General features: G+C 68.9%; 48 protein-coding genes, 1 pseudogene and 1 riboswitch. Of the genes and pseudogenes, 23 read left to right on the top strand and 26 right to left on the bottom strand.

Annotated elements, in window-relative coordinates:
- Nucleotides 1-2 precede the first annotated feature (2 nt).
- The 4 genes from AOZ49_RS22410 to AOZ49_RS22395 all read right to left on the bottom strand — a co-directional run bounded on the left by AOZ49_RS22410 (nucleotide 3) and on the right by AOZ49_RS22395 (nucleotide 2,607).
- Complete coding sequence (locus tag AOZ49_RS22410; RefSeq protein WP_054477839.1) at nucleotides 3-503, bottom strand: response regulator transcription factor; 501 nt, start codon at nucleotides 501-503, stop codon at nucleotides 3-5.
- Nucleotides 504-619: 116 nt separating this feature from the next.
- Nucleotides 620-1,474 carry a pantoate--beta-alanine ligase gene (gene panC, locus AOZ49_RS22405; RefSeq protein WP_054433202.1) on the bottom strand — a complete coding sequence of 285 codons (855 nt, stop codon included), beginning with the start codon at nucleotides 1,472-1,474 and terminating at the stop codon, nucleotides 620-622.
- Nucleotides 1,475-1,511: 37 nt separating this feature from the next.
- Nucleotides 1,512-2,402: a segregation and condensation protein A gene (locus AOZ49_RS22400; RefSeq protein ID WP_054477837.1), complete on the bottom strand. Its 891-nt coding sequence runs from the start codon at nucleotides 2,400-2,402 to the stop codon at nucleotides 1,512-1,514.
- A 16-nt stretch (nucleotides 2,403-2,418) separates the two neighbouring features.
- Complete coding sequence (locus tag AOZ49_RS22395) at nucleotides 2,419-2,607, bottom strand: DUF3460 family protein (RefSeq protein WP_054433199.1); 189 nt, start codon at nucleotides 2,605-2,607, stop codon at nucleotides 2,419-2,421.
- Between the two features lie 98 nt (nucleotides 2,608-2,705).
- On the opposite strand from AOZ49_RS22395, the gene AOZ49_RS22390 reads away from it, so the two are divergent.
- Nucleotides 2,706-4,160: a DHA2 family efflux MFS transporter permease subunit gene (locus AOZ49_RS22390; protein WP_054477835.1), complete on the top strand. Its 1,455-nt coding sequence runs from the start codon at nucleotides 2,706-2,708 to the stop codon at nucleotides 4,158-4,160.
- The gene (glpK, locus tag AOZ49_RS22385) at nucleotides 4,147-5,670 is read left to right on the top strand and encodes a glycerol kinase GlpK (protein ID WP_054433196.1); all 1,524 of its coding nucleotides are present in this window, start codon (nucleotides 4,147-4,149) and stop codon (nucleotides 5,668-5,670) included. The genes AOZ49_RS22390 and glpK overlap by 14 nt, the downstream gene beginning before the upstream one ends.
- A gap of 19 nt (nucleotides 5,671-5,689) precedes the next feature.
- On the opposite strand, the gene AOZ49_RS22380 is transcribed toward glpK, so the two are convergent.
- Nucleotides 5,690-6,247, bottom strand: coding sequence for a hypothetical protein (locus AOZ49_RS22380; RefSeq protein WP_054477833.1), 558 nt, complete (start codon nucleotides 6,245-6,247; stop codon nucleotides 5,690-5,692).
- Nucleotides 6,247-7,182 (bottom strand): LysR family transcriptional regulator, encoded by a 936-nt coding sequence (locus tag AOZ49_RS22375; RefSeq protein ID WP_006386930.1) that lies wholly within the window; start codon nucleotides 7,180-7,182, stop codon nucleotides 6,247-6,249. Before AOZ49_RS22375 ends, AOZ49_RS22380 begins: the two co-directional genes overlap by 1 nt.
- A gap of 237 nt (nucleotides 7,183-7,419) precedes the next feature.
- Between AOZ49_RS22375 and gtdA the strand changes: the two genes are divergently transcribed.
- The 8 genes from gtdA (at nucleotide 7,420) to AOZ49_RS22335 (ending at nucleotide 15,087) form a co-directional block, all read left to right on the top strand.
- The gene (gtdA, locus tag AOZ49_RS22370; protein WP_054477832.1) at nucleotides 7,420-8,406 is read left to right on the top strand and encodes a gentisate 1,2-dioxygenase; all 987 of its coding nucleotides are present in this window, start codon (nucleotides 7,420-7,422) and stop codon (nucleotides 8,404-8,406) included.
- Nucleotides 8,407-8,465: 59 nt separating this feature from the next.
- Entirely contained in the window at nucleotides 8,466-9,164 is a 699-nt protein-coding gene (locus tag AOZ49_RS22365; RefSeq protein WP_054433190.1) for a fumarylacetoacetate hydrolase family protein, read from the top strand.
- Nucleotides 9,165-9,176: 12 nt separating this feature from the next.
- Nucleotides 9,177-9,815: a maleylacetoacetate isomerase gene (gene maiA, locus AOZ49_RS22360; RefSeq protein WP_054433188.1), complete on the top strand. Its 639-nt coding sequence runs from the start codon at nucleotides 9,177-9,179 to the stop codon at nucleotides 9,813-9,815.
- Nucleotides 9,812-10,210: a chorismate mutase gene (locus AOZ49_RS22355; RefSeq protein ID WP_006392672.1), complete on the top strand. Its 399-nt coding sequence runs from the start codon at nucleotides 9,812-9,814 to the stop codon at nucleotides 10,208-10,210. The genes maiA and AOZ49_RS22355 overlap by 4 nt, the downstream gene beginning before the upstream one ends.
- Nucleotides 10,203-11,207: a Bug family tripartite tricarboxylate transporter substrate binding protein gene (locus AOZ49_RS22350; protein ID WP_054477830.1), complete on the top strand. Its 1,005-nt coding sequence runs from the start codon at nucleotides 10,203-10,205 to the stop codon at nucleotides 11,205-11,207. The genes AOZ49_RS22355 and AOZ49_RS22350 overlap by 8 nt, the downstream gene beginning before the upstream one ends.
- A gap of 81 nt (nucleotides 11,208-11,288) precedes the next feature.
- The gene (locus AOZ49_RS22345) at nucleotides 11,289-12,641 is read left to right on the top strand and encodes an FAD-dependent oxidoreductase (RefSeq protein ID WP_054477828.1); all 1,353 of its coding nucleotides are present in this window, start codon (nucleotides 11,289-11,291) and stop codon (nucleotides 12,639-12,641) included.
- A gap of 19 nt (nucleotides 12,642-12,660) precedes the next feature.
- A complete protein-coding gene (locus AOZ49_RS22340) occupies nucleotides 12,661-13,884 on the top strand; it encodes a 3-hydroxybenzoate 6-monooxygenase (protein WP_054433184.1) in 1,224 nt (407 codons plus the stop codon).
- A gap of 27 nt (nucleotides 13,885-13,911) precedes the next feature.
- Nucleotides 13,912-15,087: an ABC transporter substrate-binding protein gene (locus AOZ49_RS22335; protein ID WP_054433183.1), complete on the top strand. Its 1,176-nt coding sequence runs from the start codon at nucleotides 13,912-13,914 to the stop codon at nucleotides 15,085-15,087.
- A gap of 101 nt (nucleotides 15,088-15,188) precedes the next feature.
- Here AOZ49_RS22335 and AOZ49_RS22330 read toward each other — a convergent pair whose 3' ends face one another.
- Entirely contained in the window at nucleotides 15,189-15,551 is a 363-nt protein-coding gene (locus AOZ49_RS22330; protein WP_054433182.1) for a glyoxalase superfamily protein, read from the bottom strand.
- 98 nt (nucleotides 15,552-15,649) lie between these two features.
- Between AOZ49_RS22330 and AOZ49_RS22325 the strand changes: the two genes are divergently transcribed.
- Entirely contained in the window at nucleotides 15,650-16,009 is a 360-nt protein-coding gene (locus AOZ49_RS22325) for a hypothetical protein (RefSeq protein ID WP_054433181.1), read from the top strand.
- Between the two features lie 113 nt (nucleotides 16,010-16,122).
- Here AOZ49_RS22325 and AOZ49_RS22320 read toward each other — a convergent pair whose 3' ends face one another.
- The 5 genes from AOZ49_RS22320 to AOZ49_RS22300 all read right to left on the bottom strand — a co-directional run bounded on the left by AOZ49_RS22320 (nucleotide 16,123) and on the right by AOZ49_RS22300 (nucleotide 21,635).
- Complete coding sequence (locus AOZ49_RS22320) at nucleotides 16,123-17,139, bottom strand: Bug family tripartite tricarboxylate transporter substrate binding protein (protein WP_054477826.1); 1,017 nt, start codon at nucleotides 17,137-17,139, stop codon at nucleotides 16,123-16,125.
- Nucleotides 17,140-17,395: 256 nt separating this feature from the next.
- A complete protein-coding gene (locus AOZ49_RS22315) occupies nucleotides 17,396-18,136 on the bottom strand; it encodes an amino acid ABC transporter ATP-binding protein (protein WP_054433179.1) in 741 nt (246 codons plus the stop codon).
- A gap of 60 nt (nucleotides 18,137-18,196) precedes the next feature.
- The gene (locus AOZ49_RS22310) at nucleotides 18,197-19,300 is read right to left on the bottom strand and encodes an amino acid ABC transporter permease (RefSeq protein WP_054433178.1); all 1,104 of its coding nucleotides are present in this window, start codon (nucleotides 19,298-19,300) and stop codon (nucleotides 18,197-18,199) included.
- A gap of 1 nt (nucleotide 19,301) precedes the next feature.
- A complete protein-coding gene (locus AOZ49_RS22305) occupies nucleotides 19,302-20,492 on the bottom strand; it encodes an amino acid ABC transporter permease (RefSeq protein ID WP_054433177.1) in 1,191 nt (396 codons plus the stop codon).
- Nucleotides 20,493-20,618: 126 nt separating this feature from the next.
- The gene (locus AOZ49_RS22300; protein WP_054433176.1) at nucleotides 20,619-21,635 is read right to left on the bottom strand and encodes an amino acid ABC transporter substrate-binding protein; all 1,017 of its coding nucleotides are present in this window, start codon (nucleotides 21,633-21,635) and stop codon (nucleotides 20,619-20,621) included.
- A gap of 315 nt (nucleotides 21,636-21,950) precedes the next feature.
- On the opposite strand from AOZ49_RS22300, the gene AOZ49_RS22295 reads away from it, so the two are divergent.
- The 3 genes from AOZ49_RS22295 to cheD all read left to right on the top strand — a co-directional run bounded on the left by AOZ49_RS22295 (nucleotide 21,951) and on the right by cheD (nucleotide 24,658).
- A complete protein-coding gene (locus AOZ49_RS22295; protein ID WP_054477824.1) occupies nucleotides 21,951-22,664 on the top strand; it encodes a cell division ATP-binding protein FtsE in 714 nt (237 codons plus the stop codon).
- A complete protein-coding gene (locus tag AOZ49_RS22290) occupies nucleotides 22,661-23,569 on the top strand; it encodes a cell division protein FtsX (RefSeq protein ID WP_054477822.1) in 909 nt (302 codons plus the stop codon). The genes AOZ49_RS22295 and AOZ49_RS22290 overlap by 4 nt, the downstream gene beginning before the upstream one ends.
- A gap of 288 nt (nucleotides 23,570-23,857) precedes the next feature.
- Nucleotides 23,858-24,658 carry a chemoreceptor glutamine deamidase CheD gene (cheD, locus tag AOZ49_RS22285; RefSeq protein ID WP_054433173.1) on the top strand — a complete coding sequence of 267 codons (801 nt, stop codon included), beginning with the start codon at nucleotides 23,858-23,860 and terminating at the stop codon, nucleotides 24,656-24,658.
- Between the two features lie 13 nt (nucleotides 24,659-24,671).
- Here the strand turns inward: cheD and AOZ49_RS22280 are convergent, their stop codons facing one another.
- On the bottom strand, nucleotides 24,672-25,628 hold the full coding sequence (locus AOZ49_RS22280) for a GlxA family transcriptional regulator (protein WP_054433172.1): 957 nt from the start codon (nucleotides 25,626-25,628) through the stop codon (nucleotides 24,672-24,674).
- Between the two features lie 287 nt (nucleotides 25,629-25,915).
- Between AOZ49_RS22280 and AOZ49_RS22275 the strand changes: the two genes are divergently transcribed.
- Entirely contained in the window at nucleotides 25,916-26,605 is a 690-nt protein-coding gene (locus tag AOZ49_RS22275; protein WP_054433171.1) for a M24 family metallopeptidase, read from the top strand.
- A 62-nt stretch (nucleotides 26,606-26,667) separates the two neighbouring features.
- On the opposite strand, the gene AOZ49_RS22270 is transcribed toward AOZ49_RS22275, so the two are convergent.
- Nucleotides 26,668-30,279 carry an indolepyruvate ferredoxin oxidoreductase family protein gene (locus AOZ49_RS22270; RefSeq protein WP_054477820.1) on the bottom strand — a complete coding sequence of 1,204 codons (3,612 nt, stop codon included), beginning with the start codon at nucleotides 30,277-30,279 and terminating at the stop codon, nucleotides 26,668-26,670.
- 170 nt (nucleotides 30,280-30,449) lie between these two features.
- Between AOZ49_RS22270 and mutY the strand changes: the two genes are divergently transcribed.
- Entirely contained in the window at nucleotides 30,450-31,526 is a 1,077-nt protein-coding gene (mutY, locus tag AOZ49_RS22265) for an A/G-specific adenine glycosylase (protein WP_054477818.1), read from the top strand.
- Nucleotides 31,527-31,577: 51 nt separating this feature from the next.
- On the opposite strand, the gene AOZ49_RS22260 is transcribed toward mutY, so the two are convergent.
- The gene (locus tag AOZ49_RS22260; RefSeq protein ID WP_054477815.1) at nucleotides 31,578-32,396 is read right to left on the bottom strand and encodes a helix-turn-helix transcriptional regulator; all 819 of its coding nucleotides are present in this window, start codon (nucleotides 32,394-32,396) and stop codon (nucleotides 31,578-31,580) included.
- 190 nt (nucleotides 32,397-32,586) lie between these two features.
- On the opposite strand from AOZ49_RS22260, the gene iaaH reads away from it, so the two are divergent.
- Nucleotides 32,587-34,032 (top strand): indoleacetamide hydrolase, encoded by a 1,446-nt coding sequence (gene iaaH, locus AOZ49_RS22255; RefSeq protein WP_082380544.1) that lies wholly within the window; start codon nucleotides 32,587-32,589, stop codon nucleotides 34,030-34,032.
- Nucleotides 34,033-34,063: 31 nt separating this feature from the next.
- Here iaaH and AOZ49_RS22250 read toward each other — a convergent pair whose 3' ends face one another.
- The 10 genes from AOZ49_RS22250 to metH form a co-directional block, all read right to left on the bottom strand.
- Nucleotides 34,064-35,626, bottom strand: coding sequence for a mannitol dehydrogenase family protein (locus AOZ49_RS22250; protein ID WP_054477810.1), 1,563 nt, complete (start codon nucleotides 35,624-35,626; stop codon nucleotides 34,064-34,066).
- A complete protein-coding gene (gene manD / locus AOZ49_RS22245; RefSeq protein WP_054477808.1) occupies nucleotides 35,614-36,825 on the bottom strand; it encodes a D-mannonate dehydratase ManD in 1,212 nt (403 codons plus the stop codon). Before manD ends, AOZ49_RS22250 begins: the two co-directional genes overlap by 13 nt.
- Nucleotides 36,826-36,853: 28 nt before the next feature.
- Nucleotides 36,854-37,585, bottom strand: coding sequence for an amino acid ABC transporter ATP-binding protein (locus tag AOZ49_RS22240; RefSeq protein ID WP_054433255.1), 732 nt, complete (start codon nucleotides 37,583-37,585; stop codon nucleotides 36,854-36,856).
- A gap of 122 nt (nucleotides 37,586-37,707) precedes the next feature.
- Entirely contained in the window at nucleotides 37,708-38,367 is a 660-nt protein-coding gene (locus tag AOZ49_RS22235; protein WP_006392648.1) for an amino acid ABC transporter permease, read from the bottom strand.
- A complete protein-coding gene (locus AOZ49_RS22230; protein WP_006392647.1) occupies nucleotides 38,364-39,029 on the bottom strand; it encodes an amino acid ABC transporter permease in 666 nt (221 codons plus the stop codon). The genes AOZ49_RS22235 and AOZ49_RS22230 overlap by 4 nt, the downstream gene beginning before the upstream one ends.
- Before the next feature lie 33 nt (nucleotides 39,030-39,062).
- Nucleotides 39,063-40,100 (bottom strand): L-idonate 5-dehydrogenase, encoded by a 1,038-nt coding sequence (locus AOZ49_RS22225; RefSeq protein WP_054433164.1) that lies wholly within the window; start codon nucleotides 40,098-40,100, stop codon nucleotides 39,063-39,065.
- 12 nt (nucleotides 40,101-40,112) lie between these two features.
- Nucleotides 40,113-40,946 (bottom strand): substrate-binding periplasmic protein, encoded by an 834-nt coding sequence (locus tag AOZ49_RS22220; RefSeq protein ID WP_054433163.1) that lies wholly within the window; start codon nucleotides 40,944-40,946, stop codon nucleotides 40,113-40,115.
- A 132-nt stretch (nucleotides 40,947-41,078) separates the two neighbouring features.
- Nucleotides 41,079-41,945 carry a substrate-binding periplasmic protein gene (locus AOZ49_RS22215; protein ID WP_054477806.1) on the bottom strand — a complete coding sequence of 289 codons (867 nt, stop codon included), beginning with the start codon at nucleotides 41,943-41,945 and terminating at the stop codon, nucleotides 41,079-41,081.
- An 83-nt stretch (nucleotides 41,946-42,028) separates the two neighbouring features.
- Complete coding sequence (locus AOZ49_RS22210) at nucleotides 42,029-42,757, bottom strand: FadR/GntR family transcriptional regulator (protein WP_054433161.1); 729 nt, start codon at nucleotides 42,755-42,757, stop codon at nucleotides 42,029-42,031.
- 179 nt (nucleotides 42,758-42,936) lie between these two features.
- Nucleotides 42,937-46,710 (bottom strand): methionine synthase, encoded by a 3,774-nt coding sequence (metH, locus tag AOZ49_RS22205; RefSeq protein ID WP_054433254.1) that lies wholly within the window; start codon nucleotides 46,708-46,710, stop codon nucleotides 42,937-42,939.
- A gap of 171 nt (nucleotides 46,711-46,881) precedes the next feature.
- A riboswitch (cobalamin riboswitch) is annotated at nucleotides 46,882-47,058 on the top strand.
- A 99-nt stretch (nucleotides 47,059-47,157) separates the two neighbouring features.
- Here metH and AOZ49_RS22200 point away from each other — a divergent pair.
- From AOZ49_RS22200 to AOZ49_RS22175, 6 genes are all read left to right on the top strand, one after another.
- On the top strand, nucleotides 47,158-49,203 hold the full coding sequence (locus tag AOZ49_RS22200) for a TonB-dependent receptor (protein ID WP_054477804.1): 2,046 nt from the start codon (nucleotides 47,158-47,160) through the stop codon (nucleotides 49,201-49,203).
- A gap of 54 nt (nucleotides 49,204-49,257) precedes the next feature.
- Nucleotides 49,258-50,190 (top strand): cobalamin-binding protein, encoded by a 933-nt coding sequence (locus AOZ49_RS22195; protein WP_054477802.1) that lies wholly within the window; start codon nucleotides 49,258-49,260, stop codon nucleotides 50,188-50,190.
- 253 nt (nucleotides 50,191-50,443) lie between these two features.
- A complete protein-coding gene (locus AOZ49_RS22190; RefSeq protein ID WP_006386872.1) occupies nucleotides 50,444-51,253 on the top strand; it encodes a thiazole synthase in 810 nt (269 codons plus the stop codon).
- A complete protein-coding gene (gene thiD, locus AOZ49_RS22185; protein ID WP_054477800.1) occupies nucleotides 51,250-52,092 on the top strand; it encodes a bifunctional hydroxymethylpyrimidine kinase/phosphomethylpyrimidine kinase in 843 nt (280 codons plus the stop codon). The genes AOZ49_RS22190 and thiD overlap by 4 nt, the downstream gene beginning before the upstream one ends.
- A gap of 117 nt (nucleotides 52,093-52,209) precedes the next feature.
- Entirely contained in the window at nucleotides 52,210-52,890 is a 681-nt protein-coding gene (locus AOZ49_RS22180; protein ID WP_006386870.1) for a protein-L-isoaspartate O-methyltransferase family protein, read from the top strand.
- A 110-nt stretch (nucleotides 52,891-53,000) separates the two neighbouring features.
- Nucleotides 53,001-54,332 carry a TolC family outer membrane protein gene (locus AOZ49_RS22175; RefSeq protein WP_054477798.1) on the top strand — a complete coding sequence of 444 codons (1,332 nt, stop codon included), beginning with the start codon at nucleotides 53,001-53,003 and terminating at the stop codon, nucleotides 54,330-54,332.
- Nucleotides 54,333-54,345: 13 nt separating this feature from the next.
- On the opposite strand, the pseudogene AOZ49_RS22170 reads toward AOZ49_RS22175, so the two are convergent.
- Nucleotides 54,346-54,628, bottom strand: a pseudogene (locus AOZ49_RS22170) (D-glycero-beta-D-manno-heptose 1-phosphate adenylyltransferase); the annotation flags it as partial.

Below are 54,628 nucleotides of genomic sequence, written 5' to 3'. Positions count from 1 at the left end.
GCCTACTTACTCCAATACCCTTTATTAATAAGCGCTGCGCAACAATCCGCAAGAATGACGTGGACCGGCTCCGCCCGCGGCGCATAGCGCGTGACTGGCGCGTGACCATCCGGCGCAGGCGGGATCGGTGCGGGCCGGGCCGGATCGAGCGCGGTCGGCTCGAATGGCGTCGGCCCGGGCTGGGCGGGTTCGCGCAGGGGCCATTCACGCAGGGGCTCGGCCGGCCCCGCCGCGCCCCGCCCGCACGGCAGCGGCGCGCCCAGCACCGGCGACACGCCCAGTTGCCCATGGGCGCACAGCCGGCAGGCCAGCTGCATGGCGTTGCGCACGCCCAGCTTGGCGAAGATCCGGGCGCGATGGGCCTCGGCGGTGCGCAGGGAAATGTCCAGGTCGATCGCGATGACCTTGTTGGGACGGCCGGCCGCGACATAGGCGACGATCTGGCGTTCGCGCGGCGTCAGGGTGGACAGGAGGCGATCGAGGTCGGTGCGGGGAACGTGCATGGAACGGCTCTGCAATGAAGACTTGCAGAGAGTCTGCCCCGCCCCCCGGCGGCGGCATAAGCTGGCAATTTTGCCAGGGGTGCGGCCCGGGAGGATCGGGCCGCGGCGCAACCGGCTCAGGCCGTGTAGGACAGTTCCAGGTTGTCGATCAGGCGCGTCGCGCCCAGCTTGGCGGCGGCCAGCACCACCACCGGCTCGCCGGCCTGCAGGTCGGCGGCTTCCGGACGCTTGAGGTCGCGCTGGCGGCGCAGGGCGATGTAGTCGACCTTCCAGCCGCGATCGGTCAGGTGCTGCGCCGCTTCGCGCTCCAGCTTGGCGGCATCGCGCTCGCCGGCCGCCAGGCGCTGGCCGACGTTGTGCAGCGCGGCGTACAGGGCCGGGGCCTCGGCGCGCTCGGCGTCGCTCAGGTAGCGGTTGCGCGAGGACAGCGCCAGGCCGTCATCGGCGCGCACGGTCTCGTGCGCCAGCACTTCCACCGGCAGCTGGAACTGGCGGCACATGTTGCGCACCACCATCAGCTGCTGGTAGTCCTTCTTGCCGAACACCGCCACCTTCGGCTGCACACAGGAGAACAGCTTGAGCACCACGGTGCTGACGCCGGCGAAGAAGCCCGGACGGAACTCGCCTTCGAGGATGTCGCCCAGGTCGTCCGGCGGCTGCACGCGGTAGTTCTGCGGCTCGGGGTACATCTCGCGCTCGTTGGGCGCGAACAGCACGTAGACGTCGCGTTCGCGCTCGAGCTTCTCGATGTCGGCGGCCAGGGTGCGCGGGTATTGGTCGAAGTCCTCGTTCGGCCCGAACTGCAGGCGGTTCACGAAGATGCTGGCGACCACCGGGTCGCCGTGCTGGCGCGCCAGCTTCATCAGCGCCAGGTGGCCTTCGTGCAGGTTGCCCATGGTGGGCACGAACGACACGCGATTCTGGCCGCGCAGGTGATCGCGCAGTTCCTGGATGGTGTGGACGACTTTCAAGGGGAATCTCCGGGATCGGGCGCACAGCCCGGGGGGATCAGGCCGCGACCGCCGCGACGCTGGTATAGGCCAGGCGCACGTAGATGGGCGCGTAAGGCTCGGCCTGCGTGATTTCCAGCAGCGACTCGCGCGCCAGTTCCAGCATGGCGATGAAGTGCACCACCACCACCGCGGCCGGCGCGCCTTCGCGCACCCGTTCCATGAACAGGTCGCCGAACTCGATGAAACGCACGTCGTTCAAGCGCCGCAGGATGTGCGTCATGTGGTCGCGCACCGACAGCTGTTCGCGAGTGATGTGATGGTGCTGGTTGAGCTTGGCCCGCTTCATGATGTCGGCCCACGCGGCGCGCAGGTCATCGACGCTGACCTCGGGCAGCATGCGCTCGACGCTCAGGTCGGCAACGGCGTGGCTGGTGACGAAGTCGCGGCCCAGCTGGGGCAAGGCGTCGAGCTTCTGCGCGGCCAGCTTCATCTGCTCGTACTCGAGCAGGCGGCGCACCAGCTCGGCGCGCGGATCCTCGGGCTCTTCGCCGGTGTCGGTCTTCTTGACCGGCAGCAGCATGCGCGACTTGATCTCGATCAGCATTGCCGCCATCAGCAGATACTCGGCGGCCAGCTCCAGGTTGTGGATGCGGATCTGTTCCACATAGGACAGGTACTGCCGCGTGACATCCGCCATGGGGATGTCCAGCACGTTGAAGTTCTGCTTGCGGATCAGGTAGAGCAGCAGGTCCAGCGGCCCCTCGAAGGCCTCGAGGAAGATCTCGAGCGCGTCCGGCGGAATGTAAAGGTCCGTCGGCATCTGGAACAGCGGCTCGCCGTACAGCCGCGCGAACGCCACGCTGTCGATGGTGTCGGGGGTGCTGTCGACGGACGGTTCCACTAGCGCGGCCAGGGCATCGCCCGGGACGGAGGGGGGGTGGGCCATGGTTGCCGCAACAGTATCAGTCGGCCTGATACACGTACGGCTTTTGCGGCACGCGGGCGGCGCGGAAGCCTTCCAGCAGTTCCGCGTCCTGCGTCTTGTCCCAAAGACGGGCGCGGCCTTCGCGCTGGCGTTCTTCGGTGCCAGGGTGCGACTGCTTGTAGTCTTTCAGGAACTGGGTGATCTCGGATTCGTAGTTGGTCGCCATGGCACCAATTTCAGTGGGTTTCGGATGCCGCCAGTTTACTGCACCCGGGGCCGGAACCCGGCGTTACAATCTTCCGGCTCCCACCGCCCCCCTCCGCCATGTCCGCCGAATCCGCAGCCGCAGCCAATCCCGCTCCTCCTTCAACCCCGGACGCGGTGCGCGCGGCGCGCATGATTCCCTTCATCGTCGGCTGTGCGCTGTTCATGCAGATGCTGGACGCGACCGTGGTGGCGACCGCCCTGCCGGCCATGGCGCGGGCCCTGGGATCGACCCCGGTGCGGCTGAACGTGGCCATCACCTCTTACCTGCTGTCGGTGGCCGTGTTCGTGCCGGTCAGCGGCTGGGCCGCCGACCGCTACGGCGCCCGCCGCGTCTTCATCGCCGCCATCGGCCTGTTCACCCTCAGTTCCGTGGCCTGCGCCCTGTCGCAGGACCTGCCGCAACTGGTCATCTCCCGCATCGTGCAGGGCATGGCCGGGGCCATGATGGTGCCGGTGGGCCGCATCATCCTGCTGCGCACCGTGCCCAAGCAGGACCTGCTCAAAGCCATGTCGTTCCTGTCGATCCCGGCGCTGCTGGGCCCGGTGATCGGGCCGCCGCTGGGCGGCTTCATGGTCACCTACATGTCGTGGCACTGGATCTTCCTGATCAACATTCCCATCGGCGTGCTCGGCATCGCGCTGGTGCTGCGCTACGTGGCCGAGATCAAGGAAGAAACGGCGCCGCGCCTGGACTGGCTGGGCTTTTTGCTCAGCGCCGTGTGCCTGGCCACGCTGGTCAGCGGCTTCGAGGCCATCGGCCGCGACGTCATGCCGCTGCCGCTGCTGCTGGGCCTGATCGCGGTGGGCATCGTCTGCGGCCTGCTCTACGGCTGGCACGCGCGCCGCATCGATTACGCGATCATCGACCTGTCGCTGATGCGCATTCCCACGTTCGCCATCTCGACGCTGGGCGGCAACCTGTGCCGCTTCGCGGTGGGCGCCACGCCCTTCCTGCTGGCCATGCTGCTGCAGGTGGGCTTCGGCCTGTCGCCGTTCTCGGCCGGCCTGATCACCTTCGCCAGCGCGGCCGGCGCGCTGCTGATGAAGTTCGTGGCCACCCCGATCGTCAGGCATTTCGGCTTTCGCCGCGTTCTGACCGTGAACGCGGTGCTGACCGGCGCCTTCATCATGGTCTGCGCCACCTTCACGGCGGCCACGCCGGTCTGGCTGCTGATCGCCATCCTGCTGATCGGCGGCTTCTTCCGCTCGCTGCAGTTCACCGGCGTAAATACGCTAACCTATGCCGACATTCCCCCGGCCAAGATGAGCCGCGCCAGCAGCTTCGCCGCCATGGCGCAGCAGCTCGGCATCAGCCTGGGCGTGGGCGTGGCCGCGGTGACCCTGAACATCAGCATGACCCTGCGCGGGGCCGAAACGCTGGCGGTGGGCGACGTGATCGCCGGCTTCATCGTCATCGGCCTGCTGTGCGCGGCTTCGGTCTTCTCCTTTAGACGCCTCGACCCGCTGGCCGGGGCACACCTGAACGGCGCCAAAAACAGTGACGACGAATGAATTTGTCCTAGCCCTGGACCAGGGCACGACCAGCTCCCGCGCCATCGTGTTCGATCGCGACGGCGTGGTGCGCGGCATCGGCCAGCGCGAATTCCGCCAGCACTACCCGCGGCCGGGCTGGGTCGAACATGATCCCGGCGAGATCTGGCACAGCCAGCTGGACGTGGCGCGCGAGGCCTTGCGCAACGCCGCCGCCAGCGCCGCCGACGTGGCCGCCATCGGCATCACCAACCAGCGCGAAACCACCCTGATCTGGGACCGCGCCAGCGGCCGCCCGCTGGCCCGCGCCATCGTCTGGCAGGACCGCCGCACCGCGCCGATGTGCGACCAGTTGCGCCAGGACGGCCATGCCGACTTCCTGCAATCGCGCACCGGGCTGGTGCTGGACGCCTATTTCTCGGGTACCAAGCTGGCCTGGCTGCTGGATCACGTGCCCGGCGCGCGCCAGAAGGCCGAGCGCGGCGAGCTGGCCTTCGGCACCGTCGACACCTGGCTGATCTGGCAGCTGACCGGCGGCGCGGTGCACAGCACCGACCCCAGCAACGCCTCGCGCACCATGCTGTTCGACCTGCACACGCAGGACTGGAACGACGAGATCCTGGCGCTGCTCAACATTCCGCGCAGCGTGCTGCCGTCAATCGCGCCCAGCAGCGCGGTGGTGGGCGAATCCCTGCCCGAATGGCTGGGTGGCTCGATTCCCATCGCCGGCGTCGCCGGCGACCAGCAGGCCGCGACCTTCGGCCAGGCCTGCTTCAAGCCGGGCATGGCCAAGAACACCTATGGCACCGGCTGCTTCATGCTGATGAACGTGGGCGACAAGCCGGTGCAGTCGCACAACCATCTGCTGTCGACCGTCGGCTGGGGCCTGCCGGTCCAGGGCCAGCCAGGCTGGCGGCCGGCCTACATGCTGGAAGGCGGCGTGTTCGTCGCCGGCGCCGCGGTGCAATGGCTGCGCGACGGCCTGGGCATCATCCAGCGCTCCGAGGAAATCGAATCGCTGGCCGCCAGCGTGGCCGACACCGACGACGTCTTCATGGTGCCGGCCTTCGCCGGCCTGGGCGCGCCGCACTGGGATCCCTATGCCCGCGGCACCCTGGTGGGCCTGACGCGCGGCACCACCCGCGCCCACATCGCCCGCGCCACGCTCGAATCCATCGCGCTGCAGAGCGCCGAACTGCTGACCTGCATGAACGGCGACAGCGGCATCGCGCTGACCGAGCTGCGGGTCGATGGCGGCGCGGCCCGCAACGACCTGCTGATGCAGATGCAGGCCGACCTGCTGGGCGTGCCGGTGGTGCGCCCGCGGGTGCCGGAATCGACCGCGCTGGGCGCGGCGGGCCTGGCGGGCCTGGCGGTCGGCTTCTGGTCGGGCCAGGACGAATTCGCCTCCAAGTGGCAGGCCGAGCGCACCTTCGAGCCGGCCTGGCCGGACTCGGTGCGCGAGGCCCGCATGCGGCGCTGGAGCCAGGCGGTGGAACTGTCCAAGGGCTGGTCCAACACCGCGAAGTGAACGGCCGCGGCCCGGCGGCTTACGGCCGCCGCGCCTGCGCCTGCATCAGCCGCAACGCCACGCGATAGCCGGCGAACACATAGAACGCACTGCTGTTCATCAGCAGCCACGCGCCGGCGCCGCCCAGCAGCGCGACCACCGGGCCGACCGCGCGCATGTCGCCCTGCGACCACGCGATCAGCCCCAACCCGCCCGCGGCGGCCAATGTCAGCGCGGTGCGCTTGAGCAGCACCAGCCCCAGGCTGTAGCCGCCCATGAACGCCACCACGCCGATCGCCAGCGCCAGCGCCGTGACGGCGCAGGCCAGCACCAGCGCGAAGGCCGCCAGCGCCGGGCCGGCCGGGCGCAGCAGCAGGCTCAACAGGCCGATGCCGACGCCGATGCCGCCGACCATCGTCAGCACCGCCAGCGCCAGCGGCGACCACAGCCCCGGCGGCGCGGCGCGCGCATCCATCTCGGCGACGAAGCGGTGCATGGCCGCCGACGCATCCGGCGCGCCCGCCTCGTCGCGCAGCGCCGCCTCCAGCCGGCGGCATTGCGCGATCAGCGCATTCAGCCCGGGGCCGGACGGCGCCATCACAGCCTCGTGACGCCCGGGGCGTGTTCGGCCACCGTGTTGCGCAGCGCGGCCATCGCCTCCTGCACGGCGGTCGGCCGGAAGGCGTCCTCGCGCCAGTACATGGCCACCGAGCCGAAGCCCGACAAGCGCACCGGGATGATGCGCATCGCCTTCATCTGCGTGAAGCGCAGCGCCGCGCGGTGCGAGGCCACGCCGATCATGTCGCTGTTGTTGATCAGGGTGAGGTTGATGGTGACCGAATTGGACTCGACGTGGTCGGCCGGCGGCGCCTGGCCGGCCGCGGCCAGCGCGGCGTCGACCGCGTTGCGGATCGGCGTGCCCTTGGGCCACAGGATCCAGCGGTATGACAGCAGCTCTGGCCAGCCGGGCTGCTCCAGCGCGAACAGCGGATGGCGCGGCCGCGCCACCAGGTGGATCGGCTCCAGGTACAGCGCTTCGAAGCGGATGGCCGGATCATGGTGCTCGGGCGCCGAGCGGCCCACCACGATGTCCAGGTCGCCCTGCGCCAGCTGCGCCAACAGGCGGTCGGTGGTGCCTTCCACCAGTTTCACGCGGGCCTGCGGCATGCGTTCGAGCAGCTTCATCACCGCCAGCGGCACGGTGTCGGAGGCCGAGGCGCCCGAGGCGCCGATCACCACCCGGCCGCCGCCGCCCTCGCGCAGCGCAGCCATGTCGGCGCTGGCGCGGTCCAGCTGCGCCTCGACCCGCTGCGCGTGCGCGATCAGCACGTCGCCGTGCGGCGTCGGCCGCAGGCCGCGCGCATGGCGCTCGAACAGCGGCAGGCCGATGTCGTCTTCCAGATCCTTCAACCATTTCGACAACCCCGGCTGGGTCGTGTTGAGCATGGCGGCCGAGTGGCTGATGTTGCGGGTCTGGGCCAGGCTGAGGAGCATTTTCAGGTTGCGCAGGCGCAACCGGTGAGTCCAGTCCATGGAGTCCCCTTTTGTCTCTTATCCATATAGTTATTGGTATGGATAATAAGATAATTTCATTTCAAAACACATAGCTCGTTACGCATAATCGTCTCCATATCGTGACCCGCCGCGCCCGCCGCGACGGGCCAACAGAAGCCGGCCCCGACGCCGGCCCCCAGGAGACAGACATGCCCGACGGCCACCCCCCCCGGCGCGGACCGCGCCGCCTATTACGCGCGCATCGCCCAGAAGCACATGGCCCCGCTGTGGGAGTCGCTGCACAACCTGGTGCCGCGCCAGCCCGCGCCGCGCTGCGTGCCGGCGATCTGGAAATACGACGACGTGCGCGACGACGTGCTGGCCTCGGGCTCGCTCATCACCGCCGAGGAAGCCGTGCGGCGCGTGCTGATCCTGGAGAACCCGGGCCTGCCCGGCCAGGCCAGCATCACGCAGAGCCTGTACGCCGGCCTGCAGCTGATCCTGCCGGGCGAGATCGCGCCCAGCCACCGCCACACCCAGTCGGCCCTGCGCTTCATCGTCGAGGGCCGCGGCGCCTACACCGCCGTCAACGGCGAACGCACCACCATGCATCCGGGCGACTTCATCATCACGCCGTCCTGGACCTGGCACGACCACGGCAACGCCGAGACCGTCGACGGCGGCGAACCGGTGGTCTGGCTCGACGGCCTGGACATTCCGCTGCTGCGCTTCCTGGACGCCGGCTTCGCCGAAAACTATCCGTCCGCCACCCAGCCCGTCACGCGGCCGGAAGGCGACAGCATGGCGCGCTACGGCCACAACATGGCGCCGGTGCGCCACCGCGCCGCCGGCGGCACCTCGCCGATCTTCAACTACCCCTACGAGCGCAGCCGCGAAGCGCTCGACGCGCTCTACCGCCACGGCGAGCTCGACCCCTGGGACGGCGTCAAGCTGCGCTACCTCAATCCGGCCACGGGCGGCTACCCCATGCCCACCATGGCCACCTTCATGCAGTTGCTGCCGGCCGGCTTCCAGGGCAAGACCTATCGCAGCACCGACTCCACCGTCTACAGCGTGGTGGAAGGCCGCGGCATCGCCCGCATCGGCGACGCCGAATTCCATTTCGGTCCGCGCGACGTGTTCGTGGCGCCGTCGTGGCTGCCGGTGCAGCTGGCGGCGCTGGAAGACGCCACCCTGTTCAGCTATTCCGACCGCCCGGTGCAGGACGCGCTGGGCCTGTGGCGCGAAGAACGCATCGCCTGACGCGGGCGGGCCACCGCGCCCGCCCTCCCCCTTTCCGTTCCGCCTTCAAAGGTTGATTCATGTCTTACGTGTTTGCTCCCGCCGACCCCGTCGCCGTGCCCGTCGCCGGCAGCCCGGACCGTTTTCCCGTGCGCCGCGTCTATTGCGTCGGCCGCAACTACGCCGCCCACGCCCGCGAGATGGGCTTCGATCCCGACCGCGAGCCGCCGTTCTTCTTCTGCAAGCCGGCCGACGCCGTGGTGCCGGTGGCGCGGGACGCCACGCTGACGCTGCCCTATCCGTCCGAGACCGCCAACTTCCACTATGAAATCGAACTGGTCGCGGCCATCGGCAAGGGCGGCGCCAACATCGCGGTCGAATCCGCGTTGGAACACGTGTGGGGCTACGCCGTCGGCCTGGACATGACGCGCCGCGACCTGCAGATGAAGATGCGCGAGGCCGGCCGCCCGTGGGAGCTGGGCAAGGCCTTCGACCAGAGCGCGCCGATCGGCCCGCTGGTGCCCGCCGCGCAGGCCGGCGACATCCACCACGCCGGCATCTGGCTGCAGGTCAACGGCGCCGACAAGCAGCGCAGCGACGTCGGCCAGCTGATCTGGTCGGTGGCCGAGACCATCGCCTACCTGTCGCGCTACTTCCGCCTGGAAGCCGGCGACCTGATCTACACCGGCACGCCCGAAGGCGTGGGCCCCGTGACGCGCGGCGACAAGCTGGTCGGCGGCGTCGACGGCCTGGGCACGCTCAGCGTGCAGATCGCCTGAGGACGCCCGCCCATGCAACTGCACAGCTTCTTCAACAGCTCCACCTCGTACCGCGTGCGCATCGCGCTGGCGCTCAAGGGCCTGCCGTTCGACATCGTGCCGGTGAACCTGCGCAAACAGGAACAGCGCGCCGCCGACTACGTGGCGCAGAATCCGTCGGCCGGCGTGCCGCTGCTGACGGAAGGCGATTTCCAGCTGTCGCAATCGCTCGCCATCATCGACTACCTGGACGCCACGCACCCCGAGCCGCGCCTGATCCCGGCCGCGCCGCGCGAGCGCGCCCGCGTGCTGGAGCTGGCCAACGCCATCGCCTGCGACATCCATCCGGTCAACAACATGCGCATCCTGCGCTACCTGCAGGAAGAGCTGGGCGCCACCGACGCGCAGAAGAACGCCTGGTATCACCACTGGATCCGCGAAGGCCTGACCGCGGTCGAGACCCTGCTGGCGCGTCATGGCCACGGCGCCTATTGCTTCGGCGATGCGCCGACGCTGGCCGACTGCTGCCTGGTGCCGCAGATCGCCAACGCCCAGCGCATGGGCTGCGACCTGTCGGCCTACCCGCGCCTGATCGCCGTCTATGAACACTGCGCCGCGCAGCCCGCGTTCCAGCGGGCCGCGCCTGGCAACCAACCGGACTACATCAAGTGACCACGCAAGCTTCCCCGGGCCAGGAGCCCGACACCCTGGGCGCGCCGCTGCGCGAATACACCGATCCGGCCTACCGCCCGCTGTGCGCCAACCTGGCCGAGGTGCGCGCCAACATCGACCGGCTCGACGACGAGATCGTGCGCCTGATGGCCGAACGCGCCATGTACGTCAAGGACGCCGCGCGCTTCAAGCGCGACGCCTTCCAGGTCAGCGCGCCGGCGCGCCAGGCCGAGGTGTTCGAGAAAGTGCGGCGCCTGGCCGAGCGCCACGACCAGGGCTTCGAGAACCTGGACCAGGTGGTCGATGCCGCCTACCGCGCCATGGTGGCGGCCTTCATCGCCAATGAACAGACCTATTTCAACAACATGAAGATTGCGGGAGACAAGCATGCATAACCCCTCGACCCTGGCGCGGGCGCGCGCTTTCACGGCGCGCGCGCTGGCGCTGGGGCTGATCGCGCTGGCGCCGCTGGGCGCGGCGCAGGCCGCCGACGCCTGGCCGTCGCAGCCGCTCAAGGCGCTGGTGCCGTTCGGTCCGGGCTCCAGCCCCGACCAGGTGGCGCGCATCGTCGGCGAGAAGGCCGGCGCCATCCTCGGCCAGACCGTGGTGGTGGAAAACAAGCCGGGCGCCAGCGGCAACATCGGCACCTTCGCCATCGCCAACGCCAAGCCCGACGGCTACACCTTCGGCGTCTCGATCACCGGCCCGCTGGTGAACAACACGCTGCTGTTCGACAAGCTGCCCTACGCGCCCGCCACCGACCTGGCGCCGCTGACGCTGGCGGTGCACCAGCCCAACGTGCTGGTGGTGCCGGCCAACTCCGGCATCGACAACGTCGGCCAATTGCTGGAAGCGCTCAAGAAGAACCCGGACAAGTACAACTTCCCCTCGCCCGGCGCCGGCACCGTCTCGCACCTGGCGGTGGAGCTGCTGCTGCAGCGGATCGGCGCGCGCGCCACGCACGTGCCGTATCCGTCGTCGCCGGCCGCGCTGACTTCGCTGCTGTCGGGCGACACGCAGTTCGCCGCGCTGCCGCCGATCGCCGTCATGAGCATGGTCAAGGACGGCCGCCTGAAGGCGCTGGCCGTGACCTCGTCCAAGCGCTCCACGCTGCTGCCCGAGATCCCCACGCTGGCCGAAGTCGGCGTGCCCGGCATCGAGGGCTCGGCCTGGATCGGTTTCGTGATTTCGTCCAAGGTGCCCGCCGACATCCAGAAGAAGCTGTCGGACGCGCTGATCCAGGCGATCCGCGACCCCGAGGTGGTCAAGCGCCTGCAGGCGCAGTTCATGGACCCGGTGGGCAGCAGCCCGGCCGAGTTCCGCGCCTACATGGACGATGAGCTCAAGCGCTGGGAGCCCCTCATCACCAAGCTCGGCATCAAGGGCCAGTAACCAGGCCCGTGAACGGGCGGCCTCGCCGCCCGGCATTTCGCAACACCAGACGCAGTCCGCAGGACAAGCAAGGAGACAAGCATGACCCTCACCGAACCCGCCCGCCAGGTCCCGCTCTACGGCGAATACGACGTCGTCGTGCTGGGCGGCGGCCCCGCCGGCATCCTGGCCGCGGCCAGCGCCGCCCGCAACGGCGCCAGCGTGCTGCTGGTGGAACGCTACGGCTTTCTCGGCGGCATGGGCACGGCGGCGGGGGTCTCCAACTTCTGCGGACTGCACGCCAACATCCGCGGCGCCATCCGCCAGGTCGCGCACGGCATGACGGACGAGCTGCTGGACCGCATGCGCGCGCTGGACGGCCTGAACGACCCGCACCTGATCCTGGGCAAGATCCACGCCCAGGCCTACGACATCGCCGCCTTCAAGTGCGCCGCTGACGGCATGGTGCAGGACAGCGGCGCACAGATCCTGTTCCACGCTTTGGCCACCGGCCTGGCGCGCGATGCCGCCGGCAATGTCGACGCGCTGTTCCTGGAGACCAAGTCCGGCCGCTGCGCAGTGCGCGGCAAGGTCTTCATCGACTGCTCCGGCGACGCCGACATCGCGCAATGGGGCGGCCTGCCGTTCGAGAAGGGCGACGCGCACGGCCACATGCTCTACCCCACGCTGATGTTCAAGGTCGGCAACGTCGACGGCGCCCGCGCCCAGGAGGCCTGGAAGACCATTCCGCAGCTGATGGACCAGGCCGCCGCCAGCGGCGAATTCACCTTCCCGCGGCGCGGCGCCATCGTGCGGCCGCAAAAGCATGACTACGAGTGGCGCGTCAACGTGACCCAGCTGGCCAACGCCGACGGCAGCGCGGCCGACGGCACCGACGCCGCCTCGCTCTCGGCCGGCGAGCTGGAAGGCCGCCGCCAGATCACCGAATACCTGAAGTTCCTGCGCGCCAAGGTGCCGGGCTTCGAGCACGCCTACGTGCTCGACATCGCGCCGCAGCTGGGCATCCGCGAAACCCGCCGCATCGTCGGCGAAGCCGTGCTGACCAAGGAAGACGTGCTGGGCTGCGCCGACTTCGAGGACAGCATCGGCGTCAACGGCTGGCCGCTGGAAATGCACACCGCCGGCGACGTGCAGTGGATGTGGCCGCCCATCCCCGAATCGCGCGGCTACAACCAGCTGCCGTTCCGCATGATGGTGCCGCGCCGCGGCCCCGGCGTGGCCGGCAACGTGCTGGTGGCCGGACGCTGCGCCTCGATGACGCACGAGGGCCAGTCGGCCGCCCGCGTCAGCGGCAGCTGCTTCGTCATGGGCGAGGCCGCCGGCACTGCCTCGGCGCTGGCGCTGCGCGCCGGCATCGCGCCGGCCGACCTGCCGGTCGCCACCCTGCAGGCGCAGCTGGAACGGCAAGGCGCCTTCCTCGGCGGCCACGACTGAACACGCAAGGAATCCAGGAATGAACGCAACACCGACAGTACAGGGCGCGCCCCAATCCGTGATCGTGGTGGGCGGCGGCATCGGCGGCCTGGCCGCGGCGCTGGCGCTGACGCGCCAGGGCATCGCCGTGCAGTTGCTGGAACAGGCCGCGCACATCGGCGAGATCGGCGCCGGCATCCAGCTCGGCCCCAACGCCTTCGCCGCGCTCGACGCGCTGGGCGTGGGCGCCACGGCGCGCCAGCGCGCGGTCTTCACCGACCACATCATCATGATGGACGCGGTCGACGCGCGCGAAGTGGTGCGCATCGACACCGGCGACGCTTTCCGCGAGCGCTTCGGCGGCCCCTACGCCGTGATCCACCGCGCCGACATCCACCTGTCCATCCTGGAAGCGGTGCAGCAGAACCCGCTGATCCGCTTTCGCACCTCGACCCAGATCGCCAGCGTCGCGCAGGACGGCAAGCGCGTGGAAGTCACGGATACCGAAGGCAACCGCTACCAGGCCGACGCGGTGGTGGGCGCCGACGGCGTCAAGTCCGTGATCCGCGAGCACCTGATCGGCGATCCGCCGCGCGTGACCGGCCACGTGGTCTACCGCGCCGTGGTCGAGCGCGACAACATGCCCGAGGAACTGCGCATCAACGCGCCGGTGCTGTGGGCCGGCCCGCACTGCCACCTGGTGCACTACCCGTTGCGCGGCGGCCAGCAATACAACCTGGTGGTGACCTTCCACAGCCGCGAGCAGGAACAATGGGGCGTGCGCGAAGGCAGCAAGGAGGAAGTGCTGTCGTACTTCCAGGGCATCCACCCGCGCCCGCACCAGATGCTGGACCGCCCCACTTCGTGGAAGCGCTGGGCCACCGCCGACCGCGAGCCGGTCGAACAGTGGGGCCAGGGCCGCCTCACCATCCTGGGCGACGCCGCCCACCCCATGACCCAGTACATGGCCCAGGGCGCTTGCATGGCGCTCGAAGACGCAGTGACGCTGGGCGAAGCCGTCAAACGCTGCGACCACGACCTGGAAGCCGCTTTCCGCCTGTACGAATCGGTGCGCATCCCGCGCAGCGCGCGCGTGGTCTGGTCGACCCGGGAGATGGGCAGGCTCTATCACGCGCGCGGCGTCGAACGCACCGTGCGCAACATGCTGTGGACCGGCCGCGGCCAGTCCCAGTTCTACGACGCGTTGCAGTGGCTCTACGGCTGGAAGGTGGAGAACTGTCTCGCGGGACCCATCCAGCCATAAAAAAAGCAGGCACAGGAGGAGACAACCATGACGACACGCATCACCCGCGGCGGCGCCGCGCTGCTGCTGGCACTGGCCGCCGGCGGCGTCCAGGCCCAGCAGAAACCCGTGGACATCGGTTTCATCGGCACGCTGTCCACGCCGGCCGGCTACATCGGCGAGGACGAGCGCGATGCTTTCATGCTGGCGGTCAAGGAAGGCGGCGGCAAGCTCGGCGGCGTGCCGGTCAACGTGCGCGTGGAGGACGACGCGCTCAAGCCGGCCAACGCCAAGCAGATCGCCGACAAGATGGTGCAGGGCGGCGTGCGCCTGTTCACCGGCGTGAACTTCTCCAACGTCATGGCGGCCGTCGGGCCGACGGTGCTCAACGCGGGCGGCTTCTACGTCAGCCTGAACGCCGGCCCCTCCAACTACGCCGGCAAGGCCTGCAACCCCAACTACTTCGCCGTCGCCTTCCAGAACGACTCGTACGCCGACACCGCCGGCATCGCCGCCAACGAGCTGGGCGCCAAGCGCGTCGTCGTCATGGCGCCGAACTACCAGGCCGGGCGCGACGCCGTCGCCGGCTTCAAGCGCACCTACAAGGGCGAGATCGCCGAGGAGATCTACACCAAGCTCGAACAGGCCGATTTCTCGGTCGAGCTGGCGCGCATCCGCTCGCTCAACCCGGACGCCATCTTCCAGTTCCATCCGGGCGGCGCCGGCATCAACCTGACCAAGCAGTACGCCAACTCCGGCCTGGCCGACAAGATCAAGATGATCACGCCCATCTACTCGATGGACGAACGCATGCTGGCCGCCACCGGCACCGCCGGCAAGGGCTTCTACCTGAGTTCGCTGTGGAGCGCGGACCTGGACAACGCGCAGAACAAGCACTTCGTCGAAGCCTTCACCAAGACCTACAACCGCGCGCCCACCGCCTATGCGGCGCAGGCCTACGACACCGCCAACCTGATCGCCTCGGGCCTGAAGGCCGTGAACGGCGACATCACCGGCAAGGCCGACGCGTTCCGCGACGCGCTGCGCCGCGCCGACTTCCCCAGCGTGCGCGGCAAGTTCAAGTTCGGTCCCAACCAGCATCCGGTGCAGGACTGGTATCTGCTGCACATCGAGGCCGGCGCGGACGGCAAGCTGGTCTACAAGAACCTCAAGGTCATCGCCCGCGACCACACCGATGTGCACGCGGCCGACTGCAAGATGTAGCCGCCGAGGACCTGACGCCGCGGATCCGCCAGGAACGCTGGAGCGGGCGCGGCGCTACCTGGGCATGTGAGCCGCGCGCCCGGGTAGCGCGGCTCGCGGACTCAGTCCTGCGATTCGCAGAACGTCAGGCGATTGCCGAACGGGTCGGTCACCCGCAGCAGCCGGCCCCAGGGCGCGTCCTCGACGCCCGGCCGCGCGTAGCCGTATTGCTTGCCGATCAGCTCGGCCTGGTAATCGTCAACGCCGGTGGTGCGCACGAAGATGGCCGCGCCCGGCGTGGCATCGCCATAGTGCTCGCTCAGGTGCAGCACCAGCTCGCCGCGATGCACCTGCGCGTACAGCGGCAGGCCCGGTTCGAAGCGATGTTCCCAGTCCCACTCGAAACCGAGGAAATCCAGGTAGAACTCGCGCGCCTTGTCGACCGAAAAGATGCGCAGGATGGGAATGGCGGGGGACAAATGCATGATCAGGCCTTAGTATGCGAGGGGTCGCGCGCGCCCATGAAAACGACGCGCCGCTCACACGCCACGCGCACCAGCCAGCATAGACCAAAAAAGTTGCCATGCCCGACGCTCACGCCGCATCCTGGAAACACCTGCCCGCGCCGAAGAAGCGCGCCAAGCTGCCGTTCGACGCCGTCTATACGGCCGAGCAATACGCGCGGTTGCGCCAGGGGCGCATCCCCGCGGAGATGGAAGACAAGTGGTTCATCTATCTGGATGACGGCGTGCTGCGCTTTCATCGCAGCTGGACCGGCATCTGGATCTACGCGCTGCGGCTGGACGCGATGGACGGCCAATGGCGCGCGCATGACGCCTGGGTCAACCGCGAGGCCGACCAGTACGGCTGCACCGACCTGGAAACCGACCGCAAGCTGCTGGCGCGGCTGGTGGACGGCCTGCTGGCCGCCCCGCGCGGATAACCGCAAGACAGGAACAAAGCGCGAGGGCCGCGATCGCGGCCCCCGGCGGATGCCTCACCCGCTCGCGGCGGGCGTCATGCGGACGGGCGCGTTCCAGGCGGAACGCGCCAACCTCAGTTCAGGCTGGCGCCGGAGATCTTGACGATCTCCTGGTACTTGGCCTTTTCGTTCTTGACGAATTCGGCGAAGGCTTCGGGCGTCATCGGCCCCACTTCCGAACCCATCAGCAGCGAGCGCTGCTTCACGTCGGGCAGTTCCATCGCGTCGGCAAAGGCCTTGTGCAGCTTGGCCACCACCGGGGCGGGCGTGCCGCCCGTGGCGAACACGCCGAACCAGGTGCCCAGGTCAAAGCCCTTGATGCCGGACTCTTCCACGGTGGGCACATTGGCCAGCAGCGACGAGCGCTTGGCCGTGGTCACGGCCAGCGCCTTGACCTTGCCGTCCTTGATCAGCGGGGCGGACGCCGCCAGGTTGTCGAGCATGAAGTCCGACTGGCCCGACAGCAGCGCCAGCTGCGCCGGCGCCGCGCCCTGGTAAGGAATGTGCTCGACGTTGATGCCGGCGCGCGCCTTGAGCAGTTCGCCGGACAGATGGCCGGCGCTACCGTTGCCGCCCGAACCGTAGTTCAGCTTGCCCGGGTTCTTCTTGGCGTAGTCGATCAGGTCGGCCAGCGTCTCGATCTTGTTCTTGGCGGCGAACTCGACGTTCATGACCAGCACGTTCGGCACCGACGTCACGATGGTGATCGGCGCAAAGTCCTTCACCGGGTCATACGGCAGGTTGGCGAACAGCCAGGGGTTGATGGCGTGGGTGGCCACGGCGCCCATCACCAGCGTGTAGCCGTCGGCCGGGGCCTTGGCCACCAGGTCGGCGCCGATGTTGCCGCCGGCGCCCGAGCGGTTTTCCACGATCACGGGCTGGCCGAGCGAGCCGCGCACCTTTTCGGCCAGCATGCGGGCCATGGTGTCCAGCGGCCCGCCAGGCGGGTAAGGCACCACGAAGCGCAGCGGCTTGGTGGGGAAATCGGTAGCCTGGGCCAGCGCGGGCGCGCCGAAGGCCAGCGTGGCGGCCAGCGCCGCGGCGCCGCCCAGCAAGGCGCGGCGCAGGGCGCTGCGGGGGGTCGGTTTCATCTCGTTTGCTCCTCTCATTGCATCGATGGCGGTCGGTAGCATACCGCAGTGGCATGAACACCGTAACAAAGGGATACCGGGAAAAGCGGGTGCTTTTCCCGCGCCAGCCGTCGTCCCCGGGGGACCGGCGCGGCGGACGAGCCCCTTCCGCGCGCCTCGGGCATCCGGGCAGCCGCCGGGGTTCAAAAAGAAAAACCGCCTTCCAGGGAGGGCGGTTTTCCGGGTCTGGTCGCGGCGGGCCAGGGCCCGCCCGGCCTCAATGCAGGATCTGGCTCAGGAACAGCTTGGTGCGCTCGTTCTGCGGGTGGTCGAAGAACTCGTCCGGGCTGTTCTGCTCGATGATCTCGCCGCGGTCCATGAAGATGACGCGGTTGGCGACCTTGCGCGCAAAGCCCATTTCGTGGGTCACGCACAGCATCGTCATGCCGCTTTCCTGGGCCAGGCTGACCATCACGTCCAGCACTTCCTTGACCATTTCCGGGTCCAGCGCCGAGGTCGGCTCATCGAACAGCATGATCTTGGGGCTCATGCATAGCGAACGGGCGATGGCCACGCGCTGCTGCTGGCCGCCCGAGAGCTGGCCGGGGAATTTCTTGGCCTGGTCCGGGATGCGCACGCGCTCCAGGTACTTCATGGCCGTGGCCTCGGCTTCGGCGCGCGGTTTTTTCAGCACCCACATCGGGCCCAGCGTCAGGTTCTCCAGCACCGTCAGGTGCGGGAACAGGTTGAAGTGCTGGAACACCATGCCGACGTCCTTGCGGATGGTCTCGATGTGCTTGAGGTCGTTGGTGAGCTCCGTGCCGTCCACGATGATGTGGCCTTTCTGGTGCTCTTCGAGCCGGTTGATGCAGCGGATCATGGTGGACTTGCCCGAGCCGGACGGCCCGCACACCACGATGCGCTCACCCGGCGCCACGTCCAGGTTGATGTTGCGCAGCACGTGGAACTGGCCGTACCACTTGTTCACGTCCTGCAGTCGAATGATGGCATCAGACATGCCTGTACTCCCGTAAATATCGCGTTGCGGGCCCGCCCGGGGCGGACCCGCGGCAAGGTTCTATCGTGCGTGACCGGTGGCCAGGCGTTTTTCCAGCGCCTGGCTGTATTTGGACATGGAGAAGCAGAAGACGAAGTAGATCAGCGAGATGAACAGATACGCCTCCACCCCGAATCCGCGCCATGCCGCGTCGGACAGGGCCGCCTTGGCCGCCAGCGTCAGGTCGAAGATGCCGATGATCACCACCAGCGACGTGTCCTTGAACAGCGCGATGAAGATGCTGACCAGCGGCGGGATCACGATCTTGAGCGCCTGCGGCAGGATGATCTTGCGCATCTGCTGCCAGTAGTTCAGGCCGAGCGAATCGGCGCCCTCGTACTGGCCCTTGGGGATCGCCTGCAGGCCGCCGCGCACCGTTTCGGCGATGTACGCGGCCGCGAACATGATGATCGCGATCTGCGCGCGCAGCAGCTTGTCGATGGAGAAGCCCTCCGGCAGGAACAGCGGCAACATCACCGACGACATGAACAGCAGGCTGATCAGCGGCACGCCGCGGATCAGCTCGATGTACACGACGCACAGCGCCTTGATGGCCGGCATCTTCGAGCGCCGGCCCAGGGCCAGCAGCACGCCGATCGGGAAGGCGAAGGCGATGCCGAACGTCGACAGGATCAGCGTCAGCGGCAGGCCGCCCCAGCGCGCGTTCTCGACGTAGGTCAGGCCCAGCACGCCGCCCCACATCAGGATCGCCACGGCGGTCAGGCCGACGGTCCAGATGATGGCGAGCTTCCAGTTCCAGAAACGGCGGATGCCGCTGCACACGATCACCGCGACCAGGATGATGGTCGCGATCAGCGGCCGCCATTGCTCGTCGAACGGATAGGTGCCGAACAGGATCAGCCGGTGCTTCTCGATGATGAAGGCCCAGCAGGCCCCGCCCACCGAGGCGCGGCATTCCTGCGCGTTGGCGGCGGTGTAGTTAGCCTTGATGAAGGCCCATTCGACCAGCGCCGGCACCGACATCAACAGGAACCACGCCACCAGCACCGTGATCAGGATGTTCAGCGGCGAGGAGAACAGGCGCGAGCGCAGCCACGCCCACGCGCCGACATGGGTCTTGGGCGGCGGCAGCCCTTCGCTGGGGGTATGCGTAGTGCTGCTCATATCAACGCTCCACCAGCGCAATGCGCTTGTTGTACCAGTTCATGAAAATCGAGATCGACAGGCTGACCGTGAGGTACGCGCCCATGATGATGAGAATGCCCTCGATGGCCTGCCCGGTCTGGTTCAGCGTGGTGTTGACCACCGACACGATGTCCGGATAGCCGATGGCCACGGCCAGCGAGCTGTTCTTGGTGAGGTTGAGGAACTGGCTGGTCATCGGCGGGATGATCACGCGCAGCGCCTGCGGCAGCACCACCAGGCGCAGCACCTGCTTGCGGCGCAGGCCCAGGGCCCCGGCCGCTTCCCATTGGCCATTGTTGACCGCCTGGATGCCCGAGCGCACCACTTCGGCGATGAAGGCCGACGTGTAGATCACCAGGCCCGCCAGCAGCGCGGCGAACTCCGGCGACAGCGTCAGGCCACCGCTGAAGTTGAAGCCCTTCAGTTCCGGCATGTCCAGCGTCAGCGAGGCGCCGCTGACCAGCCAGCCGATCACCGGCAGGCCGATCAACAGGCCGATGGCCGCGCGGCCCAGCGGGAACACCTGGCCGGTGGCTTCCTGGCGCTTCTTGCCCCAGTGGCCCAGGAACAGGATGGCGACGATGGCCAGGCCAAGGCCGGCCAGCATCCAGTCGAGCGAGTTGCCCTCCAGCGCCGGCACCTTGAGGCCGCGGTTGGAGATGAACACGCCCGGCAGCGGGTTGTGCGCCTGGCGCGGACCCGGCATGTTCTCGGTGATGAGCGCATACCAGAAGAACAGCTGCAGCAGCAGCGGCACGTTGCGCATCACTTCGACGTAGATCGACGTGATCTTGGCGACGAGCCAGTTCTTGGACAGCCGGCCCACGCCGATCAGCGTGCCGAGGATGGTCGCCAGCACGATGCCGAGCACGGCCACGCGCAGCGTGTTGAGCAGGCCCACCCAGATGGCGCGGCCATAGGTGTCGGCGGGGGTATAGGCGATGGGCGTTTCGCCGATGGCGAAGCCGGCCTCGCGTTGAAGGAAACCGAAGCCCGTGGCGATGTTGCGCACGGACAGGTTGTGAAGCGTGTTTGAAACCAGGAACCACACCGCCGTGGCAACGGCGGCCAGTGCTATCACTTGATAGACCACGGCGCGCACGCCGGGATCGTTCCAGTTCAGACGCCGGGGGGGTGCCGAAATCGGGGCGTTTTTATTGGGAGTCGTCATGAATGAATCTACAGAAGTCGGACACCGGGCGGCTGGGCCCGAAAGACCGCGCCGCCCACTCCTGCCGCCCGCTCGAAGGCGGGCTAGGCATGGCGCCGCGAGGGCGCCATGCCGGGCAGCCGTGTGTTAGCGCACCGGCCAGCCGTACATCAAGCCACCTTGCTTATAGCTGGCGTTCAGGCCGCGGTCCAGCTTCATCGCGCTGCTCTTGCCGAGCGTGGCTTCGAAGCTCTCGCCGTAGTTGCCGATCTGCTTGATGATGTTGTAGGCCCACTTGTCGTCCACGCCCAGGTTCTTGCCCATGCCCGGGGTCACGCCCAGGATACGCTGGATGTTGGGGTTGGTGCTCTTGGTCATTTCATCGACGTTGGCCTTGGTGATGCCGTATTCCTCGGCTTCCAGCATCGCGTTCAGCGACCAGCGGACCACGTTGAACCATTGCTCGTCGCCCTGGCGCACCATGGGGCCCAGCGGCTCCTTGGAGAAGTCTTCCGGCAGGATGATGTACTTGTCCGGATTCTCCAGCGTGGTGCGGGTCGAGGCCAGCTGCGACTTGTCGGTCGTGAAGGCATCGCAACGGCCGGCCGAGAAGGCGCGGATGATTTCGTCGTACTTGTCGATCACGACCGGCTTGAATTCGATCTTCTGGCCACGGAACCAGTCGGCCAGGTTCAGCTCGGTGGTGGTGCCGGGCTGCACGCAGATGGTGGCGCCGTTCAGTTCCTTGGCGCTCTTGACGTTCAGGTCCTTGGAGACCATGACGCCCTGGCTGTCGTAGTAGTTCACGCCCACGCCGATCAGGCCCAGCGTGGTGTCGCGGGTCAGCGTGACGGTGGTGTTGCGGGTCAGCACGTCCACTTCGCCCGATTGCAGGGCGGTGAAACGCTGCTGCGTGTTCAGCGGCGTGACCTTGATCTTGGTGGCGTCGCCGAACATGGTGGCGGCGACGGCGCGGCACAGGTCCACGTCCAGGCCCTTGTATTCACCCTTGCTGTCCGCGATCGAGAAGCCCGGGATGCCGGTCGACACGCCGCATTGGACAAACCCTTTCTTCTTGACGTTATCGAAGGTCGCACCCGCATTGGCAGCCGCGGACGCAGCGAACAGGGCGGTGCCAATGGCAGCGAGTTTCAGTACTTTCATCGTGATCTCCGTAGGGGTGTAGCGAAGCCGAACGCAAGGCCGGGTTGGGCTTTACGCATGGGGCGGATGGTAGCGTCCACAAAGCGGCCTCCGCATCCGGGAATTCCCTTGAAATATAGGGACACTGGATGAAATCAAACGGGGTTTTGCGATAAAAACGGGGACACATTTTCGTTCGAAAAAACGTGTCCAACCGGTCACTTTTGCGTGGGGCCGGCGGTCACATCAGGACACTTTTTCCCGCGCGCCCCTCTCGCGGTTTTAGGCCAGCTTACTGTCCCCGAGTTAATATTGCGGCTTCATCCGACAGCCGCCATGATCGAATTCCAGCACGTATTCAAATCGTATGGCCGCGGCCGCAATATCCTGGCCGACATCAACTTCCGCGTGAGCGCGGGAGAGTTCGTTTTCGTGTCGGGGCCATCCGGCGCCGGCAAGTCGACCCTGCTCAAGCTGATCGGGGGGCTCGAGCCCGCCAGCCGCGGCTCGATCCAGGTCAACGGCCAGCGGCTCGACAAGCTGCCGGCCCGCGCCCGGCCCTACCTGCGCCGCGCCGTCGGCGTGATCCTGCAGGACACGCACCTGCTGTTCGATCGCAGCGCGTTTGAAAACGCGATGCTGCCGCTGGCGGTCACCGGCCACCCCGGCGATTCGGCCGCCGCCCGCGCCCGCGCCGCGCTGGACAAGGTCGGCCTGTCGGGCAAGGAAGATCTCAACCCCATCGAGTTGTCGGGCGGCGAGCAGCAGCGCCTGGCGATCGCGCGCGCCATCGTCAACCGGCCCGCCATCCTGATCGCCGACGAACCCACCGCCAACCTCGACCACGACAACGCGCAGCGCATCATGAATGTGTTCCGCGACTTCAACCGCGTCGGCGTCACCACGCTGATCGCCTCGCACGACCAGGAACTCATGGCGCGCTACGCCACCCGCACCCTGCGCATCGACCCCGGCAAGTTCGCCGACTCGCACGGTCCCGCCACGCCCTCGGCCGACGCCGGCCACGGCAGCGCCGGAGAACCGGCATGAACGCCTGGCTGCGGCAGCATCGCTATGCGCTCATGGTCACCCTGCGCCGGCTGGTCAAGCAGCCGTTCTCCTCGCTCGCCAACCTGCTGGTGATGGCGCTGGCGCTGGCCCTGCCGCTGCTGGGCAGCGCCATCCTGGTGTCGGTGCAGCCGGTGGCGCGGCAGATGTCCGTCACCCCCGAGGTCACCGTCTTCCTGCGGGTCGACGCCCCCGCCGGCGCCGCCGCCGACATCGCCAGGCGCATCCAGGGCGAGTACGCCAACGACGTGCGCGCGGTGCGCGTGGTCGGCCGCGACGACGCCCTGGCCGACCTGCGCGCCAACCCCGCCTGGCAGCAGGCGCTGGCCGTGCTGCCCGGCAACCCCCTGCCCGACGCGGTGGTGGTGACCCTGGCCGAGGGCGAAGACCTGGCCGGCCGCGCCGACAAGCTGGCGCAGGCCTGGAAACAATGGAACCAGGTGGACCTGGTGCAACTGGACAGCGCCTGGGTGCAGCGGCTGGAGGCCATCCTGCGCTTTGCCCGCATCGGCCTGGGCTTCCTGGCCGCCTGCGTGGCGGTGGTGGTGCTGGCCACGGTCTTCAACACCGTGCGCATGCAGGCCCTGTCGCAGCGCGAGGAAATCGCGGTGGCGCGCCTGGTGGGCGCCACCGAATCGTTCGTACGGCGGCCGTTCCTGTACCTGGGCGCGCTGTCCGGCGCCCTGGCCTCGCTGCTGGCCATCGGCGTGGCGGCGGTGGCGCTGTCGCCGCTGAACAACGCCCTGCTCGGCCTGGCCCACAGCTACGGGGCGGAATTCGCCCTACATTTGCCCGGCGCCCCCGTGCTGCTGACGGCCATCGTGGCCTCGGCCGCCCTGGGCGCGCTGTCGGCCCGCTGGTCCGTGACCCGCAGCACGCGCTTCTAAACCCGCGTATAGCCCCCCTTCTTCCCCGTGATCCGGGGAACGGCCCCGCCCGACCCTGGTTAGGATGGAAACACCGTCCCGCCATGGGTCGCGCGCGCCCTCGCTATCGGGGAAACGGCCATATGTATCAGGGACATAACAAAGTTGCGGTTACACAGGTTTTCCCCCTATTACGGGCCAGATGTGCAAGAATAAAGCGACATCTTTCCTCATATTTTGAAACGTTTACTGTCCTACCGAGCGCTGCCTTCGTGTCCCAATCGTTGTTCTTGCCCTTGATTCCGTTCCATGGTCGCCCGTCTTGAAGCCCGTGCGACGCGCCATTATTTCGATAGCGCGTTCCAGTCTCAGGCGGTGAAGGTACTCCCCAACGAGTACTACGTCACCGACGAAGACATCATGATCTCGACCGTGCTCGGGTCGTGCGTGGCTGCCTGCATCCACGATCCCGTCAACGGCGTGGGCGGCATGAATCACTTCATGCTGCCCGAGGGCGACATGCAGTCGCCCGCCTCGGCCACCATGCGCTATGGCGCCTTCGCCATGGAAGTCCTGATCAACGAGCTGCTCAAGGCCGGCGCGTCGCGCGAGCGCCTCGAGGCCAAGGTGTTCGGCGGCGGCGCGGTGCTCTCCGCCATGCAGCAGATGAACATCGGCGAGCGCAACGGCCAGTTCGTGCTCAACTACCTGCGCACGGAAGGCATTCCGGTCAAGGCGCAGGACCTGGGCGACGTGCACGCGCGCCGCATCAACTACTTCCCGCGCGATGGCCGCGTGATGGTCCGCAAGATGGCGCCGCACCACCAGCGCGCCGAAGAGATCATCGCCAAGCGCGAACAGGCCGCCGCCGAAAGCGTGCAGGCCAAGACCCACAGCCCGCCGCGTGTCGAACGCTTCGCGCGGCCCGGCGTGGAACGCTTTGACCGCCCCGCCGCCCGCCCCGGGGTGGAACGTTTTGATCGCCCCGGCGTCGAGCGTTTCGACCGGCCGGGGGTCGAGCGCTTCGACCGTCCCGCCACGCGTCCCGGCGTGGAACGCTTCGACACCGGCGTCACCCGCCGCCGCAAGCCGGAAACCGCCGGCGGCTGAGTCCGCCGCCGCGTCAGCAGCCGAAACTGGCGCGGTACTGGCTGGGCGACACGCCCAGCCGCCGCTGGAACACCTCGCGCAGGTGCCGCGCATCGCGAAAGCCGCAATCAAACGCCACGGTCTTGAGCGGCGCCGACGCGCGCTCCAGCCGCGCGCGGGCCGCGTCCACCCGCGCGCTCTCGACGAAATCCGCCGGCGTGACGCCGGCATCCCGCAGGAACACCCGCGAGAAATTGCGGCGGCTCATGTTGGCCACCGCCGCCAGCGCGTCCACGCCCAGGTCGTCGGCCAGGTGCCCCAGCACGTACTGCTGCACCTGCGCCACCGCCGAGGTCTCCTCGACGAAGGGCGTCAGGAACGGGCTGAACTGCGACTGCCCGCCGGCGCGCTGCATGAACACCACCAGCCGCTTGGCCACGTTCAGCGCCACCTCCGGCCCGTGGTCCTGCGCCACCAGGTACAGGGCCAGGTCGATGCCGGCCGTCACCCCCGCCGACGTGTGCAAGCGGCCATCCTGCGCGTACAGGCGGTCGGTCTCGACCCGCAGGTCCGGATAGCGCGCCGCCAGCGCCGGCGCATCGTTCCAGTGGGTGGTGACCATGGCGCCCGCGGGCAGGCCGGCGCGCGCCAGCAGGAAGACGCCGTTGCAGATCGACCCATAGCGCTCGGCCCGCGCGCAGGCCGCGCGCAGCCAGGCCAGCGCCTCGTCCGATTCCCGCGCCGCCGGCAGGCCCGGGCCGCCGGCGGCCAGCAGCAGGTCGGGCGCGTCCGCGACGTCGGCGTAATGGCGCTGCGGCGTCAGCAGCATGCCGTTGGAACAGGGCACCGCGCCGCGCGTCAGGCCGATCAGCTCCATCCGGTACTGCCGGGCCGGCAGCAGGAAGCGGTTGGCCTCGGCGAACACGTCCAGCGGTCCGCTGACGTCCAGCGACTGCACGCCGGGAAAGACGAGGATGGCGACGGATTTCATGGGATCGGGAAGGCGAAAGGGGGAACGCCGCGCGGTACGCCACGGACAACGCGGCAACGGCGCCGCGACACGCTACCTTAGCCCAAGCCCTTGGGCGCGCGGCCCGCCGCCGCCGGGCCTGGCCGTAAACCGTGCCATGGCGGCCGCCATCCGCCGCCGCCCCGGGCCCTGGCCGCCGGACGCGCCATCCTGGCCGCAATCCGCCCCACGCGGCGCTGGTCCGCCACGGCGCGCGCGCCGACACTGCCTGCATCGCCCTCCGGGCTCGCCACGCAAGGAAACGCATCATGCAAACACCCTCCTCCGACCCCAGCGAACGCGTCGGTCCCGCCTTCTCCGTGGACGGCATGCTGCTGGCCCGCAACAAGACGCGCCAGGCCATCGAGGACATCGCCGCCCGCATCCGCCCCGGCATGATCGAGGAAGACGCCGTCGCCCTGGCCAAGCAGACGTTGATCGACGCCGGCCTGGCGCTCAGCTGGCACCCCACCCGCGTGCGCTTCGGCGCCAACACCATGAAGGCGATGCGCCAGGCGTCCACGCCCGGCGTGGCGCTGGGCGAACACGACATCTTCTTTCTCGATATCGCGCCGCGGCTGGACGCCTGGGAAGGCGACGGCGGCAAGAGCTACGTGGTGGGCGACGACGCCGGGCAGGCGCGCTGCGCGCGCGACGCCGAGGCGCTGTTCCATGATGTGCGCGGCGTCTGGCTGCGCGAGCGGTTGAGCGGGCAGGCGCTGTACGCCTACGCCGACCGCCAGGCGCGCGCCATGGGCTGGGAACTGAATTTCGACCTGCCCGGCCACCGCGTGTCCGACTTCCCGCACGCGGCGATCCACACCGGCTCGCTGGCCGACCTGGCGATCAGCCCCTCGGAGATGCGCTGGATCCTGGAGATCCACCTGCGCGACCCGCAGGGCCGCTACGGCGCGTTCTTCGAGGACATGCTGCTGGACGACGCGCACTATCCGGCCTAGCCGCACGCGCCGCCGCCCTCCCGGCGGTGCCGGCCAGGAACAGCCTGGCCAGGCGTCGCCCTTCACGCCGCCCGCGCGCCCCCGATCGACACCACGTTGGCGGTGAAGTCCTTGAGCAGGGCCTCGCGCCGCGCGGCGGCCTTTTCCATGGCCGCCTCCTTCACGTGGCCGTAGCCGCGGATCTCCTCCGGCACGCTGGCCAGCGCCACCGCGCGGTCGAGGTTGCCGCGGTTGAGCTTGGACAGGATCGCCGTCAGCGTCTCGCGGTATTCACGCGCCAGCTCGCGCTCGGCGCGACGCTCGCGGGTATAGCCGAACGGGTCGAAGCGCGTGCCGCGAAGGCGCTTCATGCGCGCCAGCAGGCGGAACACCCGCAACATGCCCGGGCCATAGGCCTTCTTGACCAGATGGCCGTCAGGGCCGCGGCGCGCGAACAGCGGCGGGGCCAGGTGGAAGCGCAGCTTCCAGTCGCCCTCGAACTGCTCGCCGATGCGCTTGAGGAACGCGCCATCGGTGTACAGCCGCGCCACTTCGTATTCGTCCTTGTAGGCCAGCAGCTTGAAGTAGTAGCGCGCCACCGCCAGCGCCAGGCGCTGGGTACCGGTGGCCTCGTGCTCGGCATGCGCCACCTTGTCCACCAGCTCGGCGTACTGCTGCGCATAAGCGGCGTCCTGGTACTGCGTCAGGAACGCGCGGCGCGTTTCGACCAGGCGCTCCAGCTCGCCGGCCGGCTTCTTCAGTTCCACCACCGGGCTGGCCGCGCGCGGACGGCGGATCTCGATGATGCCGTCCGGATGCGCCGGCGCGCCGCCGTTGGCCAGCAGGCGCGTGACGCCGGCCAGATCGTGGGCCGCGCGGCGGCCCCAGGCGAAGGCGGCCAGGTTGTTGGGCACCTGCTGGCCGTTCAGCTCGATGGCGCGCAGCAAGGACTCGCGCGACAGCGGCAGCCAGCCCTTCTGGTAGGCGTAGCCCATCATCAGCGGGTTGGAGTAGATGGCGTCGCCCAGCAGGCCCACGGCCAGCGCCGACGCGTCCACCGTGTGCAGGTTGTCCTTGCCGCAGGCGGCCTGCAGGTCCGCCGTCAGGTTGGCGCCCGGCAGCGTCCAGTCGGGATTGGTCACGAACGCCGCGGTGGGCGCGGTGTCGCTGTTGAGCAGCGCGCGCGAGCGGCCCGGGCGCAGCCGCGCCATGGCATCGGCGCTGGTCGCCACCACCAGGTCGCCGGCCAGCATCAGGTCGGCCTCACCCATCGCCACGCGCGTATTCATCAAATGGTCCGGCGTCTGCGCCAGCACCACGTGCGAATACACCGCGCCGCCCTTCTGCGCCAGGCCGGCCATGTCCAGCACCGAACAGCCCTTGCCTTCCAGGTGCGCGGCCATGCCCAGCAGCTGGCCGATGGTGACCACGCCGGTGCCGCCGACGCCGGCGATGAACACGCCATAGGCTTGCGCCAGGCCCGGAAATGCCGGTTGCGGCACCTCGTCGTCGACCGCGCCTTCCGGCGCCAGCGCGCGCGGCTTGCGCAGCTTGCCGCCTTCCACCGTGACGAAGCTGGGGCAGAAGCCCTTCAGACAGGAGAAGTCTTTGTTGCAGCTGGACTGGTTGATGGCGCGCTTGCGGCCGAACTCGGTCTCCAGCGGCTCCACCGACAGGCAGTGCGATTTCTGCGAACAGTCGCCACAGCCTTCGCACACGCGCTCGTTGATGACCACGCGCCGCGCCGGATCGGGATAGGCGCCGCGTTTGCGGCGGCGGCGCTTCTCGGTGGCACAGGTCTGGTCATAGATCAGCACCGACACGCCGGGGTGTTCGCGCAATTCGCGCATCACCGCGTCCAGCTCGTCGCGGTGTTTCACCGGCACGCCCGGCGCCATGCCGGCCATGCCCTGGTACTTTTCCGGCTCGTCGGTCACCACCACGATCTTGTCGATGCCCTCGGCCGCCACCTGGCGGCTGATCATCGGCACGCTGATGGGGCCATCCACCGGCTGCCCGCCGGTCATGGCCACCGCGTCGTTGAACAGGATCTTGTAGGTGATCGGCGCCTTGGCCGCCACCGCCGCGCGGATCGCCAGCAGGCCCGAATGGAAGTAGGTGCCGTCGCCGAGGTTGGCGAACACGTGCTTCTCTTCGGTGAACGGCGCCTGCCCCAGCCACGGCACGCCCTCGCCGCCCATCTGCGTGTAGACCTGGGTATTGCGGCCCATCCAGGTCACCATGTAGTGGCAGCCGATGCCGGCCATGCCGCGCGAGCCGTCCGGCACCCGCGTCGAGGTATTGTGCGGACAGCCCGAACAGAACCACGGCTTGCGGTCCTCCACCACGCGCGGCCGCGCCAGCGCCTGTTCGCGGCCGGCAATGAAGGCCAGCCGCGCCTCGATGCCGGCGCGCACGTCGGCCGGCAGCTCGAAGCGCAGCAGGCGCGCGGCGATGGCCTTGGCCACCATCGCCGGCGAAAACTCGTAGTGCGCCGGCAGCAGCCAGTTGCCCTGCGGCACCGACCACTCGCCGCCGTCCTTGTCGTCGAACTTGCCGACCACGCGCGGGATCTTCTTGCCGCTGCCGATCCAGCTGAACAGTTCTTCCTTCAACTGGTATTCCAGCACCTGGCGCTTTTCCTCGACCACCAGGATCTCGTCCAGGCCGTCGGCGAATTGCGCCATGCCGGTGGATTCCAGCGGCCACACCATGCCGACCTTGAACAGCCGCAGGCCGATGCGCTGGCACACCGCCTCGCTCAGCCCCAGGTCCGACAGCGCCTGGCGCGTGTCCAGGTAGGCCTTGCCCGAGGTCATGATGCCGAAGCGCGCATCGCGCGCCGGCACCTGCCACAGCTCGCGGTTCAGATTGTTCGCGCGGGCGTAGGCCAGCGCCGCGTACAGCTTGTAGTCCAGTAGCCGCGCTTCCTGCTGCAGGGGCGTGTCCGGGATGCGGATGTTCAGGCCGTCCGGCGGCAGCTGGAAATCCCCGGGCAGCACGATCCGCACGCGGTACGGATCCACGTCCACCGAGGCCGACACCTCGACGATGTCGGTAATGCATTTCATGCCGACCCAGACCCCGGCGTAGCGGCTCATGGCCCAGCCGTGCAGGCCATAGTCCAGCACCTCCTGCACGCTCGACGGGAACAGCGCCGGGATCATGCAGGCCTTGAGGATGTGATCGCTCTGGTGCGGCAGCGTCGACGACTTGGCCGGGTGATCGTCGCCGGCCACCACCAGCACGCCGCCGTGCGGCGAGGTGCCGGCGGCGTTGGCGTGCTTGAACACGTCGCCGCAGCGGTCCACGCCCGGCCCCTTGCCGTACCACATGCCGAACACGCCGTCGTATTTGGCGCCCGGAAACAGGTTGACCTGCTGCGTGCCCCACACCGCAGTGGCTGCCAGGTCCTCGTTGATGCCCGGCTGGAACTCGACGTGGTGCGCCTTCAGGTACTTGGCCGCCTTCCACATGTTCTGGTCGACCCCGCCCAGCGGCGAGCCCCGGTAGCCCGACACGAACCCGGCCGTGTTCAGTCCCGCGCGCAGGTCGCGCAGCCGCTGCATCATCGGCAGGCGCACCAGGGCGTGGATGCCGCTCATCCAGGCGCGGCCACTTTCGAGGGTGTATTTGTCGTCCAGCTGGACGGATTCGAGCGCCGCGCGCAGCGCGGGCGTGAGGGGGGCATTCATGTCTACTCCGAGGGTCGTGGAACGCCCGCGGCAGCCAACGCACCACGCCCTCTTGAAGCGCATGCGGGCAAGCGGCGGGAGGTGAATTCCGGGCGCTCGATGCGCCTCTGTCCTACGGTTGTAACCGCTCGCCCCACCCCCGGCAATAGGGCGATGCGATAATTGCGGGCATGGACTTCGCCCCTCGCATCGTCGCCTGGCAACGCCAGCACGGCCGCCACGATCTCCCCTGGCAAAACACCCGGGATCCCTACCGCATCTGGCTCTCGGAGATCATGCTGCAGCAGACGCAGGTGACCACCGTGATCCCCTACTACGAACGCTTCCTGCAGCGCTTCCCCGACGTCGCCGCGCTGGCCGCCGCCGCCCAGGAAGACGTGATGCCCTACTGGGCCGGCCTGGGCTACTACGCCCGCGCCCGCAACCTGCACCGCTGCGCCCAGGAAATCGCGCGCGACTGGAACGGCCGCTTCCCGCCCACCGCCGAAGCCATCGCCACCCTGCCCGGCATCGGCCGCTCGACCGCCGCCGCCATCGCCGCCTTCGCCTACGGCGAGCGCTCGCCCATTCTCGACGGCAACGTCAAGCGCGTCTTCACCCGCCAATTCGGCATCGCCGGCGACCCCGCCAAGCGCGAGATCGAACAACGCCTGTGGGCCCTGGCCGACGCCAACGTCGACGCCGCCCCCGGCCTGGACATGGCCGCCTACACCCAGGGCCTGATGGACCTGGGCGCCACCCTCTGCACGCGCGGCAAGCCGGCCTGTGAGCGCTGCCCGGTCGCCGATACCTGTGTCGCCAAGCGCGACGGCCGCCAGGCTGAGCTGCCCACGCCCAAGGCGCGCAAGGCGATTCCGGAACGCGAGACCGCCATGCTGGTGCTGCAGCACCAGGGCGCCTTCCTGCTGCAGCAGCGCCCCGAACCCGGTATCTGGGGCGGCCTCTGGAGCCTGCCCGAATTCGACGCCGCCGGCGACCCCCTGGCCGCCTCCCGCGCCCTAGGCCTGGACCCCGAACAGCGCTTCGAACTCGCCGCCTTCGCCCACACCTTCACCCACTACCGCCTGCACATCCGCCCCTGGTACGTGCCCGTGCGCAGCGCCTCGCTACGCCAGCCCACGCAACCCGAGCGCTGGATCACCCAGGCCGAGCTCCCCGACACCGCCCTGCCCGCCCCCGTCAAGAAACTCCTGCTGGGCCTGATCGAAGCCGGCCTCCCCGGCGACCTGCTGGTCAACAGCAAGTAGCGCGCCCCATCCCCCGCCTGCCCCGTCACTCGCGCCTCAAGAACCCACCCGTCACTCCTCCCCCAGCAACATCACCAGCTTCAGATCCAAATGCGTCGCCAGGCGAAAGGTGATCTGCTGATAGGCCAACGTGCCACGGCGCGGGTGCTGGAACTCGCGCAAACCGCCTTCGCGCTCCACCACCGCGTGCCGCGTCCACCAATGGGCGAATACGGCGCTCTGCCGGTTCAGGGCGTCGATCAGCGCCAGCACCGCCGGCTCATCCAGATGCGCCCCCGCATCCGCCCGGAACTCGGCCACCACGCGCCGCGCCCGCTGCTCCCAGTCCACCACCAGCTCGCGCGCCGCCGGATCCAGGAAGATGTAGCGCAGCAGGTTGGGCTCCGGATCCCGGGCCGGCCAGTCGTCGAACAGTTCCCGCAGCGGCTCATTACAGGCCAGCACGTTCCAGGCCCGGTCCAGCACGTAGGCCGGCGCGGTGATCGCATCCACGCACTCACGCAACGACCCCGGCGCCCCCATCGCATCGTCGCGCGCATGCTGCGGGTCGGCGCAATCGGCCAGGTCGAACAGATAGGCCCGCTCGGCCCGCGCCAGCTGCAGCACCCCCGCGATGCGCGACCACACCGACGGCGACACCGACACCTCGCGCCCCTGCTCGATCCAGGTGTACCAGGTGACGCTGATGCCGCACAGCTGCGCCACCTCTTCGCGCCGCAGCCCCGGCGTGCGGCGCCGCATGCCTTCGGGCAGGCCGGCCATCTGCGGGGTGATGCGCGAGCGGGCGCTGCGCACGAACTCGCCCAGCGCCTGGCGGCGCAGGCGGGAGCCTTCGTGACCGGCGGCGCCGGCCTGGGGGGAAGTGTTCATACCAGGATAAGCGGGGGACTTGTACGTGTATAAGTGCCGTCTATGTTAGCGCCTGCGGCGGCGCCGCGGGACGGCTCCAGCCACGGGCCGGAGCGCCCGCTCGACGCGCCGTGCTCGACAGCGCCACGGTCGAACAGGTATAGATCGGGATTGAACCGACAAAATGGCAGCCACAAGGAGACAACACGCCATGCCCACCCCCCGGACGCCCCCGACCTGCCCGACCGTGACCGAAGCCGCGGCGCTGTTTCGCGAGGGCCGCGTCACCAGTGAAGCCCTGACCCGCAGCTGCCTGGACCGCATCGCGTCCCGCCAGGACCTCAACGCCTTCATCACCGTCGACGCCGACGGCGCGCTGGCCCAGGCGCGGGCCGCCGATGCCGCGCGCGCCGCGGGCCGCGCCGCCCGGCCGCTGGAGGGCGTGCCCGTGGCCATCAAGGACAACATCCACGTCGCGGGACTGCCCAACACCGCCGGCACCCCCGCCCTGCGCCACTTCCGTCCGGCCGAGGACGCGCCTGTGGTGCGGCGGCTGCGCGAGGCCGGCGCCGTCATCGTCGGCAAGACGCACATGCATGAACTGGCGTTCGGCGTGTCCGGCTTCAACACCGCCTATCCCGGCCCGCGCGGCGCGGGCACCCGCAACGCCTATGACCCCGAGCGCATCGCCGGCGGCTCGTCCTCGGGCAGCGGCGCCGCCGTGGGCGCGCGGCTGGTGCCGGCCGCGCTCGGCACCGACACGGGCGCCTCGGTGCGGCTGCCGGCCGCGCTCAACGGCGCCGTCGGTTTCCGGCCATCGGTGGGGCGTTATGACGGCGCCGCCATCACGCCGATTTCGCATACCCGCGACACCCCCGGCCCCATCGCCAACGAAATGGCCGACATCGCCCTGCTGGACGCCGTGCTGAGCGGCGACGCCGCGCCGCTGCCGGCGCTGAAGGCCGCCGACCTGCGGCTGGGCCTGCCCGCCTATTTCTGGCAGGACCTGGACCCGCGGGTCGAGGCCGTGACGCAGGCCGCGCTGGCGCGCCTGCGCGCGGCCGGCGTGACCCTGGTCCCGCTCGACATGCCCGGCCTGGAAGCCAGCAACGCCGCCACCAGCATGCCGCTCTGCCTGTACGAGCAGAAGCCCGACCTGACCGATTACCTGCAACGCCATGCGGTCGGGGTGAGCTTCGAGGGCGTCGTCGCGCAGATCTCCAGCCCCGACGTCAAGGCCATCTTCGACAACCTGATCGTGCCGGGCGTGCTGCCCACGCCATCGGGCGAGGTGTTGCCGCTGCGGCCTCTGTACGACAGCGCCATCGCGGTGCATCGCGACGCGCTCATCGACGTCTACCGCCGCGCGTTCGAGCAGCACGCGCTGCACGGCCTGCTGTTTCCCACGGTGCCGGTGCCGCCGCCGCTGGCCGCGCCGGAAGCCAGCAGCCTGGAAACGTTCCAGCGGCTGGCGCGCAACGTCGATCCGGGCAGCAATGCCGGGCTGCCCGGCCTGAGCCTGCCGGCCGGCCTGTCGGCGGACGGGCTGCCGATCGGACTGGAAGTGGATGGGCTGCCCGGCGCGGATCGCCAGATCCTCGCGGTCGGCATGGCGCTCGAACCGCTGCTGGGCCGGCTGGCGCCGCCGCAAGCATGATGCGCCTGCCCGCCCAGGCGGCGGCTGCGCCTCAGGCGGGGTCCGCGCGCATGGCGGCCAGGGTCGCGTCCAGCGCGCCGGCCACGCCCAGCGTGCGCAGCGATTGCGCCGCCTGCGCCACCTCGCGCACGAAGCGCGCGTCGCCGCCCAGGTCGCCGAACACGGCGGCCAGGGCCGTCATCTCCCGCGCCCAGGCCAGCGCGGCGGCCGGCCCCGGCGGCGCGTCGCGCGCCGCCGCTTCGGCCCGCGTCAGCCGCTGCGCCAGCGTCTCGGCCAGCGGGTCCTCGATCGGATAGCGCCGGCCGGCCTGATCGACCCCGCGCAGGAAATGCAGCCAGCCGGCCAGCGCCAGCGCCAGCCCGGTGATCGGCCGGTCCGCCGCCAGCCGCGCCCGCAGCGTGCCCAGCAGGCGCTGCGGCATCTTCTGCGATCCGTCCATGGCGATCTGCCGCGTCTGGTGCCGCAGCGCCGGATTGGCGTAGCGTTGCAACAGCCGCTCCTGATAAGCCGCCAGATCCAGGCCGGGCAAGGCCGGCAGGGTCGGCGCGATCTCGGTGCGCATCAGGTCGGCCAGATAGCGCCGCAGCGCCGGCTGCGCCACCGCCTGGTCCACCGTGGCCCAACCCGCCATCACCGACAGATAGGCCAGCGCCGAATGCGCGCCGTTGACCATGCGCAGCTTGAGCGTCTCGAACGGCGCGGCCTCGGCGGCGAAGCGCGCCCCGCCGGCGGCCCAGTCCGGCCGGTCGGCGGCGAAGTGGTCTTCCACCACCCACTCCAGGAACGGCTCGGCCTGCACCGGCCAGGCGTCCGTCATGCCCAGCGCCTGCGCCACGGCGGCGCGGTCCTCGTCGGTGGTGCGCGGCACGATGCGGTCCACCATCGAGCACGGGAAGGTGCAGGCCTGGCCGATCCATTCGGCCAGCCGCGCGTCCACCTGCGCGGCGAACGCCAGCACCAGGCCGCGCAACAGATGGCCGTTACTGGGCAGGTTGTCCAGCGACAGCAGCGTCACCGGCCCCAGGCCCGCCGCGCGGCGGCGCTGCAGCCCCCAGACCAGGAATCCGATGGTGCTGCGCGGCGCCAGCGGCTGCCCCAGGTCGTGCACGATGTCGGGATGCGCCAGGTTCAGCGCGCCGCTGGCCGGATCGTGGCAATAGCCTTTCTCGGTCACGGTCAGGCTGACGATGCGCGTATACGGACTGGCGATGCGCGCCAGCACCGCCTGCGGATCCTCCGGCGCAACCAGCGTTTCCAGCAGGCAGCCGATCACGGCCAGCCGCGCTTGCGGCCGGCCCTCGGCGTCGGCGCTGCGCAGCGCCAGCGTGTACAGCCCGTCCTGCGGCGCCAGCGCGTCGCGGGTATCGGCCTGCCGCAGCGACACGCCGCAAATGCCCCAGCGCGGATCGCCGCTGGCATGAATGGCCGCTTCGTTCACCGCCGCCAGGTGGCCGCGCGCGAACGCGCCCAGCCCCAGGTGCACGATGCCGGCGCGCAAGGCGCCGCGGTCATAGGCCGGCCGCGCCACGTCCGGCGCCAGCGCCTGCAGGCGCGCCGGATGCAGCCGGACGGCCGCGGGGGCTACCAGTTCCATAACGTGCCGTCCTGCTGCAGCCGGTTCACCGGCAGGTAGGCGCGCTTGTACGGATACTTGGCGGCCAGCTTTTCGTCAATGTCCACGCCGTGGCCCGGCACGTCGCCCGGATACAGCATGCCCTGCGAGAAGGTGTAGGCGTGCGGGAACACCGCGTCCGTCTCCTCGGTGTGGCGCATGTATTCCTGGATGCCGAAGTTCGGCACCCACAGGTCGAAGTGCAGCGCCGCGCCCATGCACACCGGCGACAGGTCGGTGGCGCCATGGCAGCCGGTGCGCACCTGGTACAGCGAGGCCAGGTCCGCGATGCGGCGCAGGTGGGTGATGCCGCCCGCGTGCACCACGGTGGTCCGGATGTAGTCGATCAACTGGTTCTGCACCAGGTCCTTGCAGTCCCAGATCGAATTGAAGATCTCGCCCACCGCCAGCGGCGTGGTGGTGTGCTGGCGGATCAGGCGGAAGGCCTCCTGGTTCTCGGCCGGCGTGGCGTCCTCCATCCAGAACAGGTTGTACGGCTCCAGCGACTTGCCCAGGCGGCCGGCCTCGATCGGCGTAAGGCGGTGGTGCACGTCGTGCAGCAGGTGATGCTCGAAGCCGAGCTTTTCGCGGATGCGATCGAACAGCTTGGGCGTGTGCTGCAGGTACTTCTCGGTGGACCAGTCGTGCTCGCTCGGCAGGTCGGCGTCGGCGGGTTCGTAGAACAGGTTGCCGCGGCCCACGCCGTAGACCTTGTCCAGCCCCGGCACGCCGCTCTGCGCGCGGATCGCGCGGTAGCCCATGTCGGCATAGCGCAGCACCTCGTCGACGGTGTGCTCGATGTCGCTGCCGTTGGCGTGGCCGTAGACCATCACCCCGGTGCGGCTCTTGCCGCCCAGCAGCTGGTACAGCGGCAGGCCGGCGGCCTTGGCCTTCAGGTCCCACAGCGCGGTGTCGACCGCGGCGATGGCGGTCATCGTGACCGGGCCGCGGCGCCAGTAGGCGCCCTTGTACAGGTATTGCCAGATGTCCTCGATCTGGTGCGCGTCACGGCCGATCAGGCAAGGCACCACGTGTTCGGTCAGGTAGGCCGCCACGGCCAGCTCGCGTCCGTTCAGGGTGGCATCGCCGATGCCGGTCAGGCCCTGGTCGGTCTCGATCTTCAGGGTCACGAAATTGCGGCCCGGCGAACAAACAATGACGCGTGCGTTCGTAATTTTCATCATGGATTCCGTGAAAACGGGAGGGTGTTCAGCCTTCCCAGCCCAGGTGGCTGAGGAAGTCGCGGGTACGGGCGACCTGCGGGTTGTCGAAAATCTGCGCGGGCGGGCCCTGTTCCAGGATGGCGCCGTTCTCGAACACCACCACCCAGTTGGCCACGCGCCGCGCGAAACTCATTTCATGCGTGACCACGATCATGGTCATGCCTTCCTGCGCGAGCTTCTTCATGACGTTCAACACCTCGCCCACGGTCTCGGGGTCGAGCGCCGAGGTCGGCTCGTCGAACAGCATCACTTCCGGCTCCATCGCCAGCGCGCGGGCGATCGCCACGCGCTGCTGCTGGCCGCCGGACAGGTTGGCGGGAAAGTTGCCGGCCTTGGCGGCCAGGCCGACCTTCTCCAGCAGCGCCATGGCGCGGGCCCGCGCCTGTTCCGGCGCCATGCCGAGCACGGTGATGGGCCCCATGGCGACGTTGTCCAGCGCCGACTTGTGCGGGAACAGCTCGAAGCTCTGGAACACCATGCCCATGCGCTGGCGCACCTTGCGCACCTCGGACTCGGCCTCCGGCACCGCCACGCCGTCCAGCAGCACGCGGCCGCCGTCGATCTTCTCGAGCGCGTTGGTGCAGCGCAGGAGCGTGGACTTGCCCGAACCGGACGGGCCGATCAGGCACATCACCTCGCCCTTGTTGACCTGCAGCGAGACGTCGTTCAACGCCACGAAATCGCCAAAAACCTTGCGCACGTGCTCGTACACCAGCACCGGCGGCTGATCGGCGCCCTTGCGTGCGGCAGCCGTTGCTGCGGCAGCCGTTGCTGCGGCGGCCGTTGCCGCGGCCACCGCCGCGCCGGTCGTGCCGGCCACTTGTTCCAGGATCATCTCTTTCACTCCTTGACTCCGTATTTGCGGTGGATCCAGTCGACCAGCTTGGCCTGCGGATAGCCCATCAGCCAATAGATCACCGCCATCGCGGTCAGCATTTCCAGCACGCGGAAGCTCTGCGCGCGCACCTGCATCGAGGCATAGGCCAGCTCGCTGACGGCGATCACCGACACCAGCGAGGTGTCCTTGAACAGCGAGATCCAGGTGCTGGCCAGCACCGGCAGGATGCGCCGCGCCGCCTGCGGCACCAGCACCTTGAACATGGCCTGGCGGCGCGACATGCCCATCGCCAGCGCCGCTTCCATCTGGCCCTTGCGGATCGAATTGATGCCGGCGCGGAAGGTTTCCGAGTTGTAGGCCGACACATTCAGCACCAGCGCCACCAGCGCCGTGGTCACCGCCGAGAACTGCACGTCCAGCGCCATCGGCATCACGTAGAACGCCCAATAGATCACCAGGATCAGCGGCAGGTTGCGGAAGAACTCGACGATCGCCACCGCGACGCCGTTGGCCACGCGGTTCGACGACAGCCGCATCAGCGCCAGCACCATGCCGCCCGGCACCGCCAGCGCCATCGTCACCACCGTCAGCATCACGGTCATGGCCGCGCCCTGCAGCAGCACCTGGCGCGAGTCCCAGATAATTCCCCAGTCCAGATTCATGAGCGCCCCAGGTGTGCGTAACGTTGGTACAGCCGGTCCACGCCGCGCGTCACCGGGAACAGGATCACGAAGTACGCCACGATCACCGCGGTGAACACCTCGATCGGCCGGTAGCTCTGCCCGGCGATCGTCTCGGCCTTGTGCATCAGTTCGGGCACCGCGATCACCGTGGCGATGGCGGTGTCCTTGATCGCCACCGTCAGCACCGAGCCGAAGGCCGGCAGCATGCGGATGGTGGCCTGCGGCAGGATGATCTTGCGCAGCGCCTGGGCCCGCGACATGCCGAGCGCCAGGCCGGCTCGCATCTGCCCCGGCCGCACCGACTCGATGCCGGCGCGGATCACCTCGGCCGAGTAGGCCGCGATGTGCAGCGTCAACGCCACCAGCGCCGCCCAGAACGGCGCGAAGGTCACGCCGGCCAGCAGCGGGAAGGCGAAGTAGATCCACACCAGCACCACCAGCACCGGGATGGCGCGCATGCTGTCGATGTAGAACACCAGCAGCACCCGCAGCCAGCGCGGCCCGTACAGGCGCAACAGCGCGATCACCAGGCCCAGCAGGATGCTGGACACCGCCGTGACGGCGCTCAGCGCCACCGTGATGCCCAGGCCGCTGGCGAAGAAGCGCCAGTTATCGACGATGGGGGAAAAATCGAAATCCATGGAATCTCCGTGCCGACACGAGCCCGGGCGGGCTCAGAACGTCACCATCACTTTCATGGCCTGGCGCCGGTCCGCCGCCAGCGCGAAGGCCTCGTGCGCCTGGCGCGCCGGCACCGCCGCCGTCAGCAGCGGCGCGACGTCCACCAGGCCGCGGCCCAGGTAGTCCACCGCCCAGGCGTATTCATCGACGAAGCGGAAGCTGCCGATGACGTTCAGGCTCTTGACCATGATCTGGTTGAACGGGCACTGCTCGCTGCTGCCCCCCAGCGTGCCGACCGTGACGATGGTGCCGCGCGGCCGCGTGGCGCGGATGCAGTTGGCCAGCCCGGCATAGTTGCCGGAGGCTTCGAAGCACACATCGACCGTGCCCTTGCCCGCCGCCAGTTCGTCCAGCGCGGCCGGCTCGGCGGCGGCGTTGATGGTGCGCGTGGCGCCGACCTTGGCGCAGGTCGCCAGGGTCTGGTCGACGATATCGACCACGATGACCTGGCTGGCGCCGGCCAAGCGCGCCGCCATCAGCACCAGCGCGCCGATCGGCCCGGCGCCCACCACCATCACCGTCTTGCCCAGCAGCGTGCCGGCGCTGCGCACCGCGTGCAGCGCCACTGCCAGCGGCTCGCCGAAGGCGGCCAGCTCGAACGACAGGCTGTCCGGCACCGGCACGCACTGCTTTTCCTGTACCACCACCTGCTCGCGCATCGCGCCCTGCATGTGCGGATAGCGGCTGGCGCTGCCGAAGAAGAACACCGCCTCGCAGTGATTGGAATCGCCCTGGCGGCAATAGCGGCACACGCCGCAGGTGCGCGCCGGGTCCAGCGCCACGCGGTCGCCGGGCTTGACGGCGGTGACCGCCGAACCGACCTCCAGCACCTGGCCCGAGGCCTCGTGGCCCGGCGTCAGCGGTTCGCGGATGATGAAATCGCCGACCCGGCCGTGGCGGTAGTAATGCAGGTCCGAACCGCAGATTCCGACCGCCTTGACGCCGACGCGCACCTGCGTCGGACCCAGCGGTTCGGGCGCCTGCTCGACCAGCCGCAGGTCTTCGGCCCCATGGATTGCGCAATTGAGCATGATGGGTCCGCCTTACTTCAGGGTCTGGGTCATGCGGCGCTCTTCGGCCACCAGTTCCGGATGCATGCGCGCTTCCACCTTGCGCAGCCACTCCAGGTACACCGGCTGGTTCTTGGCCACGCCCATGCCCGCGTCGATCGCGAAGATCTTGCTGTCCTGGCAGTCGTTTTCCTTGGGGAACACGGCCAGGCCCTTGACCTTCTTGCTGATGTTGGGCCACAGCATGCGGTTCAGCGGCGCCACGTCCGAGCGGCCCGCCAGCACTTCCTCGATCGGCGCCACCGAACCCGAGTTGGTCACGCCGCGCAGCTTGGCCTTGGGGAAGTTCTCCAGCACCAGCGGCTCTTCGCCCGCGCCCGAGAAGTAGGCCATGGTGATGCCGGGCTGGTTGAAGTCCTCGACCTTGGTGGCGTTGGTGAACTTGGGGTTGGACGCCAGGCCGAACATGCAGACGCTGGTGTTCGAGAACGTGACGAAGTCGATGATCTTGGCGCGCTCGGCGTTCTGGTTCAGCGGCCCGATCATGATGTCCATCTGGTTGGCGATCAGCGCCGGCACCTTGGTTTCGTGGCTGACCTGCACCGGCACGATCTTCACGTCCAGCAGGCGCGCGAATTCCTTGCCCAGCAGCCACGACGAGCCCATCCAGGGCTCGCCCGAGCCGGTGGTGTTCTGCACCAGCCACGGCGGGTTGTTGACCACGCCCACGCGCAGCACGCCAGCCTTGCGGATGGCGTCGATGCGCGGGCTCTCGCCGGGCGCGGGCGGCGTCTGCGCCTGGGCGGTGGCGGCGCCGGCCAACAGCAGGGCGGCGGCGGCGAAGCGGGTGAGGAAGGACGGTTGCATTGCGGTCTCCTTGGAGGGAAGCCCGGCGGCGAACGCCGGATGCGGACGCGCGTGGCCGCGGGCAGTCGCCCGGGCCGCGCGCCTTGCGCGTGGTCGGTGAATCCAGTGGGGTGGGGAAAAGGCCGGAGCGGCCTACGGGGTCTGTTCGATGATGCGCATTTCGTCGGCGTCCAGGCGCGTCTTCATGCCGGCGGCCACCTGCCGCAGCCAGGCCAGGTATTCGGGTTGGTTCTTGTCGATCGCCAGGCCCACCGGCGAGGCCTTTTCGGTGCTCTGCTGGCAGTTGGCCTCGGCGGGCAGCACGGTCAGGCCGCGCACCTTGCGGCTCAGGCCGACCCAGGGCACGCGATTGATCGGCGCCGCGTCGGCGCGCCTGGCCATGATTTCCTCGATCGGCGCGGTGGCGCCCGAGTTGGCCACGGCGCGCAGCGTGGCGTTGGGAAAGCGCTGCTTGACCCAGGCCTCCTCGGCGCCGCCGGTGAAATAGGCGATGGTGACGCCGGGCCGGTTCAGGTCATCGACCGACTTGGCCGCGGCCATCCTGGGATTGGACGCCAGGCCGAACAGGCAGACGCTGGTGGACGAATACAGCACGAAGTCGACCACTTTCAGGCGCTCCGGCGTTTCGGCCAGCGGGCTGATGGTCATGTCGACCTGATTGGCCGCCAGCACCGGCACCTTGGTCTCGTGCGAGACCTGCACCGGCGTCAGCTTCACGCCCAGCAGGCGGGCGTATTCCTTGGCCAGCAGCCAGGCCGGACCGCTCCAGCCCTCGCCGCCCTTGCCGGACACGTCCTGCAGCAGCCAGGGCGCGTTCTGCAGCACGCCGACGCGCAGCTCGCCCGCCTTGCGGATCGCATCGATGCGCGCGCTCTGGCCCGCCGCGGGCGCTTCCTGCGCCATCGCCGGCGCGGTCAGCGCATAGGCCGCCAGCGCGCACGCCGACAGCATCGCCGCCGCCCTGTGCCAGGCGCGGCTCCCCTTGTTCCTTTGCTGCATCCTGTTGTCTCCTGATGTGTGTCGCCCGGTTCCGGGGCGCGGTATCTTCCGCGCTCTGCCGGGGGCCGCCTGCCGGTACTACGTCAACGCCACCCCTGCGCGAACTCGCCGATCACGCGTTCGAGGTGATTGCGCATCGCCTGCCGCGCGCCATCCGCATCGCGCGCCACCAGCGCGCTGAAGATGCGCTGGTGGTCTTCCTGCGACGCCTGGCGCAATTCCTGCGTATGGAAATGCTGTTCGATCTTTTCCCAGATGGGGCCTTGCGCCTGGTCCCACATCGCCGTCACGGTGCCCAGCAGCACGCTGTTGCCGGTGGACTGCGCGATGTACAGGTGGAAACGGCGGTCGGCCTCCTGGTTTTCTTCCTTGTGCATCATCTGCTCGCGCATGGTGGTCAGCGCCTCGAAGATGCGATCCAGGTCGGCATCGTTGCGGGTGCTGGCCGCCAGCGCGGCGATTTCCGATTCGACCAGGCAGCGCGCGCGCAGCAACTCGAACGGCCCCGCGCCCGGCTCCTGCGCGGTCGGCAGCCGCGCCACGCCCGGACGCGGTTCACAGACATAGATGCCCGAGCCGCCGCGCACTTCCACCACGCCCTGCAGTTCCAGCGCGATGATGGCCTCGCGCAGCGAGGTGCGGCTGACGTCGAAGCGCTCGGCCAGCGCGCGCTCGGCCGGCAGGCGCTTGCCCACCGCGAACTCGCCCTGCGCCACCAGCGCCTGGATCTGCGCGGCCAGCCGCAGGTAGGCGCGGTCGGCCACCGGCTTGCCGGCGGGTTCTTCGGGCTTGGGAATCAGTTGTAGTGTCATGTCGGTTGAAAGTGGTTGGACCAAATATTATGTGGTTTACCAATTTGTCGCATCATGGTTTACCACTATCCATTTGGTAAACCGTCCGAATAAAACAAAGCGCCGCGCCGGACGAGCCGGGGCGGCGCTGGGGTGGCGCTGAAATGCCGGGCGGGCCCGGCGCGGCGGCGCGGGCCGCCTCAGCCCAGGTTCGGCGCCAGGGTGCGCTTGAGGTCCTCGATGCTGCGGCCGCTGCGCGCGGCGTAGTCCTGCAACTGGTCTTCGCCGATGATGCCGACGTTGAAGTACTGCGACTGCGGATGGCTGAAGTAGAAGCCCGACACGCTCGAGGCCGGGAACATGGCGTAGCTGTCGGTCAGCATCATGCCGATGTCGGCGCCGTCCAGCACGCGGAACATGTCGGTCTTGACCACGTGTTCCGGGCAGGCCGGATAGCCGGGCGCCGGGCGGATGCCGACGTACTTCTCGGCGATCATGTCATCGTTGGACAGCGCCTCGTCGGCGGCATAGCCCCACAGGTCCTGGCGCACGCGGGCGTGCAGGCATTCGGCGAAGGCTTCGGCCAGGCGGTCGGCCAGCGACTTCAGCATGATGCTGGAGTAGTCGTCCAGCGCCTTCTCGAACTCGGCTTCCTTCTTCTCGATGCCCAGGCCCGCCGTCACCGCGAACATGCCGATGTAGTCCAGCTTGCCGCTGGACTTCGGCGCGATGAAGTCCGACAGCGACTTGTTGCTGACGCCCTCGCGCTTGGCGCCCTGCTGGCGCAGGTTGCGGTAGGTGAACAGCACCTCGCTGCGGCTCTCGTCCTTGTAGACCTCGATGTCCTCGTCGTTGACGCTGTTGGCCGGGTAGAAGCCGACCACGCCGTTGGCGGTCAGCCAGCGGCCCTCGACGATGCGTTTCATCATGGCCTGGCCGTCGGCGTAGACCTTGCGCGCCTGCTCGCCCACCACCTTGTCGTCCAGGATCGCCGGGAACGGCCCGAACAGGCTCCAGGTCTGGAAGAACGGGCCCCAGTCCACATACTTGGCAATCTCGGCCAGGTCATAGCTCTTGAAGGTGCGGCGGCCGATGAACTTGGGGCGCGGCGGCGTGTAGCTGTCCCAGTCGATCTGCGGACGCGAGGCGCGCGCCTCGGCCAGCGGCAGGATCGGCGTGGCCTTGCGGTTGGCGTGGCGTCGGCGCACGTCCTCGTATTCCTCGGCCAGCTCCGCCAGGTAGGCGTCCGACTGGTCGGACATCAGGCTGGTGGCTACGCCCACCGAACGGCTGGCGTCCGGCACGTAGATCACCGGGCCTTCGTAGTTGGGCGCGATCTTGACGGCGGTGTGCACGCGGCTGGTGGTGGCGCCGCCGATCATCAGCGGCACCTTGCGGCTGCGGAAATACTCGTCGCGCTGCATTTCCGAGGCGACGTAGGCCATCTCTTCCAGGCTGGGCGTGATCAGGCCGGACAGGCCGACGATGTCGGCGTTCTCTTCCTTGGCCTTCTCCAGGATCTGGGCGCAGGGCACCATCACGCCCATGTTCACCACTTCGAAGTTATTGCACTGCAGGACCACCGACACGATGTTCTTGCCGATGTCGTGCACGTCGCCCTTGACCGTGGCGATGACGATCTTGCCCTTGGCGCGCACGTCGCCGCCGGCCGCCGCGATCTGGCGCTTTTCCTCTTCGATGAAGGGGATCAGGTGGGCCACGGCCTGCTTCATCACGCGCGCCGACTTCACCACCTGCGGCAGGAACATCTTGCCCTCGCCGAACAGGTCGCCGACCACGTTCATGCCGTCCATCAGCGGGCCTTCGATCACCTCGATCGGACGGCCGCCGCGCGCGGCGATCTTCTGGCGCACCTCTTCGGTGTCCTCGACGATGAAGGCGGTGATGCCATGCACCAGCGCGTGCGACAGGCGCGCCTCGACTTCGGCATTGCGCCAGGCCAGGTCTTCTTCCTTCTTGGCGCCCGAGCCCTTCACCGTGTCGGCGAACTGCACCAGGCGCTCGGTCGGCGTGCGTTCGTCGGCCGGGTCGGTCTTGCCGACCGGCTCGGCGCGGTCCAGCACCACGTCCTCGACCAGATCGCGCAGCTTGGGATCGAGGTCCGCGTACACGCCCAGCTGGCCGGCGTTGACGATGCCCATCGTCATGCCTTCCTTGACCGCGTAATACAGAAACACCGTGTGGATGGCCTCGCGCATCGGCTCGTTGCCGCGGAACGAGAAGCTCACGTTCGACACGCCGCCCGAAATGCGGGCGTGGGGCAGGTTCTCGCGGATCCAGCGCGTGCCTTCGATGAAGTCGACGGCGTAGTGGTTGTGCTCGTCGATGCCGGTGGCGACCGCGAACACGTTGGGATCGAAAATGATGTCTTCCGGCGGGAAGCCCTCTTCCTCGACCAGGATCTTGTAGGCGCGGCCGCAGATTTCCTTGCGGCGCTCCAGCGTATCGGCCTGGCCCAGTTCGTCGAACGCCATCACCACCACCGCCGCGCCGTAGCGGCGGCACAGGCGGGCGTGGTGGCGGAACGGCTCCAGCCCTTCCTTCATCGAGATCGAGTTGACCACCGGCTTGCCCTGCACGCACTTCAGGCCGGTCTCGATGACGTCCCACTTGGAGCTGTCGATCATCACCGGCACGCGGGCGATGTCGGGCTCGGAGGCGATCAGGTTCAAGAAGCGGTGCATGCACGCCACCGAATCCAGCATGGCCTCGTCCATGTTGATGTCGATGATCTGCGCGCCGTTCTCGACCTGCTGGCGGGCCACGGCCAGCGCCTCGTCGTACTTCTCTTCGCGGATCAGGCGCGCGAACATCTTGCTGCCCGTGACGTTGGTGCGTTCGCCCACGTTCACGTACAGCGTGTCTTCGTCGATATTGAGCGGCTCCAGGCCCGACAGGCGGGTCTTGACCGGGATGTCCGGCACCACCCGCGGCGTCAGCGCCGTGACCTTGTCGGCAATCGCGCGGATATGGTCGGGCGTGGTGCCGCAGCAGCCGCCCGACATGTTCACCAGCCCGGCGCGGGCGAATTCCTCCAGCAGCGCCGAGGTGTCGGCCGGCGTCTCGTCGAAGCCGGTCTCGGCCATCGGGTTGGGCAGGCCGGCGTTGGGGTACACGCAGACGTAGGTGTCGCAGATCTTGGACAGCTCGGCCACGTACGGGCGCATCAGCGCCGCGCCCAGCGCGCAGTTCAGGCCGATGGTGACCGGACGCGCATGGCGCACCGAGTTCCAGAAGGCCTCGACGGTCTGGCCCGACAGGATGCGGCCGGAGGCGTCGGTGACGGTGCCCGAGATCATCACCGGCAGGCGGATGCCGCGCTGCTCGAACACTTCCTCGGTGGCGAAGATCGCCGCCTTGGCGTTGAGCGTGTCGAAGATGGTTTCGATCAGGACGATGTCGATGCCGCCGTCCAGCAGGCCGTTGAGCTGTTCAATGTAGGCGACGCGCAGCTCGTCGAAGGTGACGTTGCGGGCGCCCGGGTCGTTCACGTCGGGCGAGATCGACGCCGTCTTGGGCTGCGGGCCGAGCGCGCCGGCCACGAAGCGCGGCTTGTCCGGCGTGCTGTACTGGTCACAGGCCTCGCGCGCCAGCCGCGCCGACACCAGGTTCAGTTCGTAGGCCAGTTCCGGCAGGTCGTAGTCGCCCTGGGCGATCGAGGTGGCGCCGAAGGTGTTGGTCTCGATGACGTCGGCGCCGGCTTCCAGGTACTGGCGGTGGATCTCCGAGATCACGTCCGGCCGCACCAGCGACAGCAGTTCGTTGTCGCCCTTCAGGTCCTTGCCATGGTCGGCGAAGCGCTCGCCGCGGAAATCGGCCTCGCCCAGCTTGTAGCGCTGGATCATCGTGCCCATCGCCCCGTCCAGGATCAGGATGCGCTGGCCGAGCAAACGGGCGAAATCGCCGCCGCGGGTGAAGCTCTCGGGCGGGTAAGGCAGGCGGGGATACGACACGTTCAGGTCCGAAAGGTGGGGGTTGGGCAACGAAAGCGGCCGGGCAAATGTCGCTAAAAAGCGATAAAGGCCGAAAAATCAACCCCTGATCGTAACAAAACAGGCCCTGCTCCGCCCTCCGGTGATACAGTTTCGGCCCCGAACCGGTGCTTTCGGCGCACTGGGACAGGCAAGAACGCAACACTTGCCGGTCCGCGCGCGAAAGGTAAACGGGAAACAGGAAGACGCCTCTCGCCACCCACAAGGTTGGCGAGCCCCGGTATCCAGCCTGTGCTGCCCCCGCAACGGTCCCCATGCGCGCGATGCGCCCATGGCAGCCCGATACCGGCCTGTTCGATCGCCAGGACGCCCGTCCGGCGCCCGCTCCCCAGGGATTGCGGCGTGGCCCGGGTTTCCTCCCCATCGTGATTGACCTGCGGGGTCGCGGGTCGCATCGAGGTCTTGTAGATGAAATCCCGCTCCATCCGGCGCTATGCCGGCGCCCTGCTCTGCTCCGCCCCGGCCCTGTCCGCCGCCCAGCAAGCCGCCACCCCCGCCCCCGAACTCGACAGCATCACCGTCACCGCCCAGCGCGTGCCGACGGACGGCCGCACCCTGCCCGTGTCGATCTCGGTCATCACCGCCGAAGACATCGCCGCCAGCAGCGCCCGCACCATGCAGGACCTGCTGTCGACGCAGGCCGGCATCCACCTGGTCAATACCAGCAGCTCCAGCGACAACGCAATCGTCGACCTGCGCGGCTTCGGCATCACCGGCGCCAGCAACACGCTGATCATGATCGACGGCGTCAAGCAGAACACCAACGACCTGTCCGCCCCCAACCTGGGCGTGGTGCCGCTGGACCAGGTCGAGCGCGTCGAAATCGTGCGCGGCAGCGGTTCGGTCCAGTACGGCGGCGGCACCACCGGCGGCGTGATCAACATCATCACCCGCAAGGACTTCGCCAAGGAGCCGGTCACGACCCGCGCCACCGCCACCTTCGGCAGCTACGGCCTGCGCCAGTACGACGCCGCGGTGGCCCTTAACAACCAGAAAGTGGGCGTGGACGCCTACATGCAGTCGCTGCACAGCGACGGCTACCGCGAGCACAGCGGCGAGAGCCGCGAGGGCGGCGGCGGCGGCATCACCTTCCGCCACGACAACGGCTCGATCCGCCTGTATGGCAACACCACCACGCAGAAGCTGGACCTGCCGGGCCCGCGCCTGATCAACCCGACCACGGGCGAGAACCAGTTCGAAAGCGACCCGCGCGGCGCCAAGAACAAGATCGACAACGTCAAGACCACCAGCACCACCTTCGGCCTGCAGGTCGAGCAGCAGTTGGGCGTCGGCACGCTGTACGCCGACGCGTCGACCCGCGAGAAGAAGCTCAACGGCCTGTCGTACGACGGTTTCGGCGACACGCTGCGCGACCAGAAGCTGGAAGAAAACCTGGCCAGCCTGCGCTACCGCCTGCCGATCAACGGCGGCCACAGCATCGTGTTCGGCGCCGACGCGCAGGAAGCCAAGACCACCTCCAACCAGAACGCCTACTACGACTTCACGCCGTCCAAGTGGCAGTCGCGCCAGCACCAGTACGGCCTGTTCGCCGATGGCCAGATCCGCGCCACCGACAGCACCTACGTCACCCTGGGCGTGCGCCGCCAGTACGCCTCCGACAAGCTGGAAGTCATTTCCGGCTCGGGCGAGGAATCGGACAAGGGCCACCACCTGACCGCCTGGCAGCTGGGCGTGCGCCAGGACCTGGCCGCCGGCTTCGGCCTGTACGGCAAGGTCGGCCGCAGCTTCCGCCTGCCCAACGCCGACGAAGCGCTGTCGGTGCAATCGCCGCTGGCGCCGCAGACGTCCACCGACAAGGAACTGGGCGTGACCTGGGCCTCGGACAGCAGCAGCGCCCGCCTGTCGTGGTTCCGCTATGACCTGACCAACGAGATCCAGTACAACCCGCTGGCCGACGGCATGTGGGGCCCGGGCACCGGCGCCAACACCAACCTGGATCCGACCCGTCGCCAGGGCATCGAACTGGAAGGCCATCACAAGCTGACCAGCAGCCTGACGCTGGACGCCAACCTGACCTGGATGGAAGCGCAGTTCCGCTCCGGCACCTACGCCGGCGTCGACCTGTCGGGCAAGACCGTGCCGCTGGCGCCCAAGTGGCTGGCCAACGCCGGCGTGACCTGGCGCCCCACCGACGCGTTCCTGTGGAACGTGTCGGCGCAGTACGTGGGCAAATCGCGCATGGACAACGACCAGGCCAACCAGTTCGACACGCAGCTGGACGCCTACGTGCTCTTCAATACCAAGGTGGCCTACAAGTTCACCCGCAACATCGAAGGCGCGTTCGGCATCAACAACCTGCTGGACCGCAAGTACGCCACCTACGGCATCCGTGGCGGCGATGCCTCGTTCCAGATGCTGGGTCCGGTTGCCAACTACAACCTGTACCCCGCGCCCGGCCGCAACTTCTACGCCTCCCTCACGGTGCGCTACTAAGCGGCGATCCGATATAGTCGGCGTTCCTCCACGCCGACCGTATCGAGCCACCGCATGACCTTCGTCCGCGCCCTTCCGTTCGCCGTCCTGGGGCTGTTGTGCGCCCCGGGGCCGGCGGCGGCCTACACCTCGGCCAAGACGCCAGCCGCGACCTCGGTCGAAACCCCGGCGGCGATCCACGCGCGCGACGACCGCGGCCGCGACGTCACCCTGGCCGCCCCGGCGCGGCGCGCGGTGACCCTCGCGCCGCACGCCACCGAGCTGGTCTACGCGGCCGGCGCCGGCGCCTACCTGGTCGCCACCATCCGCGGCAGCGACTACCCGCCCGCCGCCCGCGCCCTGCCGGTCATCGGCGACGGCACCCAGCCCGACCCCGAACGCGTGGCCGCCACCCGGCCCGACCTGATCATCGCCTGGCAACCGTCCGCCGCCGCGCCGCTGGCGCGCGTGATGGACAAGCTGGGCGTGGCGGTCTACTACAGCGACCCGCAGACGCTCGCGGCCATTCCCGACGCGGTCGAACGCCTGGGCGTGCTGTTCGGCACCGAGGCGCAGGCCGGCCCCGCCGCCCAGGCCCTGCGCGCGCGCCTCGATGCGCTGGCCGCGCGCTACGCCGGCCGCGCGCCGGTGCGGGTCTTCGTGCAGGCGGGCCTGGACCCCATCTACACCCTGAACCACGCCAGCATCGTCAGCGACGCGCTGCGCCTGTGCGGCGGCGTCAACGTGTTCGGCGACGCGCCCGTGGTGGCGCCGCAGGTCGGCCTGGAAAGCGTGCTGGCGGCGCGTCCCGACGCGGTGCTGGCCGGCGTCTCCGCGCCCGCCGACACCGCCCGCAACCTGGCCGCCTGGCGCGCCATGGGCCTGCCGGCCGCGCAGGCCGGCCACGTCTACGGCATCGACGCCGACGCGCTCTACCGCCCCGGCCCGCGCCTGGTCGACGCGGCCGAGCAGCTGTGCGCGGACCTGGACCGGCTGCGCCAGCCCTAGGCATCCCGACACGCGCGGCCGCCCCCGCGCCGCCGGGGCCGTCCGGGATACCCCTGTCCGCGACCCGGTCATTCGCGCGCCGCATGGCTGCGCGGCAAGCGCGATTTCTGGAACGCCGCGGCCCCGCCACGGGGACTGACACGCCGCCCCGTGCTTTATGATTCGGCTAACCGTGATCAACCCGTTGATCCGCCCGATGATCAGCCAGCCCCCGCGGGTTCCGCAGCGCGCGCCCGCCCTTTGACACACCGCCATGACCACTCAAGACACTCTCACCATCGCCGGCCGCGCCTACTCGTCGCGCCTGCTCGTCGGCACCGGCAAGTACAAGGATTTCGAACAGACCCGCGCCGCGCTGGACGCCAGCGGCACGGAGATCGTCACGGTCGCCATCCGCCGCACCAACATCGGCCAGAACCCGGGCGAGCCCAACCTGCTCGACTACGTGCCGATGTCCAAGTTCACGCTGCTGCCCAACACCGCCGGCTGCTACTCGGCCGACGACGCCGTGCGCACGCTGCGCCTGGCGCGCGAGCTGCTGGACGGCCACGCCCTGGTCAAGCTGGAAGTGCTGGGCGATCCGCACACGCTGTTCCCCAACATGCCCGAAACCCTCAAGGCCACCAAGACGCTGGTGGATGAGGGCTTCCAGGTCATGGTCTATTGCACCGACGATCCCATCCAGTGCCGCATGCTCGAAGACATGGGCGCCGTGGCCGTGATGCCGCTGGCCTCGCTGATCGGCTCCGGCATGGGCATCCTGAACCCCTGGAATCTGCGCCTGATCATCGACCAGGCGCGCGTGCCGGTGGTGGTGGACGCCGGCGTGGGCACCGCCTCGGACGCCGCCATCGCCATGGAACTGGGCTGCGACGCCGTGCTGATGAACACCGCCATCGCCGCCGCGCGCGACCCGGTGCTGATGGCCAGCGCCATGAAAAAGGGCGTCGAGTCCGGCCGCGAGGCCTTCCTGGCCGGCCGCATGCCGAAAAAGCTCTACAGCGGCGCGCCCAGCTCGCCCACCGAAGGCCTGATCACCGCCGCCCCCGGCGCCGCCAAATGAGCCGCCGCCAGCCGGCCGCCAACGGCCGCCAGATCCCCAACGCGCTGACCATCGCCGGCGTCGACCCGTCCGGCGGCGCCGGCATCCTGGCCGACGTCAAGGCCATGAGCGCCCTGGGCGCCTATGGCTGCGCCGTGATCGCCGCGCTCACCGCCCAGAACACCCAGGGCGTCACCGGCATCTCGCCGGTGCCGCCGGCCTTCGTCGGCCAGCAGATCGACACCCTGTTCGCCGACGTGCGCATCGACGCGGTCAAGATCGGCATGCTGGGCCAGCAGCCGGTGATCCAGGTGGTGGCCGAGAAGCTGGCCAAGTGGACCCCGGCCCACGTCGTGCTGGACCCGGTCATGGTGGCCAAGAGCGGCGACCTGCTGCTGGAACGCGACGCCGTCGGCGCCATGCGCGAGGCCCTGCTGCCGCAGGCCACGCTGCTGACCCCGAACCTGCCCGAGGCCGGCGTGCTGCTGGAAGAGCGCCCGGTGGAGACGGTCAAGGAAATGCGGCGCGTGGCCGAGCGCCTGCGCAACAAGCTGGCGCATTCGGGCCAGCGCTGGGTCATGGTCAAGGGCGGCCACCTGCCCGGCAACGACACCATCGACCTGCTGCACGACGGCGACCGCATGATCGAGCTGCCCGGCCACCGCATCGAGACCGCCAACACCCACGGCACCGGCTGCACCCTGTCGGCCGCCCTGGCCGCCCTGCTGCCGCAGGTCGAGGACGTGCCCGAGGCGGCGCGCCGCGCCAAGGCCTACCTGACCGAGGCCATCCGCCACGCCGAGCGCCTGTCGGTCGGCTCCGGCCACGGCCCGGTGCACCACTTCCACGCCTGGTGGTGAGCCCGGCGGGCGGGTCCGATTTCCCCTCTGTAACCAGTCGGTCCGCCCCGCCGCGTCACAGGACGCTACGAATCGGTACAATGGTCAGCTGATTCCTCCGCTTTTTTCCTGACCGTCATGAACGCTTCGACCCTGCCCGACGTAGAACAAGCCCGCTTCAACATGGTGGAACAGCAGATCCGCCCGTGGGACGTCCTGGACGCCAACGTGCTGCAAGCGCTGTTCGATGTGCGCCGCGAACAGTTCGTTCCGCCGGCGCTGCGCGCCCTGGCGTTTTCCGACCTGGAACTGCCGCTGGAAATCAACGCGGTCAACACCCGCCAGACCATGCTCGCCCCCAAGGTCGAAGCCCGCCTGGCCCAGGAACTGCAACTGAGCAAGTCCGACTGTGTGCTGGAAATCGGCACCGGCTCCGGCTACCAGGCCGCGCTGCTGGGCTACCTGGCGCAACAGGTCACCTCGGTCGAGATCGACAGCCGCCTGGTCACGTTCGCGCAGCAGAACCTGCAGATGAACAACGTCACCAACGTCAAGGTCGAGACCGGCGACGGCCGCAACGGCTGGGGCTCCACCGAATACGACGCGATCCTGGTGACCGGCTCGGTGCCGGTCGTGCCGGACGCGCTCAAGTACCAACTGCGCGTCGGCGGCCGCCTGGTCGTCGTCGTCGGCCAGGCCCCCGTCATGACGGCCTGTCGCATCACCCGCACCACCGCCGCCAGCTTCGAGACCGTCAATCTGTTCGAAACGGTCATCAAGCCCCTGCGCGGCGCCACGGTGTCGCAGTTCAAGTTCTGAGTCCCGACGGCGGCGCCCCACGGCCCCGCCCTTCCGGCCCGCGTCCGTGGGCCGGATACCGGACCCCAGACCCCGACTCCCTGGAGCAGCACCCCACCTCCTGACAGATCATGCGCGTCCGACTGCTTACGGCTTTACTGGTTTTTACCTCCGCCGCAAGTGTCGGCCCGTCTGTCGCGTGCGCGCAGAACCTGTTGCAGGTGTGGCAATCCGCCCTCGGCAACGATCCCATCTACGCCGCGGCCCGCGCCAACTATCGCGCCGGCCTCGAAAAAGAGCCGCAGGCGCGCGCCCTGCTGCTGCCCGAAGTCTCGGCCGGCGTCGGCGGCGCCTACCAGGAAACCCGCAGCACCCGCGGCCTGAACATGGCCTACAGCGGCGGCCGCGGCGTCTGGGACCTGGCGCTGACGCAGCCGCTGTTCGACTGGGGCCGCTGGCAGAACTACGAACAGTCCAAGCTGATCGTCGCCGATGTCGAAGTGCAGCTGCAGCAGGCCTACCAGGACTTGCTGCTGCGCGTGGCCGACGCCTATTTCAACGTGCTGTACGCCCAGGACACCCTGACCGCGACCGAGGCCGAGAAGGCCGCCGTGGCCGGCCAGCTGGAGTCCGCCAAGCGCAATTTCGAGCTCGGCAACGCCACCATCACCGACACCTACGAGGCCCAGGCCCGCTACGACCTGGTGGTGGCGCAGGAACTGCGCCTGCAGAACGACCTGGATGTGCGCCGCGACGAGCTGGCCAAGATCATCGGCGGCCCGCCCGGCGCGCTGGCCGAGCTGCCGCAGGGCGTGCAACTGCCGGCGCCGCAGCCGGCCCGCGTGGCCGACTGGAGCAACCAGGCCGAATCCTCCAGCCTGGACGTGCTGCGCGCCCAGCTGCTGACCCGCATCGCCGGCCGCCAGATCCAGATCGCCAAGAGCGGTCACTACCCCACCCTGAACCTGCGCGCCACCAGCGGCAGCGCCAGCGACGCGGTGATGCGCAACGCCACGCCGGGCAAGCCGATCGACAGCACCATCGGCGTGGTGCTGTCGATTCCGTTGTATTCGGGCGGCGGGGTGTCCTCGCAGGTCACCGAGAAGGTGCAGCTCGAACAGAAGGCCCGCTACGATTTCGAGGCGGCGCGGCGCCAGGCGGTGCAGGCCGCGCGCCAGTACTACACCGGCGTCACCAGCGGGCTGGCGCGCATCCAGGCGCTCGAAGCCGGCGAGAAATCCAGCCGCGCCGCGGTCGAGGCCAACCGCACCGGCTATGAAGTGGGCGTGCGCATCAACCTGGACGTGCTCAACGCCCAGCAACAGCTCTACGCCACCCAGCGCGACCTGGCGCTGGCGCGCTACAGCACGTTGCTGTCGGGACTGCGCCTGAAGGCCACCAGCGGCATCCTGGTCGAGTCCGACCTGGACGCCATCAACCGGCTGCTGCGCGAGCCGCGCTGAGCGCGGCGCCGCCTCAGGCGCCCTGGATCTTCTTGACCAGCGCCGTGGTGGAACGCTCGAACTCGAACGGAATCGCCACCGCGCGGCCGCCCCAGGACTTGACCAGGGCGGTTTCGGGCAGTTTTTCCATGTCGTAGTCGCCGCCCTTGACGATCAGGTCCGGCTTGAGCTGGCCGATCAGGGCCTCGGGCGTGTCCTCGTGGAACGAGGTGACCACCGTGACGAAGCCCAGCGCCGCCAGCAGCGCGGCGCGGTCTTCCATGCGGTTCAGGGGACGCTCGTCGCCCTTCAGCGGG

It is taken from the genome of Achromobacter sp. 2789STDY5608615 (assembly GCF_001298995.1).
Taxonomy (GTDB): Bacteria; Pseudomonadota; Gammaproteobacteria; order Burkholderiales; family Burkholderiaceae_B; genus Achromobacter; species Achromobacter insuavis.
Note: the sequence above shows the minus strand (reverse complement) of the source record. Positions and strands in the feature narration are given on the sequence as shown.

Bases quoted from the DNA above. Each gene is read 5' to 3' on its own strand.
- AOZ49_RS22215 (WP_054477806.1), bottom strand. From the start codon at position 41,945: ATGCAGCAAAGGAACAAGGGGAGCCGCGCCTGGCACAGGGCGGCGGCG.
- AOZ49_RS22380 (WP_054477833.1), bottom strand. From the start codon at position 6,247: ATGGCGCCGTCCGGCCCCGGGCTGAATGCGCTGATCGCGCAATGCCGC.
- AOZ49_RS22305 (WP_054433177.1), bottom strand. From the start codon at position 20,492: ATGACGACTCCCAATAAAAACGCCCCGATTTCGGCACCCCCCCGGCGT.
- AOZ49_RS22190 (WP_006386872.1), top strand. From the start codon at position 50,444: ATGACCACTCAAGACACTCTCACCATCGCCGGCCGCGCCTACTCGTCG.
- AOZ49_RS22235 (WP_006392648.1), bottom strand. From the start codon at position 38,367: ATGAATCTGGACTGGGGAATTATCTGGGACTCGCGCCAGGTGCTGCTG.
- AOZ49_RS22220 (WP_054433163.1), bottom strand. From the start codon at position 40,946: ATGCAACCGTCCTTCCTCACCCGCTTCGCCGCCGCCGCCCTGCTGTTG.
- AOZ49_RS22290 (WP_054477822.1), top strand. From the start codon at position 22,661: ATGAACGCCTGGCTGCGGCAGCATCGCTATGCGCTCATGGTCACCCTG.
- AOZ49_RS22365 (WP_054433190.1), top strand. From the start codon at position 8,466: ATGTCTTACGTGTTTGCTCCCGCCGACCCCGTCGCCGTGCCCGTCGCC.
- gtdA (WP_054477832.1), top strand. From the start codon at position 7,420: ATGGCCCCGCTGTGGGAGTCGCTGCACAACCTGGTGCCGCGCCAGCCC.
- AOZ49_RS22395 (WP_054433199.1), bottom strand. From the start codon at position 2,607: ATGGCGACCAACTACGAATCCGAGATCACCCAGTTCCTGAAAGACTAC.
- mutY (WP_054477818.1), top strand. From the start codon at position 30,450: ATGGACTTCGCCCCTCGCATCGTCGCCTGGCAACGCCAGCACGGCCGC.
- AOZ49_RS22320 (WP_054477826.1), bottom strand. From the start codon at position 17,139: ATGAAACCGACCCCCCGCAGCGCCCTGCGCCGCGCCTTGCTGGGCGGC.
- AOZ49_RS22250 (WP_054477810.1), bottom strand. From the start codon at position 35,626: ATGGAACTGGTAGCCCCCGCGGCCGTCCGGCTGCATCCGGCGCGCCTG.
- AOZ49_RS22270 (WP_054477820.1), bottom strand. From the start codon at position 30,279: ATGAATGCCCCCCTCACGCCCGCGCTGCGCGCGGCGCTCGAATCCGTC.
- AOZ49_RS22210 (WP_054433161.1), bottom strand. From the start codon at position 42,757: ATGACACTACAACTGATTCCCAAGCCCGAAGAACCCGCCGGCAAGCCG.
- AOZ49_RS22275 (WP_054433171.1), top strand. From the start codon at position 25,916: ATGCAAACACCCTCCTCCGACCCCAGCGAACGCGTCGGTCCCGCCTTC.
- thiD (WP_054477800.1), top strand. From the start codon at position 51,250: ATGAGCCGCCGCCAGCCGGCCGCCAACGGCCGCCAGATCCCCAACGCG.
- AOZ49_RS22295 (WP_054477824.1), top strand. From the start codon at position 21,951: ATGATCGAATTCCAGCACGTATTCAAATCGTATGGCCGCGGCCGCAAT.
- AOZ49_RS22175 (WP_054477798.1), top strand. From the start codon at position 53,001: ATGCGCGTCCGACTGCTTACGGCTTTACTGGTTTTTACCTCCGCCGCA.
- iaaH (WP_082380544.1), top strand. From the start codon at position 32,587: ATGCCCACCCCCCGGACGCCCCCGACCTGCCCGACCGTGACCGAAGCC.
- AOZ49_RS22325 (WP_054433181.1), top strand. From the start codon at position 15,650: ATGCCCGACGCTCACGCCGCATCCTGGAAACACCTGCCCGCGCCGAAG.
- AOZ49_RS22340 (WP_054433184.1), top strand. From the start codon at position 12,661: ATGAACGCAACACCGACAGTACAGGGCGCGCCCCAATCCGTGATCGTG.
- maiA (WP_054433188.1), top strand. From the start codon at position 9,177: ATGCAACTGCACAGCTTCTTCAACAGCTCCACCTCGTACCGCGTGCGC.
- AOZ49_RS22230 (WP_006392647.1), bottom strand. From the start codon at position 39,029: ATGGATTTCGATTTTTCCCCCATCGTCGATAACTGGCGCTTCTTCGCC.
- AOZ49_RS22315 (WP_054433179.1), bottom strand. From the start codon at position 18,136: ATGTCTGATGCCATCATTCGACTGCAGGACGTGAACAAGTGGTACGGC.
- AOZ49_RS22180 (WP_006386870.1), top strand. From the start codon at position 52,210: ATGAACGCTTCGACCCTGCCCGACGTAGAACAAGCCCGCTTCAACATG.
- AOZ49_RS22335 (WP_054433183.1), top strand. From the start codon at position 13,912: ATGACGACACGCATCACCCGCGGCGGCGCCGCGCTGCTGCTGGCACTG.
- AOZ49_RS22375 (WP_006386930.1), bottom strand. From the start codon at position 7,182: ATGGACTGGACTCACCGGTTGCGCCTGCGCAACCTGAAAATGCTCCTC.
- AOZ49_RS22195 (WP_054477802.1), top strand. From the start codon at position 49,258: ATGACCTTCGTCCGCGCCCTTCCGTTCGCCGTCCTGGGGCTGTTGTGC.
- cheD (WP_054433173.1), top strand. From the start codon at position 23,858: ATGGTCGCCCGTCTTGAAGCCCGTGCGACGCGCCATTATTTCGATAGC.
- AOZ49_RS22330 (WP_054433182.1), bottom strand. From the start codon at position 15,551: ATGCATTTGTCCCCCGCCATTCCCATCCTGCGCATCTTTTCGGTCGAC.
- AOZ49_RS22260 (WP_054477815.1), bottom strand. From the start codon at position 32,396: ATGAACACTTCCCCCCAGGCCGGCGCCGCCGGTCACGAAGGCTCCCGC.
- manD (WP_054477808.1), bottom strand. From the start codon at position 36,825: ATGAAAATTACGAACGCACGCGTCATTGTTTGTTCGCCGGGCCGCAAT.
- AOZ49_RS22350 (WP_054477830.1), top strand. From the start codon at position 10,203: ATGCATAACCCCTCGACCCTGGCGCGGGCGCGCGCTTTCACGGCGCGC.
- AOZ49_RS22280 (WP_054433172.1), bottom strand. From the start codon at position 25,628: ATGAAATCCGTCGCCATCCTCGTCTTTCCCGGCGTGCAGTCGCTGGAC.
- AOZ49_RS22410 (WP_054477839.1), bottom strand. From the start codon at position 503: ATGCACGTTCCCCGCACCGACCTCGATCGCCTCCTGTCCACCCTGACG.
- AOZ49_RS22225 (WP_054433164.1), bottom strand. From the start codon at position 40,100: ATGCTCAATTGCGCAATCCATGGGGCCGAAGACCTGCGGCTGGTCGAG.
- AOZ49_RS22390 (WP_054477835.1), top strand. From the start codon at position 2,706: ATGTCCGCCGAATCCGCAGCCGCAGCCAATCCCGCTCCTCCTTCAACC.
- AOZ49_RS22345 (WP_054477828.1), top strand. From the start codon at position 11,289: ATGACCCTCACCGAACCCGCCCGCCAGGTCCCGCTCTACGGCGAATAC.
- AOZ49_RS22300 (WP_054433176.1), bottom strand. From the start codon at position 21,635: ATGAAAGTACTGAAACTCGCTGCCATTGGCACCGCCCTGTTCGCTGCG.
- AOZ49_RS22200 (WP_054477804.1), top strand. From the start codon at position 47,158: ATGAAATCCCGCTCCATCCGGCGCTATGCCGGCGCCCTGCTCTGCTCC.
- AOZ49_RS22400 (WP_054477837.1), bottom strand. From the start codon at position 2,402: ATGGCCCACCCCCCCTCCGTCCCGGGCGATGCCCTGGCCGCGCTAGTG.
- AOZ49_RS22310 (WP_054433178.1), bottom strand. From the start codon at position 19,300: ATGAGCAGCACTACGCATACCCCCAGCGAAGGGCTGCCGCCGCCCAAG.